A 57671-nucleotide genomic window follows, 5' to 3' on the forward strand; every position below is an offset into this window, starting at 1 on the left:
AGAGCCTTCACCAGTGATCGTGAAAACATCCTGATCTGGGAATGCCTTTTTGATGCCCATGGCATATGGCAAGCCTACGCCCATGGTGCCAAGACCGCCAGAGTTAATCCAACGACGAGGCTTATCAAATTTGTAGAACTGAGCAGCCCACATTTGATGCTGACCTACGTCAGAGGTAATGAAGGCATCACCACCGGTTAGCTCATATAGCTTTTGTACAACATATTGCGGCTTCACGATCTGTGAAGCTTCGTCGTACTTTAAGCAATCTTTTTTACGCCACTCATTAATCTGCTCCCACCACGCGGCAACTTTGTCACCGTTCTTGCGTGGACCAGCAGCCTTGAGTTGTGCGGTCATCTCCTGCAGCACCTCTTTGAGGTTACCAACAATGGGAACATCAACCTTGACGCGCTTAGAAATCACTGAAGGATCGATATCGATATGGATGATTTTGCGTGGATGACTTGCAAAGTGAATGGTGTTACCAATCACACGGTCATCAAAACGCGCACCAATTGCAATCAACACATCGCTGTGTTGCATAGCCATATTAGCTTCATAGGTGCCGTGCATACCGAGCATGCCTACAAATTGCGGACTACTTCCCGGAAATCCACCAAGACCCATCAAGGTATTAGTCACTGGATATCCCAGCAGATCAGCAAACTCTTTGAGCTCTGGCGCTGCATCAGCCAGAATCACACCTCCACCGGTATAGATGTAGGGACGCTGCGCCTCTTGCAGCAAACTGATTGCCTTACGGATTTGGCCACTATGCCCCTTCACTACTGGGTTATAGGAACGCATCTCCAAAGTTTCTGGATAAACGAAGGGGCCCTTAGCAGCAGAGACATCTTTTGGAATGTCGATCAATACTGGACCTGGACGACCAGTCTGAGCAATATGAAAAGCTTTCTTCAAAACCAATGGCAAATCTTTTACATCTTTTACCAAGAAGTTATGTTTAACGATTGGGCGAGTGATACCAACAGTGTCAGCCTCTTGAAATGCATCTTCACCGATGGCATAGGTTGGCACGTTACCGCTGATGATCACCATGGGGATCGAGTCGGTATAGGCAGTTGCAATGCCAGTAACCGCATTGGTTACTCCCGGACCAGATGTGACTAAAGCGACGCCAACCTTACCGGATGCGCGCGCATAACCATCAGCTGCATGAACTGCTGCTTGCTCATGGCGAACAAGAATGTGTTCAAACTTGTCTTGTTTAAAAATTTCGTCGTAGATAAAGAGAACGGAGCCGCCTGGGTAACCCCAAACATATTCAACTCCTTCTTTGTGCAAAGCTTGCACCAGCATCTCTGCACCAATCATTTCTGGAGGTGCTGCTACGGCATTTGGATTTGTTGAGTCTTTATTAGCTTTCGTAGCTAAAAATTCGGCGCTGCTTGTATTCATTTTCTTTCGTCCTTTGCAATTTTCGGCAAAAAATTGTTTGGTCTGTTCTATCTCTTGCTTATGGCCCGAGTTCGAACGGCGCTGCTACCGGAAAAACCACTTCGTAAATGAGAATCTAGGTAGTAAGCCTTATATTCTATAGCAATCCCCTAAAATAGCCCAATTCTTACGGATTCAGGTCTAATTCATCGCATGGCATCAGCCCAAGAACTATCTGATTTTCTGAGCAGCATTGAGAAGCGCGCATTTAAGCAAGCGATCTATGCCGTCCGTGATGAAGACGCCGCCTTAGACATTGTTCAAGACGCCATGATCAAGTTGGCAGAAAAATACGGCGATAGGCCAGCTGCTGAACTTCCGCTGGTTTTCACTAGAATTTTGCAAAACCGCATTCATGACTGGTTTAGGCGCCAAAAGGTCCGAAATGCCTGGGTCACCCTGTTTTCAAACATGGGTAAGAAAACCGATGAAAACGATGATTTTGACCCTTTAGAGTCACTTTCAGCTCCAGACGACAGTGAAATTCACCAAGATGGGGCTCAAAAGCTTGAACAGAGTCAGCTTTTACAGGCTTTGGAGTCAGAAATTGCTAAATTACCTGTACGTCAACGAGAAGCCTTCCTGATGCGTTATTGGGATGAGCTAAGTATTACTGAGACCGCTAAAGCAATGAGTTGCAGTGAAGGAAGTGTCAAAACCCATTGTTCTAGAGCCACACAAACCCTAGCTAAAGCATTGAAATTAAAAGGAATTACTCTGTGAAACACCTTAATGACCAACTTACCGAGACCCAAGCAGACCAATTTGGTCGTGCTAGCGCCGCCCTGCTGAGTCAGAGTACGCAGAATCTATCCGCTGGCATTAAAGACCGTCTCCATGCTGCCCGTATGAAGGCGCTTTCGGTCAGAAAAACAGAGAAAGTACTGGCTCAAAAACCAGCATTTGCTGGCATTGCCGGCAAATGGAATACTGGATCGAATGGAACGTGGGACACAGTAGGCTGGATAGCCCCACTAGTGGTCTTAGTTTTTGGACTCATTGGAATTGCCCAATGGCAAGATGATTCCCGTATTAACGATATCGCCGAAGTAGATGCAGCACTCTTGTCCGACGACGTCCCACCAGATGCTTATGCAGATGGTGGCTTCTTAGCCTTTCTTAAAAATGGCCCTCTATCTGACTCTGGCAACGGCGCTTCAGACTCAGTGCAAAGCAAATAATTTAACAACATTAGATGTTACGTATACCGAAGTCATTCATCGCTAGCGCTTCTGTAGCGCTGGTAATGTGTGTGTTGGGCTCAAGCGTATCTAGTGCCGCAGCACAAACTTCACCAAGTGCTACCGAAGGTAAGACTGCAGCGATTCCAGCAAAAAAACCTGATGGCACCTGGGAAAGCTTAAAGCCTTCGCAACAACAAATTCTGGCTCCACTAGAAAGTGATTGGGATTACATGCCTCCCGATAGCCGCAAGAAATGGATGCAAGTAGTTAATATCTACCCCAAGATGAGCGAGCAAGATCAACAGCGTTTGCAATCACGCATGGCTAGCTGGTCAAAGCTTTCTCAAAAAGAGCGTCGTATTGCCCGTGAAAATTATTTAAGTAGTTTGAAGTTTCCTGCCGAGAAAAAAGCAGAGGCCTGGACTGCTTATCAAAAACTCAGTGATGAAGAAAAGAAAAAATTGGTTGATGCACAAGCCAAGAAAAAGCCCAGTGCAATTAACGCCCCTACGCTACAGCAACGTTCAGTGAACCTCAGTGGTACTCCACCACCACCTACACCAAACCCCAGAAGCATACCGACCGCAGAAGCTCCGCCCGCTCCCGAAAGCGGTTCATCTAATAATTAGATTTTTAATTTTTCCTAAAGCAGCGTTATGACTCCCGCTGAACTCAGCGCATTACCTTCTCCACAATTTTGGCGCCGTGTTTCATGCTGCTTGTATGAACAACTTGTGCTGCTTGGAGTAATTGCCCTAACTTTTTTAGTCCCCAATCTTGCTCTAGGTGTTTTGTTTGGAGTGTCTTTACCAAGTTGGCTAAGCTTTTTGTATCTCTATGGTGTCTTAGGAATTTACTTTGTTTGGTATTGGACAAAGTCTGGCCAAACCTTGGCGATGCAAACCTGGCGCATTCGTATGATTGATCAACAGGGTCGCACCCTTAAAAGACGTCAAGCTCTATTGCGCTATCTTTACGGCTCTCTCTGGGTCATACCTTGTGTTCTATTGCAGTGGGCTTTTCATTTAGAGCAATGGCACATTATTGAAATGCTCTTTGCAGTAGCCCTCTTTTTTTGGCCGCTCACGATTTATTTAGACCGCAAAGATCCGAAGCAACGCCAGGCTTTAAGCGATCGTTTTGCAGGCACTCGCCTCGTGGAACTACCTAAAAACTCAGTAACTCTCTCTTAAGCATTCAATCGCAGTAGCACCCTGAATTTTTTGACCAAAGCGATAGCCTGCAGCTAGGCAGGCAATGACACCAAAAATAATTCCCATAAAGATCGCCTGTGCAAAGGCATTAAATTCAATCTCCATGACGTAGCGCCCTAAGGCCCAGGCAGCTGCTCCGGCTGCAAGCCCAGCTAAGGTGCCAGCAACCAAACCAATAACCAGTAGCTCAACGCGAGCAATGCTCGCCAATGTGCTTCGCGATGCGCCTATTGCCTTTAACAATGCAGCATTTCTAAAGCGCTCATCTTGAGTGGCAGAAATTGCAGCTATAAGCACTAACACTGCTGCAGCAATCGTAAATGCAAACAATAAGCCCAATGCAGCAGAGAGTTTATTCAAGACATCTTGTATCTGCTTTAAAGAAGCTGATACATCGACGACCGTGAGGTTGGGATAAGCTTGACTCACCCTAAAATCAAGAGCCTCTTGCTCTGGGGCTTGATAGTAGGAAGTAATCCAAGAATGTGGCAAGGTACTTAATTGGGAAGGCGGCATGATCACAAAGAAATTGACCCGCATCGATCCCCAATCCAATTTACGCAGTGAAGTAATGGGCGCAGTAATTTTCTCGCCTGCCACCTCAAAAGTGAGTTGATCACCCATCTTGAGCTTTAAGTTTTTAGCGATGCCGATTTCCATGGAGATTTGCGGGCTATCACCAATGATCCATTTACCCTCAGTAATGCGGTTACCTGCTGGCAACTGATCGGTATAGGAGAGATTAAATTCCCGATCTACTAAGCGCTTGGCGTTATCTTCCACGAAGTCATTAGGAGAAATATTGCGCTCATTGATTGCAGTCAAACGTCCTCGTACCATCGGATAAAATTCTGGTGTTGGCACACCAGCATTCACGAGCGACTGAGTAATATCTGCTTTTTGCTCACCCTGCACATTAATCATGAAGCGATTAGGCGCATCTGCTGGGATGTTGCCCTGCCATGTATTGAGCAGGTCTTGCCGTAATAACAAGATCATCAATAGCGCCATTAAGGCAATGCCTAGCGAGGTGATTTGCATCACTGCAAAGCCAGAACGCCTACTTTGTACGGTGATTGCAAAACGAATAGCAAAATTCTTAGTCTGAATTCGGGCGAGAAGTTTTAATACTAGCCAAGAAATTCCAGAAAAAACAACGATCGCACTACCAAAACTCAGGGCCGCCCAAAATGCTAACTTCCAATCTCTTGCTGCAAGCGCAATTAAAGTCGCAGCAGTACCTAAGCCACAAATAGCAACCCAAATAGAAGAACGATTGATACCTTCAAACTCTTTACGAATGAGTCGTATCGGCGACACCTGGACCAATGCAAATAGCGGTGGCCCAGCAAAGCCAATCAATAAAAACCAAGCAAAGAGCGAGCTCCACACAATCGGCCAGATTGACACACTAGGCAAGCTCGTCAAAATTAAATTACCTAATAAGAAAGTGAGCGCCAATTGCACCAAATAGCCAAAAGCTGAGCCTAAGGCGGCAGCAAAGATCCCTAAACTGAGAATCGTGGTGATTTGTTTTTTCAGAATGATGGTTGAAGTAGCGCCAAAGCATTTGAGAACTGCGCAACCATCGGCTTGTTTGAGTGAGTAACGGCGCGCCGACAAGGCAATCGCTACGGCGGCAACCATAGCCGTTAAGACCGCTATTAAAGATAGGAAACGCTCAGCTCGCTCCAAGGTCTTTCGCATCACAGGCTGGGCATTTTCTAAAGTCTCAATCCGTAAACCGCGCAAGCCTTCAGAATCGATATAGTTCTTTACCCATTTCTCATATGACTGAACCTGCTCGTCGGTCCCAGCAAGAAGTAATCGATAAGTCACCCTACTGCCAAGACCAATCAATCCGGTTGCTGGTAAATCATCTAAGGACATCATGACGCGAGGAGCAAAGTTCATAAACCCTGCGCCACGATCAATTTCGCGTTCAAGTACACCAGCAATCAGAAAAGTCTTCTGCCCTAGACTCATTTGATCACCAAGCTTTGCTTGCAAACTGGCTAACATTACTGGATCAATCCAAACGGATCCTGCTGGTGGCCCAGAGTTCAAAGTGGCATTGCTAGACTGAACCTGGAGTGCGCCTCGTAAGGGATATAGAGAACTGACTGCTTTCAAAGAGGCTAACTTACTACGCGTCCCAACGCTTGCCATACTGGGGAACACGATGGTTTGCGCCACCTGCAAATCTCTGCTTTTCGCCTCAATCAGAAAACGCTCTGGCAATGGTTGGTCCGCCACAATCAGCACATCAGAGGCCAGCAATTGGCGAGCGTCAAACTGAAACGCCCTTTGCATCCGGTCAGCCAAGAAGCTGACGCTAGATAAAGCAGTCACTGAAAGTGTGAGTGCTACAAATAACCAGGCTAGCTCATGAGAGCGCAACTCCTGTTTTAAACCCCGCAGGAAGCTCACTAAGGACTGCTTCAAATTGCCTGTGTCTGGCCGCCGTCTATGCGCATGACAGTGCCAGTAATAAAGGATGCGTTTTGACTAGCTAAAAAGGCTGCGGCATCGCCATACTCTTTAGGGTCACCGTAACGACCCACCGGAATCTGCCTCAAGCTTGCCTTCACAACCTCTTCATAAGAAGTGCTTTCACGCTTTGCCCTTGCCTCATCCAATTGACGTAGGCGATCTGTTGCGACACGCCCTGGCATGATGATGTTCACGGTAATGCCTTCGTGAGCCACTTCTGCAGCCAATGTTTTGGACCACGCCAGTAAAGCTGCGCGCAAGGTATTAGAGATCGCTAAATTTTTAATCGGGGCAATGGCACCTGAAGTAGTACTCGTAATAATGCGGCCCCATTGACGCTGACGCATGCCAGGTAAAACACGATCAGTAATCGCAATGAGGGATAGAACCATATCGTTAAAGCTTTTTTGCCAGAGCGCAGGATCCTGTCCAGCAGCGGGCGTTGGCGGCGGTCCACCGGTATTGTTAATCAAGATATCAATTGGACCAAGCTCTTTTTCTACCTTCGAAACCAGACTATCAATTACAGATGCATCAGAGAGATCCCAGTTCAATGCTAGGGCAGTACCACCAGCAGCTTGTATCAGTTCAACTGATTTTTGTAAGCCCTCTGGACTACGGCCAGTAACAGCAACCTTGACGCCCTCTCGCGCCAATGAGACCGCCATTGCTTGACCCAAACCACGGCTAGATGCCATGACCAATGCGACTTTGCCTTTGATTCCTAAATCCATATCATCTCCTAAACTGCTATTGATAGATACTGCTTATCTTAATCTTAATGCCCTAAGGGCTTAGGCAGATTAGCAGCATATTTATCGAGCTGAACCTCATACTCCTTAAAGATCTCAGCAAGAGCCTGCTGCTGACCCAATACTAATGCCGCAGGCGTATTGTCTTTGAGCGTAATCCGCTTGGTATAGCGATTACTACCAATCATAGGATTGACCTTGCCACCATTTTCTATAGTCAAGAAAAACTCCATACTGACTACTGCCTCTGGTCTTACTCGGTAGTCACCATAGAACTCATTGACGGTAGCTTGCAAGGTGTAATACGGAAAGAAGGTATTGCTCTGCCCTACAGCAGCAGAGAAAATACCAGACTGATTAATCCACTGGCGCTCCGCATTTGAAATCATTTCGGCAGGTAGCGCTGTATAGACGTTATAAAAATCTTTTTCAAAACGCTGGTCGCCTAAGCGATACACCAAAGATCTCCCATCGTATGGTGCAGCTACAGAAACAGGGCCAATCTTAAGCCAATAGCTTGTGCGATTCTTCAAAGGTGGGCCACTGCGCTCAGGATTGATCATATAACTGGCTGGAGTCACGGGGGCGCGGGTTGGTAGTGAGCAGGCAAATAGGCTCAAGACTAGGGTAGTTATCAGAATGCGCTTCATCATTTTTGGACTCCAGATTGTCCTTGCGTGCCATTCATTGGTAGCACGATTTTCGGCGGAGGCTCACCCCATATCAAGCTCGATGGAGATTGGCTAGCTATACGACTAAATTCATTGAGATTCTCAGTAGTTTGCTTGAGATTTTCAATCGTCGCACCTGTATCCCCCTGAATACTCGCCACAGTTTGACGCAATGACACAATTGTGCCAATCAATTCACGCATCAAAATATTGAGCTCATCCTTATCGGTCACTTTAGCAATCCGCTCGATGATGACGTTTAAGGATTGAACAGACCGGACAAGACCTTCGTTACCCTTACCATCACCTGCCATCAGTGTATTTAGATTAACTAATAGTGAGTCGAACTTTTTCTGAGTGCCTTCAAAGTCTGCATGATTTAGCGTAGAAACAAATTTTTGCATTCCAGAAATAATTTCGTCAGCTTGATTTGGGAGGGATGGAATAACAGGATCTGCCGGCTTCCAGCTATAGGAGAGCGGACTATAGTCAGAAGGCGCATTTGAGAAATCAAACTCAACATAATTAACGCCTGTAATACCCATCGACCTGACACGGGCGCGTAAATTATTTTTAGCAAACTCTGCAATTTGGTCCTCAGTTACCTTGTCACCAAAGATTTGCATACGAATTACTACGTACTGAAGACGTTTCTCAAATGGAACATCTTTCTCGTAGATATCACCAGAGAGCCCAACCAAAGTGACTTGACCAATCTTTACACCCCTAAAGCGCACTGCAGCCCCAGTATCCAATCCGGTAACTGATTGCTTTAGGTAGGTTTCCACCATAAAGGATTTCTTAAAGAGTTGCCCGGAACCGAATATGAGAATGACGGCAACTAAAACTCCGATTGCAGCGAGCACAAACACACCGAGACGGAAATAATTAGGATTTGAGTTATTGCTCATGCTGCGTCCTTACTCATAATGCGATTAAAAAATTGATGTACTCGAGGATCTTTGCTGGTATCCCTCAACACCTTTGGGTCACCCTCGGCGATCATGCCTTTGGCGCCCTTGTCTAACATAATGACTTTATCTGCTATTGCATAAATACTCGCCAGCTCATGCGACACAATCACGAAAGTAATACCTAAATTTCTAGATAAGTCTTGAATAGTGCTATCTAAATCAGCAGAAGTAATGGGGTCTAAACCAGCTGAAGGCTCATCTAAGAAGAGAATTTTTGGATCTAAGGCCATAGCCCTGGCAATGGCTGCACGCTTTTGCATACCGCCGCTAATTTCACTAGGCATGTAAGACTCGTAAGGTAATAAACCAACGAGATCGAGCTTACAGCGAGCCAGCAGATTCATCTGATCATCGGTAAGTTGGGTGTATTCCTGCATAAATAATGTCACGTTATCTAACAGATTCATAGAGCCAAATAAGGCACCCTGCTGATACATCACCCCAAAGCTGGTCATAATTCTTTGACGATCAGCCCCCTGCGCCCTTGTAATGTTTTGGCCCTCTATCAGCACATCGCCGGCTAAAGGTTGATACAAGCCAAAGAGATTTTTCAGCAAACTCGATTTACCACAACCAGAGCCACCCAAGATCACAAATATTTCACCATTATTCACCGTGAAATTAAGGTTCTGCATCAGTACGGTTGAGCCATAGCCTACCGTCAGGTTTTGTACCTCAATCGCAGGGCCGGTATTGTTTATTGCGCTCATCAGAACCCTGTCTTATAAGAAATATAAGCAAAGACACCGTCTACCAGGACGATCAAGACAATACTACTCACAACTGCACGCGTAGCTGATATACCCACTGCCGCCGCACCAGTGCCCGTTTGCATGCCGCGTAAACATCCAACGGCAGAAATTACGACTCCAAATAAGGTGGCCTTGATCAGTCCAGAGCCAATATCTTCAATCGTGACTATCTGCAGCATCCCGTTCCAAAAATTAATGAATGGAATGTCGTATGCCAGCATGGTGATCATCGAGGCGAAAATGCTCACGATGTCAGCATACAAAGTTAACACCGGCATGACCAAAATTCCGGCGAGGACGCGAGGCACCACCAAGAAGCGAATTGGGCTTAGGCCACCGCTCACTAAAGCATCGACTTCACTATTCACGGTCATCGTACCAATCTCAGCAGCAAATGCTGCTGATGAGCGACCAGCAAGCAAGATAGCCGTGACGAGAGGCCCCATCTCACGCACAATACCGAGGGCCGCTATAGGACCAACAAAAGAAACGGCGCCGAACTGTTTCATACCAATAGCTGCTTGAAAAGATAAGATGACGCCAATTAAGAAGGACACCAGACCAACAATGGGTAAGGCAGCAATACCCGCCTGAACAGCTGCATTAACAAAATCGCTCCAACGCACTTGTTTGACATTGCGCACTGACCAAATCAAATCTGCAGACAGATGTCCGGTAAATGTGATTAAGCCTTTTGCATCATCGATTAAATTTTGCGCCGCCATTCCAGTGCTAACTACAAAACCTCTTTTGGGGCTGACTACGGGAACTGGGAATAAATTTGAGATGGGATCAAATTCTTTTAGCAACGGCTGATATCGGGAATCTAATCCTACTACTGAAAATGTGCCGCCAGCTTTTTTTTGGGCCTCTTCTAGGTCAATTAAAAAAGCAATACCTGAGCCATCCAATGAAGAAATACCAGAAGCATCAAATGTTAAGGAATGGCTTCCTGGTTTCTTTAGCCACTCGTCTTGCGCAGACCGTATTTGGGTCCATGTATTTGCCAGTGAATAGACATCCACTTTGCCAGTAATCACAATTTTTGCTGTAGCCGAGTCGACCGCTACCCACTTCGCAATGGAAGTATCAGCGCTGGGGCTGTCTATTTTGGTGGGCATTGTCAGCAAAAAGGGTTTTATTAGGGTTATTTAGCAGAACTTGAAATGATCTTATCCCAACTATAAGGGATGCTGGTGATGGCTTGATGAATATGAAAAGGGCCCAGTTTTTCAACTAGGCCCTCAATGAGATGGTGCGGCTGGCAGGAATTGAACCCACGACCCCTTGGTTCGTAGGCATTACATCTGAACGCATAAATACCTATATGAATCAAGAGGTTGTTTAAGTCAAACCATGCGATAAATTTATACGTCTATATCTTGTAAGTATTTGATTTAATTAAATCGTCAGAATTGATATCGCATGTGATTAGCTACCAAAATTAGGACAAATACAAAGCGCGTTCATCCTGACGGCGAGTGACCAACCCTTTAAGAATTTTCCCACCAGCTTTGTTGTACAAAAGGAAAGCGTCGGCAGCTCCATCAAAGTCACCGCGGTTGTGTTTCATCCGAATACTTGACCGCTGGAGCGTCCCTAGCCCAAAGTTAAAACTGATTGAAACGAGCGCATCAAAGCGAGGCTGAGTAAGCCCATCAGGACATAGTCGCTCCACCCCAGCTTCAAAGCGACCAAGGTCTTTCCTAAGAATTTCATCAACTTCTTGGCTAGTAAATGCACGATTCCAGTCCTCCGGCAAGGTCTTGCCGTCCCCAATTAAGTGCCCCACCCCAACCGTCCAAAGACCAATAGCGTCTTGGTATGGCTTCAGCCGAACACCCTCGTGGTGACGGATAGCCTGAATGGCTAGGTCGCTGACCCTCATTTTTTAAATGATTGTGTGCCAAACCAAAAGGCAATAACTGAGGCAAAAATCTGCTTGGAGTCGTCATCCCAAAGCTGGTTTAGAGCAGTATCAAATGGCACTTCGGTATGCCATGCGTACCAAAAGCCAAACACATCAACGAAAACAAGTAGCAAGAACATGCCATAAGTAATAGAAGGGCGAACCATAGCGCGGGCGTTAATAACCCACAGACTAGCTCCCTGACCAATCGCAATATCGTGGGCATAAAGTGCCTCCCTTTCTTGGACTTGGGTAGTCATCGCTACCTGATCTGTACGGATTTCCTCAACCCGCTCTTGAGATTGATAGCCCTGTTGAGCCATGGCGAGCTGCTGTTGCATCTGTAATTGGGCTAATTCCAGCTCATGTTTTTTGTCGCTTTTGTCCTGAAAGAACTCCAGCAGTTTAGGTAAACCGCCCATACCAAATGACAACAACGTAGAAATTAATGTCAGCATTTCAAATCCTTAAAACCAATGGGTTATCCCGCCCTTGTAAAACACGCACATCACAAGAAATGCAGCAAGCATGCACTTCCAAAACAAAAGCCGCATCTCCTTAACGTCCCTCCCAAATGCATCCTTGTTCTCGTTAGCCTCTTTTAATAGTCGGGCTTTAATCACTTCAATCTTTTCCCACTCAGCAGCTCCATGCTTTTTGGTGATTTCAGCTTTTAATTGCTGCTCCATATCATGGATTTCTTTTAACCTTCGCCACTCATCAACTGCGTTAACAAAAGTAATGTCACCCTTAACTACTTGGGCTTTACGGCGCATTGCCGCTCGAGCCTGAGCTTCTGAAGTGACAAACTTATCTACATCTTGAACAAGCTGTTCTGCCTCTTTTCCAGCATCAAGCCCTTCACGTATTCCGCTGATGGCTTGTTTAGCAACAAAAGCAAATTCATTGGGCATCGTTATTTCGCGATAATGTGAAACAGCATGGCAATCACCGTCCCCATCGAGGCAACGACACCACCAGCTGCGGCAATCAATAAGGTTTCGATTCTTTTTAGGCGTGCATTAGATGATTTGAATGAAGATTCAATGTTTAGGTACCGCTCAGCACAGACCGCTTCATGCATGGTGAGTTTGTATTCAATATCTTTTGCCGTCGGCATAGACTTAACTTCCTTAGTGATTGGTGTTTTTCTCATCACAGTCCTTAGAAAATTACCGGCTGTGGTGTATAAAAGTTCTGTGCGCGGTCATCGGTATTGGAATAGCTACCGGCATAGCCAGTAATCCACAATTGACCATCATCCATCAGCATGACCAAGTTTTGTTCAGAACCGGAGGAATGTGTTTGGATGTCAACAACCTTGCGAATGCTAATAGGAGGTTTAACAATTGTTCCATTCTGTTGATTGGTTGTATTACCTATGCCAAGCGCACCGTTGCCGTTATAGCCCCATGTGTAAACAGCACCATTCTTATCAAGTGCAGCCATCCAGTTGTACGAACCAGTACCTGACTTCACTACTTTTGTAATGTAGTTTGATGTGGTTACACCAGTTGGTAAAATCTGCACCCAGCTTGAACGATGTGAGTTGGTTGAATCAAGGTTTGCACCATAGTTTCCAGCACCCGCTACATACCAAGTGTTGTCTGCTTTGCGGCAGAACGATACTGGATAGTCATAGTTTGGAGAATAAATTTCTTCAACAGGATTGTTGTCTCCGCTGAACACAACTACTGGAGTTGAAGAGTCAACAAACGTACCATCACCAAAGCAACCATATGTTACGTTACCTCCACCCCATGCCGCTGAATGACCAGCTTGATAGAAGTTATAAGTACCGGCAGCTTGCGCAGTTAGTGCATTGGAAAGTGTCACGACGTTACCAACAATCGACACTACACGAGTTGGTTTGATACCGGGAACAAAAGCACCACCAGTAATGTTGGCAGTAGTTAAAGCCGGAATACCAGTACCGGTAACAATTTGGTTGACCACAACGCCAGTAACAGATGTCATGGTAATGGTTGTCGCCCCACTTGCTCCACCGCTTGAGTATGTTGCAGTTGCGGTAGTTGCTGTACTACGAGCCAATGAGTGGAAACTCATATAACCGCCACTAATGTCGTAAATAAATTTACTTGCTAATGCACCAAGTGAACGTGTACCGGCAATAGTGGAGTTGGTTGTTGTTCCATTACCCAATTGACCGTCACCGTTATAACCCCAAGTGTACAAAGCACCAGTAGATGTAACAGCTGCAACTGCGGTGTAAAGCTCTCGTGTTTGAGCAATCTTGATGACGTTTGACAAAACAGAGTTTTGTACAAAGTTGGTTTTATTGGTGGTTGAACCATCGCCAATTTGACCGTATGGGTTATAACCAGTGCAATGAACTGTTCCATCAGAACAAAGGACAGTAATGCAATTACCGGTTTGATTACCCACTCCAACAGCAACCTCGACAACTATCTTGCCATAAATGGAGTTGCTGGCATTGGCACTTGCATTGTATGGAACGGTAACAACTGTAGTTGTTCCATTACCGCATTGACCTTCGGTGTTGTAACCCCAAGTCCAAAGTTGACCGGTGGTATCAATACAAATACCGTTATATTGAAAATTTCCCCAAATTTTTAAAGCACCGGGGAAAGTTGGCGGGAAAGCAACTCGACCGGGATAGGAACGAGAGTTTGTCGTCCCTTCACCAAGGCAATAGTTTCCGTTCCAGCCCCACATCTTCACGCTGTTATCGTTCATGATCACATAGTTGTGACGATACATGCTGGCTTGCTGACCCATGCCGTTTGATACGAGTGCCTTAACTTTTGTTGCCGAGCGAATATCAGGTGCAGCCCATGATGGGAAGCCTGATGCATTAATTGTCAGTACCTGACCAGCAGTTCCCGCTGGTAATGCCACAAGACCACTACCGTTGTTATAGATAACTTCACCAGCATTCGCAGAAACACTTCCTACGCCTTGGGCAAACAATTGCCAATAAGCTGTTAGGTTTGCTGGTGTTTGACCTAAGGTGCTGTCTTGCAAACAGACATAGCTACTGCCGTTATAGATTACGACGTCTTGACGAGCATAGGTCGTACCAGCTGCATATGTACCCTTCCAAGTAAACGCAATCTTCCCAAGCAAAATGTTTGTGCCTGTTTGCGTTGCTGATGTGGCGTAGGTGTAATAAGTACCAGCAGCATTAGCAGCCAAGTTACTTGAAAGCGTCAGCGTGTTGCCGGTGATATTGACTACATAACAATTCGTTAAAGTAGATACCCCAGTACCCGCAATAATTTGACCAAGAGCCACATTGGTGACATTGGTAAAGGTGATGGTATTCGTTCCCGAAGTACCGCCACTTGCGTAGGTTAATGTTGCTATAGCGACGATTGCCATGTGAAATTCCTTTAGAAAATAATTTGATTTGGTGTGTAGCGAACATCATCGGTTCGACTACCAGTTTGACCATATGTGCCAACACCGCTGGCATAAACAGAACCATCACTACATAAGTAATGAACAGTTACATCTGCAACACCGCCGTAGCAAGCGCCACTTAATTGAAAATCAACAACAGTCTTATTTAGTCTGACGAAATCCCATGTCGATGGGATAGCCCAATCAGGAGTGACAGCATTGCCTATGCCAAGGTGTCCATCGTCATTTAAACCCCACCCGACACATTTGCCGTCTGACCGTAACGCCATTACTGAGCCTTGATATAAACCACCAAGACCACGAATCTTGGTGACGTTAGTTAGATATGAGCCACCAAGGGTTGACCATGTAGTAGTGTCAACAGCGTAGCCGTTCATACCACCACCTGACGATCCTGTGGTCTTAATCGTTCCATCATTCATCAGAGCAATAGAAGTGTGATAGCCACCACTCTTGGTAACAAAATCTTTAACGCCAGTTAAGCAAAGTTTTGGATACCCAGCGGTTGAAGGATAGTTATCGCCAGTAGTGCCGTCGCCCCAGCCACCACCAACTTGACCGCCATCATCACCCCACAGGTACAAGTCACCGTTTTCAAGTAGTACACCCCAATCTCGGTAATAACTGCCCGGTGCCCAATGCCCTAACGATTCGCTTGAGCCAAACTTTTTAACTGGAGCTTCAGAGTCCCAAGGATTAAATCTTGTCGGGGTATATTTATCGCCACCACCAAGACCGGTTGAATTGACTTCACCAGCCATGTAAGCACGACCATCAAGCGTAATAAACATCGTTGCTTGATATTGACCGGCAGACATCCATACATCTTTGCAAGGATTGGTGATTGACCAAGGAACAACTTTAGGGGTTTGTGCTACGGTAGTATTGCCCCATCCGCAACATCCATAGTTGTTCATACCCCAAAAATAGACGTAACCATTGCTGTCAAGGCATCCAGCTCTTTGTTGCCCATAATAATCAAATGCGGTAAACACTTTTGTAACAACCGTATTTAATCCAAGCTCTCCTTTGCCACTTAGTTTTGTAGGGATAAGCTGATTTGTTCCTGTGCCAAGACCGTTTATGTACTCAGAGCTATTACCAGTTACCCACAATGAGCCATCGCTCATGATGTAAAAAACTGTGTCCCAGCCTGATTTAATGGAAACGACTCTTGGAGCATCTGCTGGGAACGCTACTCGACCGGGCTTGTTGTACGAAATATCATCAGGTCGTCCAGTCCCTGAACAGCCAGCGTAACTTCTACCCCAAGTGCGAACCATGCCCTCATTCATGAGAGTCTGCATGTAATGATTGTTTGAATAGGTGCCGATACCGTTATAGGTGTCCATCAATGCCGTTGCAATCGTGCCGCCACGTTCTGCTTCAAAGCGAAACTCAACGCCTGACGCTGCATTGGAGTGCAATACTTGACCCCATGAACCACCAACCGATACGCCACCATTAAGCAGCTGTCCAGCCAGCAATGCATCTTGTTGACCAAGTGCAAAGTTTTGTAGCGTACCGCCGCGATACACAAGTACGCTGCCGTTTTGATAAACCACATCACCATCGACGTAAGACAAGTACGGTGAGTAGATGCCCTTCCAGCGATAGCCAATTGAATTAATGTCAATCTTCATAGAAGTACCATTGCCAGTTGATTGTTAACAACTTGGAATTGGACGTTTTCAGACATCGTCCAAGTTGCGTAATTTGCTACGTCACCAGTCCTAGTAGCGTCATAGTTCAAACTCTGTTTGTCACCTGACAAGTTAAATCCAAAGAAAGTCGGAGCTGCAACAGAGGCAACTAAGTCATATCCATTTTCTGTAGTCTTAACTTGTAAGAATTTCTTGGCTGCACCAACTAGGCTTGATGGCAAACCAGCAGCAGAAATTACCCCAGCGGCTGCGGTTGCAGAATTGGCTGCTGCCGTTGCTGAGTTTGCTGAATTAGTTGCATAGCCGGATGCGCTACTTGCTGATGCAGCAGCTGACGCAGCAGATGCTGGAGCAGCGTTAATGTTTGAGATGTTTGCCGCAGCAGTATTGATTGCTGCGATGTTAGAACTATTGGTGTTAACCGAACCAATGTTGGTCGAAACTGTTGAAACGTCCCCAGCAATAGCTGCTACTGCGGTCACGTCAACAGCTGCAATTGCTGCTGCCGGTGAACCAGTCGAATCAAATGTCATGACCTTACCAGCACGCACACCCACAGAAGGTAGCGTAGTAGTTACACCGGCTGGGTCAGACAATGGGAAGGTAATTGAGCTTGAAATTGATAACTTGAGCTGCTGAACCAAGATGGTCAACTTATCCAAAGCATTGGTAATCACGCTTGGATAGAAAGCACCTTGATTGGTAAGGTCAGTTTGCTGCAAGTTAGCAACAGAGCTGGTAGCCGTTAGCTTGTAGCCACTTGCTAAATTACCAGCAGTTAAAGTAATTGTGCCGCCGGGACTAGAGTTCTGATCACCATTTAATGCAACGGTGTAGTCAGAAGACAAAGTGAGCAACGTGTCTACACCCGCTGGATTTGTTCTATAGACCGCCAGCTCTGATGCAGCAAATATTTTGAAAGCAAATGGAAAAACACTGGTTGTGCCTGTTCCTATAAACGCACCAGCTTTCCGAACTTCGCTAGAAATGGTCATATTTCATGCTCCTTTATAGCCATAAGTTTGTCTGAGTTATTGGCAAGTACGCGCACCATTTATTGCTTTGGAGGAAGACCAACTAATGGTGCAAGTGGATTTGTGCTGCTGCCATCTGCCAAGGCTTGGATGCCAGTAACAGTGCGTTGAACCTGACCGGCTGGATAGTGCAACAAAGACCCCATGACGTTGTTGAGTGCTTTTAATAAAGCCTCATCGACTTCGCCTTGTTGCGCTTGTTTTACCAACTTACCCATGTCACTAAAGAATCGAGTGCCAGCTGCGCCGTTATATCCGTAAGTGCCTTGAATCATTGAACCAAGCTCACGCACGCCAACCATCATGCCCAGCATGTAGCCAAGGTTTTCATTAATCAGCTCTTTGACTAGCTTTTCATCATCCTTATCTTCGCCACCCTTAAGTGCTTGCTTCATCAAGAATGCCAACGTGGCTGGCAGCGATGTCAAAAGCAATACGTCTACAGCCAGCATAGGTAGACGACTTATGCCAACTAAACGAGTCTCATTAATGGACTCTGTAAGCTGGTTGTAAGTCACGTTAAAAAATGAATAGAAATTAGTCCACAATTTCATAAGCGGTGAGCCACGTTGAATTTGCGAAAGGTCTTTAATCTGACCACCACCCTGAGAATCAAGTACAGCTTGGTCTGCCATCGCTATGGCTTTTGACTCTTCATGTCCTAATGACATTGCTTTTTCGTACATACCAAGCCATGTTGGTACATCTGCAACAAGCTGCATTTTTCCAATAAAGTAAAAAAATGATTCCTCAATGGCGGTCATTACGCCACCTTTATTGATAGTGTTGCGAATCTCGTTGATTTCACGTTGTTGCGTTTTAGACCGCAAGCGCATGAAGTCTGATTTTTCACCAATCCACGTAACGGTGTTTTCCATACTGGCAGCATCACGCAACCAGCGTGAGGCTCCTTTGGCAACCCACTTAACTCCAATACGTGCCATTGACTGAGTTAAACCTAATGGCTGCAAGAATGAGGTGGTTAAGTTCCATCCCAAACCAGCAATAGTTGCTCCCACGCGGACATGATTAATTGCTGCCTCAAATACGTTTTGTGCACCAATCTCACCAATCGTGACATCCTCAATGGTTTTGAGCATGGTCTTAATGACATCAGGTGTGTAGTGGCTGCGTAGTGCATCTTCAATCCTCGAAGAGCGCATCAAGCGATTAACGTCGATTAAGGTTTCATGCCATGACAAATCATGGATGACCTGATCAACGTGCTGAAAGATAACGCCAAAGTCATAGCGCATTGGACGACCAACTGATTCCACGCGAGACTTTAAGTGCCCTTGTTTGGTCGCTGCTTTGGAATACAAGCCACGCTCCATCTGCTTTTTAATTTCAGCAGCATCATCAGCAGCAGAACGATTGGAACGATCCGGGTTGTACTTAATGGGGTAATAGCCACCCTCTAAATTAATCTTCACGCCGTCGCTTGATGTAACGACAAAAGGACGTGCCTCTACCTTTTCAGGGATAACGCCAGTAACACGACGCTCTTTAGCTGAAATCTCCGACCAGTAGCTATTGATGTAATTCCATGTACCTTGGACAAAATTCCATTGCTCAGCCGTCAGGCTTTTGACAATGGCATTTACCTGATCAAAAGACCAGCCCTCACCGTCCATGATTCGACGTAAATTGGTTTCGTTGCCAAGGTTAAGCGCAATGGCTAAGCGTCCTTCAAGGGATAGGCTTTGTCCAATCTCCGGAATAAGCAGTTTGTTCTTTAAGCCACCTGATTTGAGAATCGGTTTAAATAGCTCATGCAAAGCCATGGTGGCTTGCTCGCGCATCTTTGCTTCAGTTGTCGCTGCTTCATTTAATGGGCGTACAAAAATGTCCCATAATTTCCCGCCATCCCTAAAACCATCCATTTGCCGAATAAGGCTGGCAAATTTACGGTGCATTGCAAAAAACGACCTTGCGCCAGCGCTGGTATTGTCATACCAAGTATTGGTTTCAATTTTTTGAACAACATCTTTTAAGGCGTAGGCGTTGATAGTGTCTACAGCCTCATCTACCACTTCATTAAATTCACGCTGGTCTTGCAGCTTCAGTAATTTATTCTTGAGTCTTCCTAAGTGGTCAATGTTCCGAATAGCATCAACTAGTCCCCTAAACTCCTCCAACGTCATTTCTTTGTAGGACATGAGCTTACTTTCATCCATCAGCTCATCGGGAATCATTGGCTCTTTGCCAGCATTTTGCTGCGACTCTACCCATGCAGCCAAGGTCTTACGCTTGTCAATTTGACGCAATGTCGTGCCTTGACGTAAATCAAAGCGTGCGAGCAAACCGTCAATCTGCTCAAGATAGTCAATGTCTAAATTCTTACGAGTGCCTTGATTCTCAAACTTTTTTAAATACCGTAGGGCTTTTTCGATTTCTTGCTGGGCATCAAGGGCTGCCTTTGTTGCGTAGTTATTAATCAACTGATTACGCTTTTCAGTAGCCGCCTCAATTAAGTTGCCTTTGGCTCTTGCTGCTTCAGCTGCTTTGGCAGAGCGTATTTCAGCAGAAGAGTATTGACCCGGTTTAATGTTGCGAATCTTTAAACGTGCAATCATGTCATTGGCAAACTGCTTAGCTGCTTGCGCTAGGATTTGCGGACGACCAGTTACTTTTGCTAAAGCATTCGCCTCGGTAGCCACAAACTTAGCTCTTGCTTGATTGTGGATTGCCTCATTGACTACTTTGTCTAAAGCCTGTGGGCTATTAATATCACCATAACGTGCGAGCATTCTTTCATCGGTAGTACGCTCAATCAGTTCGCTCATGTTCTCAGCACTAGTAAGCGCTTTGACAAGCTGGTCACCCGAGCTAAATGTTGAGCCGGGTAAGTTGGCAATCAAGTCAGGATGGATGCCACCCTCTTTAGACAGCATGCCGTACTTGCCATAACCTAAAACGCTCCAGTCAAATAGCGCATAAGGGTCGCCCTCACCGCCATATATTTCCTCCAAGGCTTTAGCGGAAATCTTTTCAGCGTTTTCTGCTGGGCTGCCATCAAGCGTTCCGCGCTTAAGGTACTCCATAATTCGATATACCGGCTGGCTCATCACCTCGCTTGAAACTTCTTGCCGTACTGCTTTGCGCTTTTCGGCATTTTCTTTTTGCAGTGCTTTGAGTAATTTATTCTTGGCATTCGTTAGCCACTGCATGTCGCGTAGGCTGCGCTGCTCTAAATTACTAATGGCATCTTGACTGGCATCGATGTCTGACTTTTGATAGGCAACCCATTCATCCTCAGACATAAAGTCCGGCTTGTTTTTAAACAAAGGTGCGTAGGCGTTAGCATCTTCAGCCTGTTGTATTTGCTCAGTCGTGGCAATCATGCGATCAAACACGCTGCGCACATCATCTGTTAGTTCTACATTAAGCTGCCCAATGGCTTTATAGACATTAATTAACCATGCGCGAAACCGTTGGAATATGGATGCCAGCTCCGGCGTTGGCGCATTGCCTTCAAATAGATACGCCTCAAAGCCACGCGCAAATTTCTCATGGAAAGGACGCTTTTGCTCGATGCTCATATCGCGCCATGTTTCGATATTCTCAACACCAAACCAAGACAAAAGCCGGTTCATGTCCTCTTGTATATCGACCGGCGCATCCGGACGCGAAGCAATATCTGCGGTGACTTCTAAAAAGAAGTGACCGGATTCATGTAAGAAAGTGGAAAGGTCTGCCCCGGAGAGGAGCGTAATGATTGAGGGAGTTTGAGTGATGTCAGTGCCAAAACTAATAGCACCGCGCTCACCTTCGCCTTGGTTTAAATTTCCGAGGGTAGATTGATTGTATTCGCCGCCGCTGTCGAAGTCTTCTTCTGCAAGAAGTCCGCTACCATTTTGTCCAGCAAGTCCATCCGATCCTGACGACTCCAATTGTTGAATATCGAGTCCGGATTCTCTTGCAGAAACAAATCGCTTGGCAGCTTCTTCGTAGCTAATTTTGCCTGATTGTCTTGCACCAAGTTCACCATATAGTTTCTTTTCGTAATACCACAATATAGCCTGAATGTCGGCTATGGACAAGTCCTTACCCTTCTTTGCCAGCATCTTTTGAGCCATGTTGGTAGCGTCCAACATGAACCCTCTATCTGTAGCATTAAATGGGGCATCTTCTAGGTTAACAAACGCCATTTTGTACAAAGTATTGGCAGCTCGCTCGACCTTATGCTCCTGATAAAGAGCCTCGAAATTCTTGCCAGCCTTCTTTTTGGCGGCAGCCATCCATGCTGCTTTTTCATTTGTTTTGCTAGGCTCAGATTTACCCACCATCTGCGCTAATTGGGTTTTAAAACCCCGCTTTTCTAAAGCGTCATGCGGTGCCACAATCGCTGATAGAACCTCATCATTGCTCATCTCGGGTTTACCTACCAACTCAGCAAAATTACGCATGCCTTGCTCGTTTGGTGCGGTCAGGATAGTTCCGCGATAACGATTAAAGGTGCGGCTCCACCAACGATCCATAGTTAAGTAACCATGAGCACCCATTAAGTTGGCATAAAAAGCACCGAGCTTTTCACCTAAAGCAACAACTGCCATTGGCATCTTGACATCAACGGTGTAGCCAGTAGACAACTCTTTTTTGCCACCCTCTTTTTGGATGGCGTTTAATTCTTTAATGGTCTTTTCTTGCATTAAGAACTCGCGCATGCCTTCAGCGCCTAGTTTGTCGTACAAGCCTTGCAAGACTTTGAGATTGCCATCAATGGATGCTTGACGCTGGTGACCCTTAGATGTGGTGAACTTACCCTCTGTAGCGCCGTCTTTACGAAAGTTGCTATAGATGTCCATCGCTTGCAGCGTATTGCCCATCACCTTTTGACCATCTGAGGTAATGGCAATGAGTGCAGTCATGGTGTCGCGTGCGCCCTGATCTGACTTTAGTTCGGGAAATATCTCCCCCATGGTGTCAAGCGCAGACTGAAATTTTGTGGAATACCAGCCTACCCCGGAGTTGGTTGGGTTTTCCATCTCAAACATGACTTCTTCAGTAATCCACTTGGCAATCTTTTTCATTGCCTCCGGGCTGCGATCGTCTTTGGCAATCAGACCATACTTCACCCGCTGGCGCGCCTCGAGCGCGGCTGCAATATCGCGAGTGTTGTTGGTCTTGGTCTTATCGATGCCAAACTTTTTAAGCGACTCTTTGCCCGAGCGCAGTGTTGCGGACTGGTTATACGACTGTTTTTGCGGCTCTCGATAAATAACGCTGTTAGATTCATCGGTTGGCTCAAATCCATACTTGCTGTAAAGCTGTAGCAATTGCTCTTTTGTGATGCCATCCTTTTCAAGCTGCGCGGGTTCACCGTATAAATTTAAGCCATGCTTATCTGCTAGTTCAATTAAATCTTGTAGCGCCTGACTTGCTTTCCCTTGATTGCGTTGATCAAGATCAACTCCAAGAAAATGGAACGCAACATCGTCCTCGTTACCGTAACCAGTTTGCGGTTGACGGTTAGGGTATTTTGGATTTGTGAATAAAACTTCTTGTGGCTGTAGGGCAATACGAACCCCATCCTTTTCCAAAGTTCGGTATCTGACACCGCCCTTGTTTTCGTAGGTTCTTGCGTTATCAAAGCCATGTAAGGTGTAACCTTTGTCTTTGACCAAGTCAACAAACAATGGGTACGTTAATTTACCGCCTTCATCATCAGTGACAAAGTTGTCTTGCCCATATTGATTTTGACCAACAATACTTTGCGCCTGTATACGGATTGGATAGCGCACTGCCATTTCTTCAGGGGTAATACCTAACTTTGCTGCACTAACCGCATAAAAGTTAGACATCATTGCTGCATACGCGTTATTAACGTCAGGCGTAAATCGATTAACCGCTGTTAATTGGTCAAGTACCTGAGTCTGCACTTTGTCAGCAGACTCTTTAAATGTCTGATCGCCCATATGGGTTTCAAGCTGCTTGGCAATCTCCTCTTTGAGTTTTTCGCCGTTGTTTTGCATGAACTCTTGGGCTTGCACCTGACTCATTCCTACTGGGTCAGTTTTTAAGTGTGGCAATAGAGATTGTGAATAATCTTGACCCGCCATTTTTGAGGCAAAGTCAGCCACTGAGATTCCAACATCCGAGCCAGTGCTTATTGCTTGCTCAATGTTTTGCGTCAAGCCTTCAATACCTAAGGAAGCTGGGTCAACCTTGGCTTGATTTAATGTGGCAGTCAATGTCTTAGGGTCAATAAAAACTGTATCGACTGGACTATCTTCTGTAGAAGATTTCATAAACCCTTGGAATGTGGACACATCCCTTGTGCGCAGTTTGCTTGCCTCTGCCAAATCATTTATTTGGCTCAGGATATTAAAGGCTAAATTGGCATTGGCTGCCTTATCAACATTTTTTTCCATGCCGGAAATTTGACGACCACCGATGGCAGCAAAGCCACCACCCATAATGCCGCCAAGGGTTAGACCTTGCGCGGTACTTTCTAGTACACCATCAGATAGGCTTTGATTAGGGTTGACGTTATTTTTGATAGCAAGATTTTCAACAAACTTCTCGCCACCGCTTTGTACGCCTTCTGTTAATGATTCATTGACAAACCCTTTGCCAACTCTTGGAGCCAATGCACCACCTTCACCAATAATTTTGCCAAGGTATTTACCGCCAAAATAACTCGTGACTGCATCAACGATGCCAGCCATAGTGCCCGATTGCTCACCAGTAAAGGCTGCTAAATAGACTCTTGCTGCCTCGGGTGAATAACCTTGAACGGTAACTAGCTCTTGATATTTAGGTGATTTTTCTAGCTCAGCTTGAGAGAGTTTGAGAACATCGGCTTGGGTTTGATTACCTTGCTGGGCATAACCTACTAAGCCTTCACTAGCCCCACCAACCTTTGCCATTGTTTCAGAGGCACTTTTAATTGCAGCTGCACGAGCCGCTTCTTTAGTTGCTCCTGATGCCACCATCGTTTCCATAGTGCTACCAGCAGCACTACGCGTAAAGTAAATGCTCAATGCCAAAGCGGCGGTAGTTGGTAGTGAATTGAGTAAGTCGCCAGTCAGTTTGGTGGGTGATAACAAAGCAGAATTATTAGGGTCTGCTGTGAAATACTCCTTATTACCAAACTCTTTTTTAACCTCATCAGGCATGTTTTGCATGATGGAGCTGGCATAGTCAGTTTGCTGACGCGTCCAGCGTGATAAAAATCCCGCAGCAGAATCTTCTCTAAACTTCTTTAATGCTGCTGGATTATCTTTAAATAGAACAGATGCCTCTTCATCACTAGTGGTGAATGGCTGAAACTTATCCAGTAGCTTAGTGGTTACCGCCCCTAGAGTGACTACTCCGGAAAGCGCTGACCTACCTAAATAGCTGGCGCTTTTCTCCAAGCTACTCATGTTAGTTATGTCGTCGTGAGCAATACGTGCTTTTTCTTGGTCTAAAAAGAACTTGGCAGTATTGGGATATTGCGTAGTCAGATTACCAAAGTCAGTCGATTGCATCACTACTTGACGCTGCGTATCGTCGCGATTAGCGCGAACTGAATCCACCGGTATGCCCAGCTTATCTGATACCTTGCGAAGTTCTACTTCATAATCAGGGTCGCTTTTGAGAGCATTACCAATATTAATCTTGATGTTTTGCGAAGTCTGATTGTTACGCTCACCCAAGTAGGAAGTGACTGCTGACGATATATCGTCATTGGTATAGCCGCCTACATTTACAGTTCCAATAGGATCAGCCATTTTTCTTCATTTTCATTTTTAACCACACATCCAGTACCGCACCATCAGACGGATTATCAATACCGCGCATTTTCAAATCGGCTTTAATACGCTCGACTGCGCCGGGGGCAATATCCTTGATGTCGGAAACTTTCATAGTCATAATCTTCATGTTCTTGACATCGCCATACGTAATCCCAGCAAATGTCTCCTTGAACTGAACTGACTTAGCAAACAAGTCATCAATTTTCTTTTCAACTTCTACGTCGGTTAACTTACGTCCCAATGACATTTGGGTTTCCAGTACTGAATCGCGCACAAACTTTTTAATAGCGCCAATTTGTTGCATCTTTCCTGTGTCAGATTCTTTTGGAGTCGGGTCGATGTCTAAATTTCGTAGTCGATTGTTAAGCACCTCATTGATAGCACCGCTAGGAACGTCTTGCGCTGCGGTCATCGCTTTACCGGTTCGTACTGAGGCACGAATATCAGCAAACCGCTTAAAGTCACTAGCATCAAGTTCAGCACGTAGGGTGTAGAACTGAGCATCGGTTAAGCCATTGAGATAAGCGGGGTCAGTCAGTTTTTGGTAAACGGCAAGATTGGTTGCTTGCGTCCCAGTAGCTACCTTGGTAGCAAACGACATTACTTGAGACACCTTATCCGGTGGAATATTGGCACGCAAAGCTCCCGGAAGAGCCATATAGTTGCCATTGTTTTCCACTAAGCCACGAATAGCACTGCCGACTGTTTCATCGTCACGCTGCGCTTGAGATGACTTGTAGCGACTAAAACGAATAACAGCATCATCTTCTGCTTGTTTTAATACGGTGGGACTGACATTAAGATTGCCATCTTTATCCGATAGGTTTTCTCGCACGCTAAGCAAAATATCGCGCACTGTTGGCTCCGTATTTCTGCCCTTCCCCGCCTCATACGCTGCCACATTTTTACGCACATAATCTTGCGTTTCTTTAAATGGGGGTATGCCTTCGGGAGTTGTAATCTTGTTCGGATTTTTGCCACTCTTGTTCGTGCCATCACGATAGTCAAGTACTGCTTGAGTTCCCGCGTTGTACGCTGCAAAAGTTTGCGCTAGGTTGCCACCAAATGTTTTTAGATTTTTATCAAAGTAGGCTCTACCTAGTTGCTCGTTATATGCTGCGTCATTTTTAAAACGATTCTCATCCCAAGCAATACCAAGTTCTTTTGCCATTTCTTTACCAGTTTCCGGCATGACTTGCGCAATTCCAGTCGCCCCTTTAGAGCTAGTCAATGGCTTGCCGGACTTATCAAATTGTTGGTTGTTTGATTCTGTGCCAAGCGCAATGTTCCATGCACGACTGGTATCGCTTGTGGCTATTTGTGGGGATAATTTATCAAAGGCTTTATCTACCGCAGCTAATGCAGTTCCAGCGTCGACTTGTTTACCGAGCACACTTCTGACATGCAATATGTCATCCGACTCCATTTGGTTTTTGTAGCGGTTTAGATAATTGCTACCCCCAATAATGTCGTCCTTTTCAATGGCAGACAGAATCGAAATCTTGTGAGCCTTTGATAGCAAGTCGCGAGTATTGGCTTCAATCCATGTTGCTGATTTACCGTTTAATCTGCCAGCCTCGGCTGCGCTGCGTTTAATATTATCTACCTCAACATCGACCATACCCGGGTTGTTATAGTTCAAGCCAATGACATTCATGGAGGTCTTAATAGAACCCTCCTTGACTGATAGTGCGTAGGTTGTAAATTCTTGACTTTCGTGCTTTTCAGCATTGCCTCTAAACAAGACTGCCATACCGTCAGCTTTGGTTTTAAATAGCCGACGTTGCACGTCATTGCCTAAACCCTTAGAAATATCATCTACTTGAGATTGGAAGTTTTCTACGTATTCATCTGTCAGGCTTTTGCCGGATGTGCGCTCTAGGGCATTAATCCCCTTTTGATTTACCAGTCCAACATCTTTGTTGTAGAGCAGATCAAGGTACTTTTCTTTTGCCTTATTCTCTGCATCATCAACACGAATTTTGTTTGCTTCATTGAGTTGGTCTGTATAGATGCTCGCTGCCATACTGACAGCAGAACTCATGGCTTTACCCATGTTTTCCATCTGCTGACCGGGAATTGACGCCATTTCAGGAGTCAGGGTTGTATTTACTCGTGTGCTGGGGTTAACACTTTGGTCAACCAAATAATTGTCATAGGTAGGGATTTTTGGCATTATGCAAACGCTCCCGCTTTATTGAGTAAATACCAATCCTTGGCTGCGGAAGTTGAGCTGCCCAAAAGGCTAGTAGCAAATGCCATATCAGGATTGATGGCACTAGCATTACCTCGTGCCGTAATAGCTTTGTTGGTATAGTTCATGCCTTCAGTGCGATAACCCCAAGCATTACGAATGGCATTGGCTTTTGCAGTATTGGCATCAACTTCACCCATAACGTCGGTAGTTGTCAGGATGTTTTGCGCAGTTGGTGAAGTTAAATCAATCCCATTAGCAGCCAAGGCTGTACGCTGGGTCGATTTCATTTGCCCACGCTTTAAATAAATTGATGCCTCTTGACGTTGTCCTGAGAGCAACGCTGATTGTGCAGACAGTTCGGCAAGCCTTGCGTTGGTGTCATCCATGTACGCCTGACCTTCAAGCGCCATTTTTTGAGAGTCTGCTTTGGATTGGGCACCAAATGCACTAGTCAGTGCACCAGCTCCCATTGCTACTCCAGCTGAAATTCCCATGTTTAATCCTTTTAGCTATACATTCAAAGGTAACCTCTTAGCCTTCGAGTACGCGCACCTTATGCGCCAACCGCAACTTCCAATGTCATTGATACGACCGTTAATGGAAGTGGGTCTTTTTGCCGAACAAACACTTGACCGGAGTTATTCCATGTTGGGGTAATCACAACTTGTAGCTCATCGGATTTATAAGAAGGTGGCGAACCATAAGGCTCAGTGGTTCTTTGTTTGGCTTCGGTTAAGTGATCGCTATCTGCCCCCACAAAAATACCGGAGCTGCGATACACGCGCAGCCACACGCGATTGACATTCTTGGTTCTACCTTGACCAAAACCCGCATCAATTTGAGCAAACCATGGCAGCGTTTGAATATCAGCAGTAATTGGCAGCCCTACCGTCACTTTAGAGGCGGCTTGATCTAGCATGACTGTGCCACTAGTCACTACACGTTGGGGGTGGACAGCACCATCAGCGAGAATGCTGACCGTTTTTCCTTCTAACCAACTTAACCCACTAACCGAGTCTCTTGCAAAACTAAAATTATTAATCGGGGTGTTGCGTAACGCTACTGGCAGTACATTGTCAATTCTGCCTACTGCAACGGTCGTACTAGTAACGCCAGTAATCGTGATGCGATACGAGTTACCGCTGGCATCTTTAAACACAAAAGCATCGTTTAAATCAGTCAATGCTGGGTAAGCAAAGGTCGCTGCTGATGCGGTAATAGTTAAGGTGTCACTCGTACCCCAAGTAGTACCACCACTAACGGTAATCGTTTTAGCGGTGGTGTTGGCGGTATTGAGTGTTGCGCCAGCATCCACAAAGAAAGCATCGGCTGGGTCAGTGAATAAGCGACTTGCCATACGCTCTACATAACGCACAGAAGCGCCGTTAACGGTACGCTTAACAACAACATAGAGCACATCCTCGTTACCTTCTGCAACAACGCAGCAGCTCTCAAAAGTGCCATCAGTGTCATGTCTATGCCATGAGCCAACTTGCTGCTCCGGAACGTAGGTAATGCCCAATAATTTACCGCTACTCGAAATCATCCACACTACCGGCTGAGGTGCTTTAGCAAAGCACATGTCCACAATCGTGTTGCCGTCAAATAAATGGGGTGCGCGAAGACTTAAATCGCCGGTGACATAACCCGATGCTTGCCAGTTATATGCCAACTCACGTACATGCCCTCCCCTTGCTGCGGCATAGATCATGGCGTTGTTAATAATGACTGGCTGCACGTTAGATGCGCCAACATACGATTGGGGTCTTACTGACACTGAGGTTGGTGTAATGGCATCAGTATTAATCGAGGTAACACGCCACTCTGCTGAACTGGTCAATAGAACCAAGTTCGTTAAAGGCACGATATGGCGAATCGTATTGGCTTCCCTTGCCGCAACCCTAAAGTTAATTGAGTCGCTGTCTTGCGTTGGTAATGAATAACTCAGATTCGATTCCGTACCTGAACGCGTCATCCATAAGTTCTGAGGTTTATTAATCGTGCCAGCAAAGCAGCGTCGCTGCTCAAAATAGGAAACGGCTTGTGGATAGTTGCCAGTACTATCAAATGGGTTGTAAAACTCTGATGGGCATTGACCAACGTCTGCTGTAATGTTGTCATCTTTAAAGGTCAATCCATCGGTCTGACCAATATAGCCATATAAACCATTAAATTGCTTGTAGACGTTATAGCGCTTTGCAGCTGGCGCAGCTGCCCAAGTGATGGTGTTGTAATTTCCTGAAACTAAAATATTGCCAGTACATGAGGCTGAGGTTGATGGCAACGACATATCAATACCGTTTGACCCAACCGTAGCAACCACATAGTTGTACACCGTTGAACCCGCACCAGTTGCTGTTGCACTAACTCCAGTAGGAGCTGACAGATTGGGCACAAAACTAATATTGATTAATTGCCATTGAGTAGCCCCATAGCGTCGCAACTCAGCTGGTGGATAGTTTGGGTGCACTAGTGTCAAGACGTCTGCCGATTGCACAAAGTGAATGTCAAACAAATCTGCCTCGACATAATTGGTCGGCACTTCGTAATAAATCGAAGGCATTGGATACCAATAGGTGGCATTCGGTGGAATGTTGTTGTAATTGGCTACCTTACAGTAATAGTTCACACCACCGACATTGACCATATCCCCCACTTGATAGGTTAAGTAGCCAGTATGTGTGCCGGACTGAGTGCCGCTAGTCACAATCGAAAACCCGCCAGCAGTTTGTGCAATCTCAAAAGTATTAGTTTGGGGATTCTTCACGTAATACGCTTGACCCGCAGTAATACCGGTAGGCAGTGCACCAGTTGTACCAAACGATACTTGCTGACCGGCAGTCAAACCATGCCCAGTCCAAGTAATGTTTGCTGGAGCATTAGCAGTATGAGTTCCGGATTGCGTGCCAGTAGTGTTAATGGCTGTGCCACCGGGTGTGGCTGCAATTTGAAAGGTGTTGGTTGCGGGTGACACTACATAATAGGTTTGACCCGAACTAATACCAGTAGGCAATGATCCGGTGGTTGTAAAGTACACCGGCGACCCCGCTGTCAAAGTATGCCCAGTCCAAGTAATTACTCCGGGCGTAGCAATTGTCATAGTGACAGTTGCCGCTGTCGGTGAAATAGTTGATGTAATGGTTGAAGAGGCTTTAAATGATGAGCCAGTGCCAGCCAATAGGCTTGATCCTTGAGTATGAAAACGGATATAGCCTTCGCCAAACTCGAGCACCATCGTTTGCGTGGTCGAATAAGAGAACGGAATTAAGCGCGTTTTCTTAGCCGATGTTTTAACAGTATTGACGTAAGCTGTGCCGGGTCGATTATTTACCACGCCATGCGGCAACACAATAAAGTTACGACAAGTGGCTAGTCCACTTTGAAACTTGGCATCGTCAATCCTCCCATACATCTCGGGAGTAAGCTCTCCCCCTCCAAATGAACGGTTAAGAGTACGAATATTTGCCATAAATTATCTACCAGCCATCCAAGGGGTAGACATTTGTACCGTTGTTCTACGTTGATTGGCATCGGATACCGTTGCTCTTGTAAACCCTACTTGGAACATTTGGTAGCAGCGCTTGGCTTCGGCTGCGCCAGCGTCGCCTTTAATGATTGCACCAGCAAGATAGCTCGCCAAAAGCCATGACAGACAATCGCAAAATAGCGGACTGTATTTAGAGCTATCGGTCACAATGCCGGTATAACGCAAGATGGCATTTTCGACGTTGGTATAAATTACCGCAGTGCCATCATTAAGGGATTCGCTAGTAAACGGTTGTGGGGTATATAAACCCTGACCAGTATTGGTTACCCCGGTTTGGGTGTACGCCATTGGAAACGGTTCGCTGTAATCGTCCGGCGCATATTGTGCATAGACCGCCAGCAAATTAACAGCATCAATTGGCTGCACATAGGTGTATGCCCATTGAGGAATAGTATTCGTGCCGATTAATGCCATGCTGGCGCGTTTAGTTGCAAAGCCCCAGTTGTGCATCTCGAATAAAGAATTTCTAGCAAGCGGATAAAAACGCTGGCAATGCTCAGCCTGTGCGCTCCCTTCAGGAGGGTCAATGCTAGAAATAGTGGCGCTATCGCCTAAATGGGATAACGCTAAATTACAAATATCGACTGCACTAGCCACGATTCACCTCAAATAGAAGTGAGGGGGACGAATCCCCCTCGATTTAATGCTTACTTACCTTCGTTTTTAGAATCAAAGGAGAACGTATCAACCTCATCTTCTGTTTTATCGGCTTTCGCCTTTTTGCCTGTTATCAATTCCAAGTTATCACTAGCGATGCCGTCGTACTCGACAATGGCTCCTTCTTCATGAACAGTGTTATTGATAAAAGATTTTTCTAAAACTTTGTAGCGAGGCATACGCAATCTCCTTGATTCTTAAAAAATTAGGTAACTGAAAAACCGGATGCATAGGTTTTGTTATCAGCGATGTCATCCGCAATATCAGTAGTCACGTTACCGGCTGTCATCGTGCCAACAACCACATAGTTAGCACCAAGGTAACGACGACCTTGACCACCAATTTGTGGGTTGATACGAATAGCGAAACGAGCGCCAGCAGTTAACGATGCCAATGGAATTACGGCAGACGCACCTACTACTGTCACGTTAGTAGACAGAGCAGCGTTGTCAGCAGTAATTGCTTGGAACTGGATAGAAGTACCACCAGTAAAAGCAGTCGGGATTGTGAAATACATGTAGACATCGTTGCCAGCACCCATGTCGCGTGCTACTGACAAATCAACTGTGTCAGTAGAAACGGCAGTAGTAGTAACAGCTTGCGCGGTTGAAACGCGTAAAAATTGATCAACTATCATTTTGATTATTCCTTTAAGTTAATTGGTTAAACCACGCGAGCTTCGGTATTGAGAAGCTGGTCAACCCGACGGAGCGGAACCCCGAGGAATGACAAGTAGCTGCTTGGTGTACCAAACTGCGTTAACGCTTGCTCGATCTTCAGAACGTACTGTGATTTGTCCATTGCAGCTAGTGCCATGCCGCTATGAACTGTACGGTTCATATAGAAGGCTGGGCGACCCATTGCAATGTTTGGAATACGGTACAAAGCGCGTGCCATCAACTTGATGATGTTGGTTGCAGCGGAGGCAGCTTGAGTACCAGTTTGACCAATCAGATCAGATACGTTGATGTTGCAAATACGCACGACATAACGCCAGTCTTTAACAACCAAACCGTTTTTCCACTGATAGTGAGTACGGTAGGCTTGATAACGTGAACCCGCGCTATCCCAAACAGTATTCAAACCGAGGTCATCATGAATCAGACCGGCTTTAGAACCTTTAGGGAATGGGCAGAACACAGTGTTATCGCCCCACACTACTAAGTAGATGGATGCGTTATTTGAACCAGTACCACCAGCATCTAAAATGTTTTGGCTATTACCAGCACCGCTGATTGCGGAGTAGCGAGTTGCCAAACCAAGATATTGCTTAGGGTCTGTTCCGGGGTTACCGTAGAACATGGTTTGTGCTTGAGTTTGATTCATTGCTTCCAAGAAAGCAGTGTCTTCGCTCAAACGGAAGCCAGCAGTGTTGCCGTTCAATTCAGCTAAGTCTTTATCGACTTCGCTGTAGGCTTCTAACATGCCAACAGACTCATCTACCTGAGCAGATGTGGATTTGGATGTTGGAATACCTTGGTTGATTGCACGCCAGTACACAGTTGGTAAACCAGTACGAATGACTACGCGGTGACCAGTAGGTAAATTACCTTCCATGAAAACTGCGTCTTCAAGGATTTCGTTGGACTGACTTAACAGTTCAGCGATAGTTGGGACTTTACCGTCCGGGTCTACACGTTTTGCCCAATCCGCTAGGGTTAGGGCTGAGGTTGATAATGTTGCCATTTAGAAACTCCTTATTAGGTTTGTGGCTGATTTGGATACAGATTCTTCGCGGCATCGCGAGAACCTTTAGGAGCGCTGCCTCCGGAGGAGACAAAACGATCCTCACTAATTGCTTTTCCAGCGCGGTAGAAAAACCGAATAAATTCGGGATGATTACCAAGACCGGATTCGTTTAATACCTTGCGCAATTCAGGCGTACCAAAGGTGTCTAAACCTTTTTTAGCCACAGATAAGTTTTCGTTGAGCTTATCGCCACCAAATTCTTTGTCTGATTTAGCTGCCTCACCCCATTCAACCCGAGCTTTTTGCAGAACTTCGGCTTGCTTGCCTCCAATTACCTTGGAACGCTCTGCGGCTAGGTCAGCTAACTTTTGCGCTTGTGCTTGGGATAGGTTCAATTCTTTAGCGACAGTCTTAATGGAATCCGTTACTTCCGGGTCAACAGTAGCCCCTTCCATAATCGTAAAATCCTCATACTTTTCAGGAGCAGTCTGCTTGGCTGCATCTTGACTCTTACCATCCTTGGCATCTTTACCATCAGGCGTTAAGGTGCTATCCGAACTGGTCTTCTGATCCGCAGTTTGCTGCTGATCCGAAGTAACCAAAGTACCCTCGGCTTGTTGCGCTACCGCTGGAGAACTAACTTCAGCAGTAGTTGGTGATGCACTCGCGCCTTCAGTGGTCGTTGCGGCGTCCGTCATCATTGTTTCGTTTGACATCTGTTTGCTCCTTTAGCATTAACGCGTACTGATCGGGTGCATGTTCATTAATCTGTGCCATAAGCATCAGCCCAACATTTCTTTGCCCTTCCCTAAAGAAGGTTTCTGAGTTGCCGGTAAATGAACTGCGATACACGCCAGTCCGCTCAAGTAGTCGCCACACAATGCGTCGACCTCTTTTGCTGCCCATAAGCCATTTAAAATCTTCTTGCTCGGTCTGAAGAGTCAGTTTTCTGACTTCGTCAGTTTCGGCTTTCGCCTTTTCCTGACCCCTTAGATCGAGCGGATCGCTATAACTCATGATGCAAATTTATCTCTGTACATGTTAGGTACGCGCACTACTCGCCGTACAACATCGTGGCTGCATCTTCTTTTGCACTGGTATTACCCGGTGCATCAATTTGCATATCGGTAATTTGCAGTTCAAGATAGACTTCCTTTTCTGCACTCTCGCCACCCTCTTCCAAATCGGCTTCTTCGGTTACACGAGTTGCTACTGCCATGGCATGAATCATCATCTTTGTTCCAGCCGGTGGAGGTGTACTAATTCCAAGAGCTGCTGATTGATTGGGGTTTAGCCGAATACAAAGACCGTAGCCATAAGGATTGTCTTCATAACTCTCAGGCGCCTCATCGGCAATTGCCATGTTTACTAATGCCATTATTTAATCTCCGTTGCGGATGGTGAGTTGTAGCCGGAGAACATGTTCATCACGTCAGTGAGTCCATTTTGTCCGGAGGTATCTGCTTGTGAGAGCGTTTGAGCGGTTTGAGCGCCTTGTGCCATCTGTTGTTGTTGCTGTGCATCTTGTTGCGCTTTAGCACGTTGTTGCCGAATTGCTGCAACATCTTCATCTGACTTAATTAGTGACGGATCAACGCCTAGTACATCGGAATAGATGTCTGCCCACTTGTCAGCATTAAATTTGTCAAGCACTTCAGGCTTGTACTGCGCAACAGCCCCTAAGTTGCCCATGAATCGGTCAATACCATTGGTCGATACTGCCTTTTGAGCTTGTGCCAGCATGGATACGAACTCCACATCAAGGCTCATGCCCTGTAACTCTTCAGGAGGTGGAGGCACAATCCCAGCATCGAGCATGCGATTGAACGTCATTTCAATGAGTGGGTCTAGCAATTCATTTTGAAGACGCTCAATCACCGTACCGAGCATCAAGAGCTTCTCTTCATGACGTTCTGCCACTTCAGTTGCCGTCATGCGGGTATCGGTTTGGTTTGCCAGCATCAAGAACAAGTCAGCGTAGAAGGTTTTCTCAATACGACCACGACAATCCTGAATATCCATTAGCAAATGCGAAAGATCGATGTTGACTTCAAACGCAGTTTGGATTCCTTGAGTGCTGCCAGTGGAATCTACAAATGAAATACCCCCCGGCAAGGTTTCAATATCGCGATTTTTCATCGAAGTTGGTACTTGCAATGGCGGCTTTGTCTTGTAATCGATGCCTTGTGCTTTACGCAGCTGCTCATGCTGGAGCTGTTTAATATCGCCTAGTGCTTCCATGCCCGGACTATTACCGTAGATGTCACCACCACTAGTTGTCCAGCGTGGGCACAATGCTGGGAAGACTTTAAAGCCTGACTCACGTAAGTACTGGTTCTTTTCACCATTGAGTTCAAAGTAGCATGACGAATACGGCATGTTCTTATCGTCTTTTTTAGTGACATCGCGATCAATACGAGGTTCAATCGCATGCACAATGGTCACCCATTGATCAAGGCTACCTCTGTCATGCATATTCTTGACAGTAGAGCTGACGTTATTAATACCAAACTCACCAACGACTTCGGCTACCGTCTTTTGAAATTCACGATATAGAGTATTAACCTGACCACGATAGTCTGTGGCAATGGCAAACTCACCAGTAGTCAGTGGGTAGTGTCGAATAACATCGTTGTAATCGTCCATTACCACGCTGGCGCTAGTACCAAAAGCACCTAGCTCTTCATACATGTGATGCAATGCCCGATAAGTGTTGCCTTTAGAAAAGACTTCGAGCATCAAGCGCGTGACTTCATTGAGCCAAACTTTGACTGCATGATTTTTCATCAAGTCTTTGTCAGCAATCCCCAATCTAAACCAAGGACGTGCTGGGCTGGTCATGCCAGCCATCATTCCCGCTGCTAGAACGCGTAGCGCTCTTGTGCCAGTGGAATCATAAATATTGTTGTGACGGCGATAGCCTTTATCGCGGTCTTGAATAAAGAATCGACCACTACGTGGCAACAAGTAGTCGCTGATTTCTTTCCAGTGCGTTACCCATGAGGCACGCTCAGATTTAAGCGCACCCCAGCGGGTGTAGAGCTTATCGCGATGGTCAGACAGTTTATTGGACTGTCCGTCGCCGTTATATTCGCTCATAAGTTACTCATCCCTTCCCAATGCTCCCGGCAATGCTTTGCCTTCTGACTTCTTTTTAGTTTCCGGATTAGCATTGCCAGCATTTACATCGGCTGCTGCATTGTCAGCAGCGATTTGCTCCGGTGTTCGGTTATCTACAGGGTCAGCCACTGAGTTATCAGTAGTTGCATTGTCAGTAGCTTGCTTTTGTTGACCATCTTCACCAGTGACTGTGTTCACTACATCAGCGACTGCACTCATGATGCTGCCAACAAATCCACCACCGCTAGAGCCACCCATGATTAACCACCAAGCAAGGTGTTCTTGCCTAAGTTCAATGTAGATGGATCAATACCGCTAGTGCCAGTGAGCATCGTTCCGGATTCACCACCCCGAGCAGACGCAGCATTGCTAGACATCATTGCTACAGTGTCAGGCTGCTTAGCGTTAGCTTTGTTAATTTCTTGCTCTTGCATTGCTGCGGTCTTATCAGCATTAGCTTTGGATTGTTGCAATGCTTGCTGCTGTGCAGCTTTTGCATCTTGACCATTTTGATAAGTTGTATATGCGGTTGCAACGGATGCAACGGCAACAACGGCTGCGGAAACTCCCATGTTATAGCTCCTTTGAATACATAATGTCTTGAACGGAATACTTTAGGCGCGGCATAATTTTGTCGAGCGATGTGCCTTCTTTTGCATGCCATAACATCAGTCGCGCTCCTCTTTCTTTAGCTGCCTTTTCGGTTTGTCGTATCAACTTCAAACCGATCGGGGTATTGCGATAATCTTTATGCAAGAACAGCAAATCGTTATGTGCATACATAAGGTCTGCATAGTGCAGATGGTTGCCCACAATGTTGAGTGAGTAGCCCACCATTTGCCCATGCTCATAAGCAGCAAGGATCAAGAGCATATTTGCTTTCTCCATCGCCAAATACCTTGGGGTATCCGGTTTGAGAATCATGATTCCCTTATTCTTTGCTACTTCATGCCAGTGTTGCTCTAACAACTCGCCGACATCCTTAAGACCAGCTTCATAAGAAATCTCATGGATGCCATGCAATGGTTCAAATGTAGCTTTGGAAGATTGAGGTACGCGCACTGCATCGATGATGATGTGGACTCTTCCAGCGTTGCTGTGATTGACTACGCTATGAGGTTTGTGATGATTGAACCACCACAGATCACCGGGTTGCATATGTACTTGTTCGCCACCACAAGTGAAGATGTTTCCCTGTTGCGAGCTGAGCACCACATGAAAGCGTTCAAAGTGCTGGGCATACGCACCTTCATCAATGTGCTCATCAATGGAGCCACCGGCTGCAAGCTCAACAACCATCACTCGACCTAGCTCTTCAATACCCATCTCTAACAAAGTGGGCTTAAGGAGTTGTTGCACTTGTGGCATCAACTCTTCAATGTAGGGATAGTCGTATGACCCTAAGTCTTCTTGCACATCGTGTTGTGAAAAGGTTTTAGAGCCACGCAAGATGATGCATTTAGTGTCATGGTGAGCACTACCCTCGTAATCTTGACGAATGGTGATCTCATCCCACAGGCTAGGTTTGGTAGCTATCTTGTCTAGCAATGGCTGCACATTTAAGCCTTGCGCGATTCTCTTTAAGTTCTCCATGTCATTTCCTTAGTGTTAAATGGGTCGTACTCACGCTCTTTTTGAAATTGCTTGCGGTACATGTCGATTTCTGCCTTCTTGGCTATCGGCTGAGCAAAGGTCAAAGCCAATGCGTCGCCTAAGTCGGGGGATGGCAATCCCCTTTTTTTGATGTCATCTTTAGGTTCAAGCTGCTTGCGACCAGCGCTGTCATACCAAAAGATGGGAGCAGCTAAGTCTTGCTTAAGGTCAACAAGATTGGGTATCGAGGCTCCGGTCTTAAGCCAGTCAGCCATCAAGAACCACATCTCTGCTCGCTTGTTCAGGTATCCCGGATCAAGGGATTTGCCACCAAAGTGAATCTCAATCACGTCATAGCCAAGCTGGCGTAGTCTGTCGATGACACCCGATCCATTACCAGCATCAATAAACACTGCATCGGGTTTCCAACTCTCAATCTTGGCAGCCACTCGACTGGCTAAGTCCATGTTGTCTAATCCCCGATAGACCTCAGGTTGCAATGCAGCCATACCTTGACGTGGAAAGATAACGCTGCGGTCATCACCAAAGCGTGCTGGGTCAACACCGAGCACTTTGGCTGCATAGTCCATCTCGTTTGGTTTATAGATACGCTGAGCTGCACTCTCCACATCCGATAGTGAGATCAGCTGGTCATCACCAGCAGCAGAGAAGTCACACAGATACTCGCGTGAGAATGAGGTTTCACTCATATCTCGGCGTAAGCGCTCTACTTCATCGGCATCAATGGAGTGAGTGTCATAAACGGTGTATTTAGCGCTGTGCCAGTCCGGTGTGTTCTGCGCTTTAAAGTACAGCTCTGAGAATAAGTTGACTCCTTGTGGCGTCCCAATGAACAAACACCACCCCTTGCGGTCTGATGTGGCTGGTTGAATCACGTCATCCCACACTTCTTTACGAATCTGCGACACCTCGTCAATCACGCAGCCATCGAGCCGGACTCCGCGCATGGCTTCACCGTTATCTGCGCCAAAGACTCTGATCATTGCGCCATTGTTTTTAAACTTGACTGATAGTTCACTCTCATTGATGTCCACCATGGCAAGCTGACGCAATGGTTCAATACGTTGCTTTAACCTTTGCCAAGCAATTGCCTTAGCTTGCTTGAGAAAAGGTGCCACGTAAAAGAACATGCCAAGGTCTTTATCAAAGCGCATGGCATGATCAAGCAGCTCCATCAATGCCAACTCAGTCTTACCCGCTCGCCTGTGAAGAGCTAGAACAGTAAAACGTGCCATCTTGCGATGACATTCGCGTTGCCAATCTCTTGGAAAGTAATTAAACCCGCTGCGAACTGTCGCTGGTGTTGCTTTATTCACGTGGAACCCCTGTCGTGAAATGCACAACAATTCCACCTTCCATTTGATTCTTCACTTCAGCTGGCAGTATCTTGGCAATCAAACCCATAAACGCAACAGGGTTCGTTGTCGCTTGACCTAACAAATAATCTTGACCACCAGCATCCTCTAGTGCACCAAGAATCATTTCCTTAATCGCTTTGGTATTTTTATTGGGTATACCCGCTCTGCTGTTGCCCTTCTTTAGATTGGCTAATGATTTTTGTTTGCCACTGACAACAGGCAATGCTGGTGTGGGTGACTCGAGATTGATCGTCACTGTCTCGAAAATCGGTTGGGCTTGTTGCGTTTTACTCTTGCTCATCATCAATCCTCAATGTCTTGTATCCAAAGGGGGTTTGAGCGCGTCTTCGGTACTGGCAAACACCCGCAATCATGGAAAAGGACACGCTGAACATGGCAGCAAGCTGCCGATACGTTAAGTTGTGGTCTTCATGCAAGTCACGAATGCGATCGATTTGTTCATTACTCAACTTAGCGTTCTGATGGTCTTCACCAATCCGAATGCCACGCTCATTGACCGCAAGAATCACGCGCTTTTGTTTGGGTTTAATTGGTTGTGACTCACTCATAGTGTTGTCTCTTTCTCAACGTAGTTGCCAATAAAAAGACTGGCGACAGCGGGAGTCTGCACCTCACTCCATTGCAAAGTGAGTTTGCGAATCCACTTGTCATCCATCCAAAAGCCACACTTGGTCAAAGCATCGCCAACAACTTTCCAAGCGTTATCCAAATCACGTCGTCTTTTATCCGGTGGAAACAAAGTGCAAGTCACTTCTAATGGCGTGGCTAATTCAAGAGAACCACAATGGCGGTGAACAATCAGGGCAACAGACTTGTAGTACTCGCGAGCAATTGGCGTAAGGTAGTGATGACCTTGCCTTGTGTGCTTGTACATGTGATTGCCACTGGGTGGAAAAGGCAAAGTCAGGTTCACATTAATCATTGCACTCATCCTTGTCCCATGCGATGTCCCGGCACTGTCCCTCTCTATAGAGAGGGGGACAGCGGGACAGTGACCGGTTCACAGTGTCTCGCTCGGTGCGGGACAGTAGAACGCCGTACTTATTGGGTTTGCGGGTAGTGTCCCGCTCTGTCCCGCTAGGGGTGAGACACTCATTTTGGGTGCTGTCCCGCTCTAAGTGGGACACTAAAAATGCTTTTGAAAGAACCATTTGATGTAACCCTCAAGCTGTTTAGTTGGAAAAGAACCCCCCTCACCTTGTTGCGTAAAAATCAGCACCCGATCCCTGTCCGAGGATTGAGACAGCACGTATTCACCTATCCGAATCCGGCTGCGATTAATTAAATGCTGTTGCGCTGGATGATGTGCCTTGCGTAATGCAAACGCACGCTCATCATCAAGTGCGTCTAATTCAGATTTTTTTGACATTGCGTTTTTTCCATTTCTCATAAAACGTCGTCGTTATCCCAGTTATCCAGTACTTGCAGATGACTAGCTGCTGAGCCATTCGCAATAACATGTGCTGGAGGTGTGCCCAAGCGTTCATAAATATCTGTACTAACTTCGTTATTTGCTGCATTGCTAACTCCTGTTCTTTGCCAAACTGGCTTATCGTTTTGTAAAAGTTGATGCCCAGTGCGAGACAAGGCATCCTTACCTTCTTGAGTAACTGCATCCTTGCCGACAAATCCGTACTTACGCAAACCACTAAGTGCGTTTTCAGCTTGGCGTTTAGGGCAATCGAGTGCTTTTTGTAGATCACGTATGGATAACCAACCTCTATCGAGGATGGCTAACACCTCATGAGCGAGGATGGGGTCGTCTTTAGTACGCTGCGCAACGCGAGCATTAATCAAATCATCGGATTCAACTAACAGACCACCAGTGACTTCATGCCCTTTGGCATCCATGATTCCTAATGGAATGCCGCGAATCTTGAGCATCACATCCGGTGCTATCTCAGCCTCTTTCATCTTGGTACAAATAATGGTGACGTTGGATGAGGCATCTTTAGCCACGCCAAACTCAGCATCAACCGCAGCTCTTAGTGCCGATGAACCCCGAGCGCGTGTGCCCTCGTGTCCGCTGTGGTGAACTAGCACCACCGTTATCCGAAAGCGTTTGCGGATTTTGTCATCCACGATTTGAATAAAGCGACTCATATCAGCTGTGGAGTTCTCATCCCCATCGCCAAAGCTACGTGCCACCGTATCAATGACTGCAATGCGTGGTGGCATGCCGGTGCTCAGCGCGATTTGCTCAATCTCGCTCGCCATAAAGTCGACGGTATCTTCATCGAGTACCTGAATGCCCCGCGAGGATTGATACAGCGGTGCACCCTTAATGGAGATGTTGCGACCCAAAGTCCATGCCCGAAAGCGTCGACTCATGCCGTTCAAGCCCTCAGCAGCAATGTAATAAGCCCCACCTTGCTGGGCATCGTGTTTGCCTAACCACTTAGTGCCAGTCGCCACACTCATTGCCCAGTCAATCGTTAAAAAGGATTTGCCTGAGCTGGGAGCGCCATACACCAGCGTTAAAGAATCGGTTTCGACAAAGTTTTCAATGAGCCAGTCAATCGGTTTAATGTTTTCAATCAGCTCATCGACACGCAAAAATAGATTGGGCTTAATCTCTATTGCTGTTGTCAGTTGCTCATCACCAGGACTATCAAAAATTTTGGTAGCCTCTTCGATGTGCGTAGTACCCGCGCCAGCTCCAATCCAATCGGCTAAATCTTTGCCAGTAGTTGGATTGGCTATATAAATATTGGCTGCGTGACCTACTAAGGTGCTGCGTACCCAATTGGCGTGACGCATACCGGGTTCATCTTGATCAGGCACGATAACCACTTCTGCCCCATCAAAGATTTCGCCCCAATGTTTTAGCCACTTATTGCCTGACCCATTGTCAGCACCCATCGGGTTACATGTTGCGACTAAACCAATAGACTTTGCAGCCTCTACATCCTTCTCACCTTCAACGATATAAATCACATCGCCATTGCGAATGCCAAGTAAGACCATCGGTAAGTTGTAAGGAACTTTGATCACGTCTTTAAGTGACCATACCCAACCACCGTTATCTAATGGTCTGCGCTGGCGAAAGTCTTTAGGTTCATAGCGCACGCATTCGTAAAGCACTACACCGTTCTCATCGGTATAGGGATAGGTCGCCACAATTTTGGGTTGCACTACTACTGGTGGTTTATCACTCACCTCACCTTTTTTGCCTAAGGTGTCGTAATTAATCGCGACTCCGCTATCGATGGGAGCAGCTTTGGGTTTGGTAGTCCATAAACCTTTTATCTTGAGTTCATTAATAACGTCGTCTTGTGCACAACCAGCGTGGCAACACACCACCACATTTTGTTTTTTGCCTTGCGATACAGACAGGCTGTTGTTGCGATCGTCGTGCGCTGGGCAACGGCAAGACCAACCAGTACCGGACTTACGTGCATTACCCAATGCTTTGGCGATAGATTCTGCTGATTCATAGTGCATGTAAGTGTTGCCTGTCCTTATCTATCAAAAATGTCCGTCCAATCAAATAGGGTGCCGGGTCGAAGAATCGGGACAGGAGAGGCGATTACGACCCCTAGTCGATCAAACTAGGAATAACGACCCGGCATAGATAAAGAGTTTCTTAAATCATGTAATCCATAAGCTGTTTTGTCATAATCACAATAAGAAGTGCTAGTTAAATTGGCTATCAGTTAGACCACTCAAATCCGATAAAGTGACGGTTTTGCCAATATCTTGGGCAGCAATAATGATTTGACCCCAGTACTTTTGCGGAATCTTGCCGTCAGTGCCACGCTGCTCGTTACTAGTAGACCAGCGACTAATCGTGCTAGGACAGACTTTTAAGGTGGTAGCCAAGGCTCGGCATCCCCCAAAAATCGAAACAATCTTGCTGGCGGGTTCAAGATGATGAATTTGCTTTGCCATAAAACCTCTATTTAACACATTGGAAAGCCCAATTATAGGTGTTTTGTGCGTTTATGACAAATCATTGTTGACATTTTGTTCTTAATAACGCAACATGTTAACGGAAGTATTCGTCTTGATTTGTTTGGGTATGTTTTTGTACTCAAAAAATATTTTTATAGAACAGTAAAAAAGTTAAAAAGATGCCGAAAAAGAATGAACCGATGATGATGTTTGTTGGAGGAACAACAAATTCCAAACCATTAAAGGTTAAAAAAGTATCGACTCGCAAAGATGGAAGTGCACATATCGAAACTAGTCGTGTGACTAATGCAGATGTTCCATCAAATGATTCAAGCAACAAAGCGCTCTCCTCTGCCCTAGGCTTGTCAAAGCAAGATGCATTAGAGGAAGCACTCAAGCGTATTGAAGAGCTTGAAAAGAAGATGAATGCTGATTACATCAGTGATGCCATTACAAATCGCACCTCAAAACAAATTGCAGCCACCAGTAAGTCACTTAACCTAACCCTAACGCCTGAAGTGTTAGAGCAAGTTGATGCAAAAATTCAGATGAAGCGTGAATCTACGCGTGCATCTTTACATCGTTTGCGTCAAGAGAAATTAGCAGCTATGCCCGAGGATGCTCGTGAACTTTATATCAAGTCACAAGCAGCCGCAGCTCGCGCTAGGGAAGAGGCACTAGCCAAAGACCCTGAAGCAGCTGAAAGGCTTAAGCAGTTTGAGCGTGAACGTATGGAAAAGCGAATGAACGAAGAGCGTTCTCGCGAACTCAGTAACGCAACATCTTGGTGGTTTAGAAAGCAACTTCAAGAACGCCAGTTAACTCAAACCAAACTTGCGCAAGAACTCAACATGGATACCGCAGCAGTTAGCCATATGATTAATGGTAGACGTCAAGTATCCCTGAAGGATGCAACTAGACTTGCTGAAGTATTTAACATTCCAACGACCGAAGTGATGCGTCAAGTTGGCTACGATGTAAAAGATGAAGTCCGCATGATTGGGATTCGCTCCTATACGTCTGATGGCTTTAACGTAAAGGTCTTGGATCATGGTGGAATGCCTAGTAAAGTCGCAGCACCCTACGATGTTGGTGCAAGGGCTTTTGCGATTCAGGACAGAACAAGCGGCAGCCCTCGTGATGGTTGGTTGATGTTTATTGGGGAGCAAAAGATTGAACCTAATCTTGCCTTACATCGCCTAGCACTTATAACGCTTCAAAGCCCTAACCCTAACGAAATGGTTGAAGGTTTCTCGCCGGTTCAAGTTCTAGGAATTGCCATGCCCGGCTACACCCAGTTTCAATACAAGATTTTGAAGGCTCCTGAACTAACGGAATACCTTGAAGACGTCTTCATTAGCCATATTCAGCCGGTCTTGTGGATTCAGCCACGTGGAATCCTTCATCACTTTAAGCCATGAAAAAAAATATTTTCTATATAAACAATGGGGTTTCAGGCGAAAACTCCCTTTTTTATACTTTTTTTATCAGAAGGTATTGCGTTTCGCACAAAACAGCTATAAAATCGAGTTGTGGGCAAAGACCGCCACAAACTAACCCGACAGGAGAACTTTATGCAGATTGATCAACACAGCCTCATTCAAGCAGCTAACCACTATGCAAACAGACAGGACAGTTTCGCTAGTGGGAAAGCCCAAATCTGCTTGAACCTTGCCACCACACTTGACCAGTATGGTGGATTTGTAAGCGAGAAACAAGCCAACTTTGCTACCAACTTGATTAAGTGGTCTATCCCTCATCAAGCGCAAGTTGTGCGCCCTATCGCCCTTCCTAAGCTCTACGCCCTAGTTAAAAATCAGAACCTGACATTACACCTTGGTCAATGCAAGCTGGTTCTATTTGGCTCCGGTGTCGTTGGCGTAGTTAACCCAGTATTTGGTATGGGAACTTATGGCGTTATCAATGCAGATGGAATCTTGAGCAAGTTAGCCAAGTGCCCTGACTCAGTTGTTGCCATCTTGAAAGACGTTGAAGTTCGCGGTCTTGATGCAGTTAAAGAAATTGGTCGTGCTACTGGACGCTGCTCAGTTTGTTCACGCACCCTGACTGACCCTAAAAGTATTGAGCTGGGAATTGGTAGTACATGCATCAAGCGTTTTGCTAATTACCGCGAACCGTCCCTTTTTGTTTAACTACGAATTGTGATTCGCACATAACAGCTATCTATAGACAAATTATTTAATCAAATCAAGGACATACATCATGGTTCACGTTAACGATTTACCGGTTGAAACCCTCGTCAATCGCTTGGTTCAAGCCAAAGCATTGGAAGTTGAAGCCAATCGCCAGCGCATTCAAGCTGAAGAGTTGCTGATTGCTCGCTTAGGTTCTAAGCCTGAGAGCCGTCAGTCACACATGCTCGACTCAGGCGACACCGTAGTTATCACTAGCAAGATGATTTATCACGCCGACATGCCAGCTCTGATTGAACTCAGTGCTCGCTTGCCGGACGCAATGCGCCCTGTGCGCATCAAAACCGAACTTGACCAAACCGCAGCCAAGTACCTCCGCAATAACGAAGTCGAAGCATGGAGAGTTATTGCCCCCGCTATCACCATCAAGCCCGCCAAAACATCGGTGGAAATCAAACCATTTATCTAAAGGACAGAGAAATGACAAAGACTACCCCTCAAGTTGTAATCAAAGCTATTGAGGACGCTATTCGATTACTCAATATCACCAAGTGCCAATTCAAAGTCATCAGCCCCACTGGCGAGGAGTTTGGCGCTTTAGAAGTTGCTCCCAAAAAGAAAAAGCGCGAAGTCACTGATCGCGTCTATGGCGAGTTACGTGAGCACTATGACAAGCACATCGATTACTCAGCTGCACCCGGCGATTGCGTGCGCATTCCATTAGGCAAATACAAAGCTCACGAAATTCGCAGCGGCGTCTGCGCAAAGCTATCCAGTGTTTGGGGCAAAAAAAGCTACAAGACTGTGATTACGGACGATGAAGTCCAAATTTTAAGAACAGCCTAACCGGAGAAATCTCATGGCATTTAACCTTGCATCCATTCAAAAATCCACCGGCATTAAAGCACCACGCGTGTTGATTTACGGTTCTCATGGTTTAGGTAAGACCACCTTTGGTGCTGGTGCACCTAATCCAATCTTCATCCTAACCGAAGATGGTCTTGGCTCTATCAAGAGCGAGCACTTCCCTTTAGCAACTGCCTTTCAGCATGTACTTGACGCGATTAGTTCTTTGTATAGCGAAGACCATAAGTTTCAAACCGTTGTGCTTGACTCGCTCGACTGGTTGGACAACCTGATATGGACTGACATCAATGCCAAGCATGACCAAAAGGATTTGGCATATGGCAAGGGAGCCATGATTGCTGCCGAGTACTGGCGCAATGTATTGGAAGGTCTTAACGCCTTACGCGACAGCAAAAATATGGCAGTCATTTTGATTGCTCACTCAGAAATCAAACGCTTTGATTCACCTGAAGTTGAGCCGTATGACCGCTATCAACCCAAACTTCAAGCACGCAGCTCAGCTCTTGTTCAAGAGTGGTGTGACGCTGTGTTGTTTGCCAACTTTAAAACCATCGTCAAGAAGGACGACGTTGGTTTTAACAAAACGGTGAGTAGAGGTATCACGACCGGTGAACGCCTGATTTATACCACCGAGAAACCGGCGTATCTCGCCAAAAACCGCTTTGGTTTGCCTGAGAGCATCCCGCTTGAATGGTCTGCATTTGCCGAAGCAATCGCACTGTAACTACAACACTTATCACTTTACTTAAAAAGGACTTACACATCATGGCTATTTTAAATTTTGACGCTTCAACATATGACCCATCTCCATCTTTTGATGTACTGCCAGTAGGCAAATACCTCGCCACCATTGTTGACTCTAAGGTCAAGCCTACCAAGGCTGGTACTGGTGAGTACTTGGAATTGGTATTTGAAATTGCGGAAGGTGAATTTATCAACCGCAAGATTTGGCAGCGTATTAACTTTCGCAATCCTAGCCCGAAAGCGGAAGCTGCTGCAAAGCGTGACCTATCAACTTTATGTCGCGCTGTAGGTGTACTCAATGTTCAGCAGTCCGAGTACCTCCACAACATCCCAGTTGTTATTGATTTGCAGATTGAGGAAAGCACGAATGGTTATGCCCCTCAGAACCGCATTAAGACATACATCTCTGCATCAGAAAGCAACACTGCCGCGCCAGCCACACCTCGTGCGACTACTTCGGCTGTGATTGCGAATGCTGCAAACGCTGCATCTGCATCAGTACCACCTTGGAAACGTAGCGCAGCTTAACTTTGTTCCGCGCCAGTCGTAGGTGTACCCTCCACGCCCATTCGCCGGGGTGGGATACGACAACCCGGCACCCACTTAACAGGAGAGGCACATGAAAAAACTGATCATTTTAGTAGCCGCAGCATCGTTGTTAGCAGCATGCAGTACCAGTAGAACGTCTGACAAAGAGTTACCAAACCAAGTATTGATTTTGGACAAAGAAGTACAACCCATGGGTCGTCAAGAAGTTATTAACGGCATCGGGGAATGTGAGTCCAACGGTATGCGGGCGGTAATGCTGTATTCCAAACGCAAGATTAACGGCTACACCACAGACGTTGTGGTCGACGTTACTTGCGCTCCCAAATTCAAAATCTAAGGAACAGTAATGCCCAAAATTCCGGAACCCCTTAACACCCACACTACAGCTGCTGCCATTGTGCGCTTTCATGAAAAGCGTGCAGATAACTATCGTCGTCCACATTTGGGTTGTTCAGAACTAGGTAAGCCTTGTGACCGAGCACTTTGGTACAGCTTCCGTTGGGCAACGTCCCCTACTTTTGATGGCAGAATGCTCCGCTTGTTTTTGCGTGGGCATCGGGAAGAGGAATTATTTTTAGAAGAGCTGCGTGGCATGGGCGTGGAAGTGTTAGACCGCGACCCTGACACAAAGCAGCAGTTTCGTTGGACTGGGCACAAGGGTCACCTTGCTGGCTCAGCTGACGGAGTTGCGCTTGGATTACCTGAAGCACCAAAGACATGGGCAATCGTGGAATTTAAAACCCATGGCGAAAAGAGTTTTAATGAATTAAAGAAAAGCGGTGTTGAGAAAGCAAAGCCCGAGCATTACACACAAATGCAGATGTATATGGGCTTTGCCGAACTCACTCGCGCATTGTATTTAGCCGTAAACAAAAACACCGATGAGCTGTATAGCGAGTGGGTTCACCACATGCCTGAGGTATTTACTTCATGCAAAGCTAGAGCCGAAAAGATTATTGATGCCAATGAACCACTCATTGGTGTCAGCAACGACCCAGCATGGTTTGAATGTAAGTTCTGCGACCATAAGCACGTCTGCCATACCGACGCTGTACCGGACAAGAACTGCCGCACATGTATTCACTCCACGCCGATTGAAGATGGTAAGTGGAACTGTGGTCTACATAACCGTCCATTGCGGGTTGAAGAGCAACGCCTTGGTTGCAAGTCACACCTCTTTATCCCAGCCTTAATCAATTACGCAGAAGCCATTGATGGTGACAACCTATGGATTAAGTACCAAGACAAAACCACTGGCGGGCAGTTTGCCAATGTGTCAGAGAACCACTCACTTGATGAAGACATTCCAAAGTTCAGCAGCGAAGAGTTGATTGTGGCTCGCCGTAGCGTGGTACTTGATCCGATGGTTGCTGATTTAAAGCGCAACTTTGCAGCCAAAGTGATTAGCAGTAGCCCAGCACCAATGGCTATTGAAGACAAATCGATTCCCTTTTGAGCCAGTCATGAATCAGAAAAAAGCCAAAGCCCTACGCAAGATTGCACGCTCGTTGACTAGCCATCTGCCTGAGCACGTTTTCAAAGAGATGGGCATTAATACCCATGTCACTGATGGCGTTCAGTCAAAGGTCACCGCCCCACTCACCGTTGCCGCTGATACCAAGCGTGGTCAATACGTAGCCCTTAAACGTGTAGTTCAAGAGCAGTACCGCAAATAGAAAGAGCACGATGAATCAAGAACCTAAGCGTTTTATTGACCAGTATGGCAACCCAGTTGCTGTGCCAGTTGAGCAGCTGCAAGCAAACCTCAAGACAGCCGAGTTGCAAGAGTTGGCTGACTACTTATCTTTCTTTGAGGATGAGGAGGATGGTCTTGTATGACACCGGAAGACCTAACCAATTATGAATTTAGCTATGTCACCCAGCAAGTGATGTTGCTCTTTAAAAAACCACCATCACTTGAAACCGTTTCAGAAGTACGCAGCATGCTCAACACCATTACCGACGCACTCATACAGGAAAGACTGACACAAAATGCAACTACGACCATACCAAACTGACGCTATTAACTCCATCTATGACTGGTTTGCTGCCGGTAAGAAAGCACCATTAGTGGTGACTCCTACTGGTAGCGGTAAGTCGGTCATTCTTGCGGAGTTTATTCGCCGCGCTTGTACCGAGCACCCGAACACACACATCTTGGTAGTGACCCATGTGAAGGAACTAGTAGCCCAAGATGCGAAAGCCATAAAAAACATATGGGCACATGCCAAGGTGGGTGTGTACTCGGCTGGTCTTGGTAAGCGCCAGCTCAGTCAGATTACAGTTGCATCAGTTCAGAGCATCTATAAAAGACCTGAGTTTCACAATCGCTTTGATTTAATCATTGTTGATGAAGCTCACCTCATCCCCCATAGCGATAACGGTATGTATCGCCAGTTGCTTGACTCAGCCATTGCTGCCAACCCCTTTACCAAATTGATTGGCTTGACCGCCACACCATTTAGATTGGACTCCGGCTCATTGCATGAAGGCGATGGTGCTTTATTTGATGGCATTTGTTATGAAGCTAATGTGGCTGACCTGATTAAGCAAGGCTACCTCTGCAAGCTGACTTCACGCAATGGCGTCAATGTTGACCTTGAAGGCATCAAAAAGGTCGGTGGTGACTTTAACTTGGGTCAGCTGGGTGAACGTATGTCTGCCATGCGTTTAGTTGAGCAGCACGCTGATTTAATCGTTAAGCGTTGCCAACAGCGAAACAGCTGGCTTATCTTTGCTGTAACGGTAGAGCACGCTAAACAAATCTGCGCAGCTTTGAAGCGTCGCGGAATTGCTTGCGGTTATGTGTCCGGTGATATGGGTAATACCGAGCGTGATGTGCAGATCAATAACTTTAAGACTGGTCGCACACAAGCCCTTGTGAATTGCTCCATCCTGACTACTGGCTTTGATTACCCAGCCATTGATGCGGTGGTCATGCTACGCCCTACTATGTCAGCCGGTCTGTATGTACAGATGGTTGGTCGTGGCTTGCGCTTAGATTCCACTAAGACTGATTGCTTGGTGCTCGACTTTGGCGGCAACATCATGCGCCATGGCTTTATTGATCAGGTCGAAGGACGCAGAAAGAACAAAGGCGAAGCTGGTGAAATCCCAGTCAAGGAATGCCCTTCTTGCAACCTGATGGTTCCCATCATGACTTTGACTTGCCCTGATTGCCAGCACGAGTTTCCTAAACCTGAGCGCATCACCAATGAATACCACCACGAAGGTGCATTGCTATCCATTGATGTGCCGCCAGTCACACTAAATGTTGACCGCGTGGATTACACCAGCCATTTAGGCAAGTCCGGTAAGCACACCTTAAAGGTGACCTATCGCTGTGGATTGCAGTCGGTCAATGAGTATGTCTGCCTTGATCACGATGGCTGGGCAAAAACTAAAGCTCAGAACTGGTGGATGCGTCGCGCCCCCAAGTTTGTGCCCAACAGCGTAGACCAAGCATTAAAGATGACGCAGCACCTAATGGCTCCTAAAGCCATCGTGGTGAATATGGCTGCCAAGTTCCCGGAGATTACGTCCTATCAATTTCACAAAGAACTGGAGGCAGCATGAAAAATTTAGTGCGTGACGACCTCGAGTTCAGAAAACGCCTAGCTTTTGTGCGCCAAGCGCAGCAAGACAAGCGTGACCAAAGGTTTTTCAAGTGGGTAATACTTCTAACGGTGCTGTACGTATTGGCACATTTATTTCATTTTCTATGGAAGGGTTAAGACCATGCTTGAACTAGTCACTATTCAAAAGTTAGCCGCGGAATCGGGATATACCGAAGACGCAATTCGTTCAAAGATTGCAAGGGGTGAGTTTGCCGAGGGTTTGCACTACATCAAATCACCGGATGGACGCATCCATTTTTACGTTGAGGAGTACTTGAAATGGCTTAAGTCAAATACTGATTCGTCAGGACTGGGACGTGGAAAAGCTAAGCCCAAACCTAGCTCAGCATAGCGGGAAAGGGCAAAAAATGAAGAGCAACCGCAGTACTTAAATGGGTGTATAGAATATGTTTTTAACAGCTGATGAAGTTCGTGATTTAACTGGTAAGGTTCGCAACCAAACTCAGGTGGCTGCTCTTCGCCACATGGGCATTGAACATCGAGTGCGACCGGATGGCAGCGTTGCCGTCCTTCGCGCCCATGTTGAATCTTCCCTTGGACTTTTAGCTCATAGTAAAGGACATGAACAAGAGGCAGTACTTAACTTGGAGTGGATGAATGGGTAAAAAACGCACAATCAAACGCAACATAGGTCTACTTCCCCGCTGGAAGTGGGTAGGTAATGTTTTGTATTACGAAGTACCAAAAGGTCAAGAATCCTTTTGGGACAATAAGCGTACCTTCCGATTGGGAAGCACTCTTACAGAAGCCTATACCGAGTGGGCATCAAGAATGTCCGGCACAGAAGTTAAAACAGATTTTAGTACCGTAGAAAGGTTGTTGGATGCTTATGTCATGAAAGCAGTGCCTTCGCTTTCAGTAACGCACCGCACGAATACCCTCAGAGCAATTGTAAATCTGAAAAAATCCTTTGGTCATTTAAAGCCTACTGCCATTCAGCCAGTATTGATAAACCAATACTTAACCGCTCGAAGCGTTAAAAAGAAAAATAGCGAGGGGAAAATGGTAGGCGGTCATGTTGTTGCCAATCGCGAAATAGAAATTTTCCAAGTAGCTATTGCATGGGCTATTGGGCAAGGTGCTTTCCATCGTCATCCTTTCAGGGGTGAATTTAAATTCAAAAGTGAAAAGCCTCGTGATCGTTACATAGAGGACTGGGAAATTGATGAAATGATGAAGGTAGATTCACATCGACAAAAAGGCAGCTTTCACGCCATCAAAGCCTATATCAAAATTAAGATGCTAACTGGCATGGCAATCGGTGATTTGTTGCGCCTTACTATGACTGACGTAAATAAAGCTAAGGATGGCATCTTTATTCAACGCCATAAGACTGGTCATAAAACAATGTACTTGTGGAGTCCTGAACTACTGGCAGCTGTTGATGAGGCGATTGCCGCCCGCCCTTGCCTGTCTCCCTTCTTGTTTTGCACAGCTAGGGGCAAAGGGTTTTTTAATGAAGCTACTGGCAGATGCCCGGGATGGAAGTCCATGTGGCAGCGTTTTGTTGAAAAAGTCATGGCTGAAACCAAAATTACTGAAAAGTTCACAGACCACGATATTCGGGCTAAGGTGGGTTCAGACAAGGAAAGTGACGAGGAAGCACGTAAAACGCTCTCACACAGCACTTCTGCGACCACTAAGCGGCACTACCGCCGGAAGGCTGAAGTCGTCCATACAGGCACGCATTAAGCCCCAACCCCCCCATTTTTTTGTTTTGAATAGAGTCCTTGGGTTCTGCCCAAGGGGTCTTTTTGTTTAAAAAAAAGTTAAAAAAAACGCCACCCGAAGGTAGCGTTCCGAATCTAAAACATGTCAAAATATCGCAAGAATGGGCGAATATCGCAAACTTCCAATTTTCACCCACCCTACGAGCCTTATAGAATGGTGCGGCTGGCAGGAATTGAACCCACGACCCCTTGGTTCGTAGCCAAGTACTCTATCCAGCTGAGCTACAGCCGCAACAGCCATAATTATGCCATGGAAGAGAAAAACTACATTACGCCCCCTGGCCACGAACGCATCAAAGCCGAGCTTCTCAAGCTTCTAAACGTGGATCGGCCTGAAATTGTCCAGGTGGTTCATTGGGCAGCCTCAAACGGCGACCGCTCAGAAAACGGGGACTATATCTACGGCAAGAAACGCCTACGGGAGATTGATCGCCGTATACGCTTTCTCAATAAACGTCTGGAATTTGCCGTAGTTGTCGATAATTCAGCCCGAAAAAATGGAGATTCGGATGCTGAACAAGTCTTCTTTGGAGCTACAGTGACCTACTCCCCACTGGAGGGATCGGAAGCTGGAAAAGAAACGGTGGTCACCATTGTTGGGGTCGATGAGGTTGACCTTGAAAAAAATCATGTGAGCTGGGTATCACCGATTGCTAAGGCATTAATTAAAGCAAGGCTGGGAGATAGTGTTGTGATCCAAACACCCACGGGTCCTTCTGAGATTGAAATACTCGCAGTCGAGTATCTCTAGGCAGTTTGCAAACTTTAAACTGCTCGGGTACGAGTTACTCGCATGACATCGTGATTGGTGCGCAGACTACGCATCACTTTTGATAAATGCAAGCGATCGTATACCTGGATCGTAAAACGAATGGTGACTGAATCTTCCTTGTAGCGATCTTCCATCGATACATTCATGATGTTTGAATCCGCAGAGGTGACACTGCTGGCAACCCGTGCAAGCACCCCTTTGCCTTGGCGAGTGTCAATCGCTAAATCTACTTCAAACTCACGATGAACTTCTTTACCCCACTCTACCTCTACCCACTTATCGCCATCTTTTGAGAGCATGCGTAGCGCAACTGGGCAGTCATTCGTATGAACTTGTAAACCCTCACCCTTACCGAGGTAGCCAATGATGTTATCGCCTGGTATTGGATGACAACAAGTCTGAAAGTGAATAGAGTTTCCTTCACGGCCATCAACCAAAATAGCCTGACGCTGATGGTGGTGCGCTTCTGAGGTAGCCGCTATCCAATCTACTGCACCTAAGCGCATCTGATCACTGCCGCCTTCATCGTCAATCAATATCTTAAGGCGAATGGCTAACTCTTGTGGTGACCTACGACCTAAAGCAATATTCACACAGGCTTCTTCGCGGGTTTTATCACCCGTCCAATGAATGAGTTTTTCCCAAAGCTCTGCAGTCAGAAGCGCTGCATCAACACCTTGCTGACGAAGGCTATTTGCTAAGAGACGCTCACCTAGCTGTAATGATTCAGAATAATGCTTAGTTTTTAAAGAATGTCGTATCGATGCGCGGGCTTTACCGGTACGCACAAAGACTAACCAACCAGGGTTGGGCTGTGAGCTGGCTGAAGTGACCACCTCAACAATGTCGCCGTTCTTTAGCTCGCTGCGCAATGGCAGCTGCAAGCCATTAATCTTGACTGCAACGCAAGTATTTCCAAGATCGCTGTGAATGGAATAGGCAAAGTCAAGCGCAGTAGCCCCTCTCGGAAGTGCTCTAATTTGCCCTTTAGGAGTAAAAACATAAACTGCATCAGGGAACAAATCAATCTTGACGTGCTCCAGAAATTCTTGTGAATCGCCACTGCTATCTTGTATATCAATCAGAGATTGCAACCACTGATGAGCGCGATTTTGCACTTCACTCATATCCGGTGAGCCATCTTTATAGGCCCAGTGTGCCGCAACGCCAGCTTCGGCTACCGCATGCATATCAGCCGTACGAATCTGAAACTCTACTGGAACGCCTGATGGGCCCAATAGGGTTGTATGGAGTGATTGATAGCCATTTAACTTAGGAATGGCGATGTAATCTTTGAACTTGCCAGGCATGGGCTTGTAGAGAGAATGCAAGATCCCAAGTGCACGATAGCAATCATCAATACTTTGTACCGTAACGCGGAAGGCATACACATCCAAAACCTGTGAAAAACTCACATGCTTAATACGCATCTTGTTATAGATGCTATAGAGTGTTTTCTCACGGCCACGCAGATCTACTTCAAGATTGACTTTTGCAAACGCTAAGCGCGAGGTTTGCAAAATCTTTTCAATCATTTCCTTACGATTGCCACGCGCCCTTTTGACCGATGCCTCAATCACCCGAAAGCGCATTGGCATGGAATAACGAAAGCTCAGGTCTTGTAAGTCTCGATAAATAATATTTAAGCCTAAGCGGTGTGCAATCGGCGCATAAATTTCAATCGTTTCTGCAGCAACCCTGCGCCGCTTCTCCATGGGAACTGCATCCAGAGTGCGCATATTGTGAGTACGATCAGCCAGCTTGACTAAGATGACACGTACATCACGCGCCATGGCCATAAACATTTTACGAAAGCTCTCCGCTTGCGCTTCTGCATGGCTCTGGAACTCTAATTTATCGAGCTTGGTTAGACCTTCTACCAATTCAGCAATCTTAGTGCCAAACTTTTCTACTAAGTCAGCATTGGTAGACCCAGTATCTTCAATCACATCGTGCAATAAAGCAGCCATGATGGATGACGCATCCAAACGCCAAGTAGCGCAGAGTTCTGCTACGGCAACTGGATGGGTAATATAAGGCTCACCACTATGGCGGTATTGGCCTAAGTGAGCAGTATCTGCAAACTGAAACGCTTTTTTAATTTGCACAACTTCATCAGGCTTTAAGTAAGTCAGTTTCGAGAGTAAATTCTCAATTGAAACGACTTGATGCTTTAAAGGCTTACTCGGAGCTGAGGTTGGCCCGAATAAATGACGACTTGATTGCGCTAGCAATGACGCCAAAACGGATTGTGAACTGCCGGGTTGATGAATATGATTGGGTGTATCTGAGGATGTATTTAACAACTCAGCTTGGATAGCACCCAACGAGGACTCAATGGGCGAGATCCCCCCTACTAATTCCGATGTTTTTGCTGTACCTAGAGGGAGCTCCACACCGGAACTCCTAAATTACAAAGGTACTTTGGTCAACATGTCACGGTCGGTCACACCAGCAGCAACTTCACGCAACGCAACTACTGTTGCTTTATCTTTGGACTCAACACGTGGGGAGTGACCTTGAACTAATTGGCGAGCGCGATAGGTCGCAGCCAAAACCAGTTCAAAACGATTTGGGATGGTTTTAAGACAATCTTCTACAGTGATACGGGCCATGCTGAACTCACTTAACTTTAGCTTCAATACCTATAGGATAACTGATTAGACCCCGAGGCGTCTTAAAAGGGCTGGATTTCTGGCCATAGCAGGCCCAGAACGCAGGCGGCTGGCTGCCAAAATATGCTTTAGATCAACCAGAGCCTGATCGAAAGAGTCATTCACCACAATATAGTCAGCCTCATGGGCGTGCAGCAGCTCGACGTGTGCCGCAGCTAAACGCCTTGCAATAGTGGCTTCATCATCCTGCCCGCGCTTACGAAGGCGCTCCTCTAAAGCTTCAATTGAAGGGGGGAAAATGAAGATCCACTGAGCCGATGGAATAAGTTTGCGAATCTGTTGTGCACCCTGCCAATCGATCTCAAGCACTACATCACTGCCTGCTTGCATTTGTGATTCGATCCAAGGTTTAGAGGTCCCATAAAAATGACCATGCACTTCTGCCCATTCCAAAAAGTGACCTTGTTCTTTCTCTTGGATGAATTCTTCTTTGGAAACAAAGCGATAATTTTTGCCATCCACTTCACCTGACCTAGGTGCTCGTGTTGTGGTTGATAAAGATAACTTCAAACCCGCATCCGCTTGTAGCAGAGCATTAACTAAAGAAGATTTGCCTGCACCAGATGGCGCAACAATCATCAACATGCTACCTTGATATGCCGGGCTTGGGTTTGTCTTAGTCATCATTCAATTGTACGGATTACTCTAAGTTTTGCACTTGTTCGCGCATTTGCTCTATCAAGAGTTTGAGTTCTAGGGCTGCCTGGGTGCACTCTTCAGAGACAGACTTTGAACTTAAGGTGTTGGCTTCACGGTTGAGCTCTTGCATCAGAAAATCCAAACGCTTGCCAACGGGGCCTTTACCAGCCAGAGCAGTATCAACTGCTTGTAGATGCGTTTTTAAGCGAGCAAATTCTTCTGCCACATCGATCCGTACTGCATAGAGCACAACCTCTTGGCGAATACGCTCCATCAGTTCTGTGCCGGACCCGCTGACATTTTTACCTTGTTCTTGGGCTGCCAAAGCCTCTGATAAACGTTCAGTGAGTTTTGCTTGGTACTGCGCTACATATTCTGGGACTTTAGGTTCGATAACCTTCACAATCTCACGCATCTTGCTAGTGATGCTCGTGAGAACACCAACTAAGGCCCTACCTTCTGCATTACGACTGTCCATCAAAACAGCTAAGGCTGCTTTGCCAGCTTCAACGGTGGCAGCAATCCAACCTTCTTCTTCGCCGCGGGGCTCAG

60 protein-coding genes, 1 tRNA gene and 3 pseudogenes (2 of these 64 cut by a window edge) are annotated in these 57671 nt (G+C 46.2%); 21 read left to right on the forward strand and 43 right to left on the reverse strand.

What is annotated here, in order from left to right:
• A protein-coding gene (locus ICN31_RS04400) for an acetolactate synthase 3 catalytic subunit (protein ID WP_216258936.1) crosses the window boundary here: on the reverse strand, positions 1-1422 show its 5' portion. Its footprint begins 366 nt before the window's first position; 1422 of the gene's 1788 nt are visible here — the first part of the coding sequence; it begins with the start codon at positions 1420-1422; the stop codon falls past the left edge of the window.
• A gap of 192 nt (positions 1423-1614) precedes the next feature.
• Here ICN31_RS04400 and ICN31_RS04405 point away from each other — a divergent pair, with 192 nt between their 5' ends.
• The 4 genes from ICN31_RS04405 to ICN31_RS04420 are packed head-to-tail and all read left to right on the forward strand — an operon-like array spanning position 1615 to position 3838.
• The gene (locus ICN31_RS04405) at positions 1615-2184 is read left to right on the forward strand and encodes an RNA polymerase sigma factor (protein WP_216258938.1); all 570 of its coding nucleotides are present in this window, start codon (positions 1615-1617) and stop codon (positions 2182-2184) included.
• A complete protein-coding gene (locus ICN31_RS04410; RefSeq protein ID WP_216258940.1) occupies positions 2181-2642 on the forward strand; it encodes a DUF3619 family protein in 462 nt (153 codons plus the stop codon). The genes ICN31_RS04405 and ICN31_RS04410 overlap by 4 nt, the downstream gene beginning before the upstream one ends.
• A gap of 14 nt (positions 2643-2656) precedes the next feature.
• Positions 2657-3274, forward strand: coding sequence for a DUF3106 domain-containing protein (locus ICN31_RS04415; RefSeq protein ID WP_216258943.1), 618 nt, complete (start codon positions 2657-2659; stop codon positions 3272-3274).
• A gap of 27 nt (positions 3275-3301) precedes the next feature.
• Complete coding sequence (locus tag ICN31_RS04420; protein WP_216258945.1) at positions 3302-3838, forward strand: RDD family protein; 537 nt, start codon at positions 3302-3304, stop codon at positions 3836-3838.
• Here the strand turns inward: ICN31_RS04420 and ICN31_RS04425 are convergent.
• From ICN31_RS04425 to ICN31_RS04595, 37 genes and pseudogenes are all read right to left on the reverse strand, one after another.
• Positions 3821-6289: an ABC transporter permease gene (locus ICN31_RS04425; protein ID WP_370624269.1), complete on the reverse strand. Its 2469-nt coding sequence runs from the start codon at positions 6287-6289 to the stop codon at positions 3821-3823. The two genes, ICN31_RS04420 and ICN31_RS04425, sit on opposite strands and share 18 nt — an antisense overlap.
• A gap of 11 nt (positions 6290-6300) precedes the next feature.
• Positions 6301-7086 carry an SDR family oxidoreductase gene (locus ICN31_RS04430; protein WP_216258949.1) on the reverse strand — a complete coding sequence of 262 codons (786 nt, stop codon included), beginning with the start codon at positions 7084-7086 and terminating at the stop codon, positions 6301-6303.
• A gap of 44 nt (positions 7087-7130) precedes the next feature.
• Positions 7131-7757 carry a membrane integrity-associated transporter subunit PqiC gene (locus tag ICN31_RS04435; protein WP_216258951.1) on the reverse strand — a complete coding sequence of 209 codons (627 nt, stop codon included), beginning with the start codon at positions 7755-7757 and terminating at the stop codon, positions 7131-7133.
• Entirely contained in the window at positions 7754-8686 is a 933-nt protein-coding gene (locus ICN31_RS04440; protein ID WP_088525923.1) for an MlaD family protein, read from the reverse strand. The genes ICN31_RS04435 and ICN31_RS04440 overlap by 4 nt, the downstream gene beginning before the upstream one ends.
• The gene (locus ICN31_RS04445) at positions 8683-9459 is read right to left on the reverse strand and encodes an ABC transporter ATP-binding protein (protein ID WP_088525924.1); all 777 of its coding nucleotides are present in this window, start codon (positions 9457-9459) and stop codon (positions 8683-8685) included. Before ICN31_RS04445 ends, ICN31_RS04440 begins: the two co-directional genes overlap by 4 nt.
• Positions 9459-10622, reverse strand: a complete 1164-nt coding sequence (locus ICN31_RS04450) for an ABC transporter permease (RefSeq protein ID WP_216258954.1) — start codon at positions 10620-10622, stop codon at positions 9459-9461. The genes ICN31_RS04445 and ICN31_RS04450 overlap by 1 nt, the downstream gene beginning before the upstream one ends.
• Positions 10623-10945: 323 nt before the next feature.
• Positions 10946-11389 carry a lysozyme gene (locus ICN31_RS04455; protein ID WP_216258956.1) on the reverse strand — a complete coding sequence of 148 codons (444 nt, stop codon included), beginning with the start codon at positions 11387-11389 and terminating at the stop codon, positions 10946-10948.
• Entirely contained in the window at positions 11386-11868 is a 483-nt protein-coding gene (locus ICN31_RS04460; protein WP_216258958.1) for a hypothetical protein, read from the reverse strand. Before ICN31_RS04460 ends, ICN31_RS04455 begins: the two co-directional genes overlap by 4 nt.
• 9 nt (positions 11869-11877) lie before the next feature.
• The gene (locus tag ICN31_RS04465) at positions 11878-12324 is read right to left on the reverse strand and encodes a hypothetical protein (RefSeq protein ID WP_216258961.1); all 447 of its coding nucleotides are present in this window, start codon (positions 12322-12324) and stop codon (positions 11878-11880) included.
• 2 nt (positions 12325-12326) lie between these two features.
• Positions 12327-12566 (reverse strand): hypothetical protein, encoded by a 240-nt coding sequence (locus ICN31_RS04470; RefSeq protein ID WP_216258962.1) that lies wholly within the window; start codon positions 12564-12566, stop codon positions 12327-12329.
• An 8-nt stretch (positions 12567-12574) separates the two neighbouring features.
• On the reverse strand, positions 12575-14773 hold the full coding sequence (locus ICN31_RS04475; RefSeq protein ID WP_216258964.1) for a carbohydrate-binding protein: 2199 nt from the start codon (positions 14771-14773) through the stop codon (positions 12575-12577).
• Between the two features lie 11 nt (positions 14774-14784).
• Positions 14785-16458 (reverse strand): hypothetical protein, encoded by a 1674-nt coding sequence (locus tag ICN31_RS04480; protein WP_216258966.1) that lies wholly within the window; start codon positions 16456-16458, stop codon positions 14785-14787.
• Positions 16455-17474, reverse strand: a complete 1020-nt coding sequence (locus tag ICN31_RS04485) for a hypothetical protein (RefSeq protein WP_216258968.1) — start codon at positions 17472-17474, stop codon at positions 16455-16457. Before ICN31_RS04485 ends, ICN31_RS04480 begins: the two co-directional genes overlap by 4 nt.
• A gap of 59 nt (positions 17475-17533) precedes the next feature.
• Positions 17534-25231, reverse strand: a complete 7698-nt coding sequence (locus tag ICN31_RS04490) for a hypothetical protein (RefSeq protein ID WP_216258970.1) — start codon at positions 25229-25231, stop codon at positions 17534-17536.
• Positions 25224-27431 (reverse strand): transglycosylase SLT domain-containing protein, encoded by a 2208-nt coding sequence (locus ICN31_RS04495; protein WP_216258972.1) that lies wholly within the window; start codon positions 27429-27431, stop codon positions 25224-25226. Before ICN31_RS04495 ends, ICN31_RS04490 begins: the two co-directional genes overlap by 8 nt.
• Positions 27431-27946 (reverse strand): hypothetical protein, encoded by a 516-nt coding sequence (locus ICN31_RS04500; RefSeq protein ID WP_216258974.1) that lies wholly within the window; start codon positions 27944-27946, stop codon positions 27431-27433. The genes ICN31_RS04495 and ICN31_RS04500 overlap by 1 nt, the downstream gene beginning before the upstream one ends.
• Before the next feature lie 59 nt (positions 27947-28005).
• Positions 28006-28500 (reverse strand): annotated as a pseudogene (locus ICN31_RS10680) (hypothetical protein); the annotation flags it as partial.
• A 204-nt stretch (positions 28501-28704) separates the two neighbouring features.
• Positions 28705-30009: pseudogene (locus tag ICN31_RS10685) on the reverse strand (hypothetical protein); the annotation flags it as partial.
• A gap of 618 nt (positions 30010-30627) precedes the next feature.
• Positions 30628-30921: pseudogene (locus ICN31_RS10690) on the reverse strand (hypothetical protein); the annotation flags it as partial.
• Between the two features lie 3 nt (positions 30922-30924).
• The gene (locus ICN31_RS04510; protein ID WP_216258978.1) at positions 30925-31596 is read right to left on the reverse strand and encodes a hypothetical protein; all 672 of its coding nucleotides are present in this window, start codon (positions 31594-31596) and stop codon (positions 30925-30927) included.
• A 50-nt stretch (positions 31597-31646) separates the two neighbouring features.
• On the reverse strand, positions 31647-31835 hold the full coding sequence (locus ICN31_RS04515; protein WP_216258981.1) for a hypothetical protein: 189 nt from the start codon (positions 31833-31835) through the stop codon (positions 31647-31649).
• 26 nt (positions 31836-31861) lie between these two features.
• A complete protein-coding gene (locus tag ICN31_RS04520; RefSeq protein ID WP_216258982.1) occupies positions 31862-32293 on the reverse strand; it encodes a Bbp16 family capsid cement protein in 432 nt (143 codons plus the stop codon).
• 26 nt (positions 32294-32319) lie between these two features.
• Positions 32320-33342 carry a major capsid protein gene (locus tag ICN31_RS04525; protein WP_216258984.1) on the reverse strand — a complete coding sequence of 341 codons (1023 nt, stop codon included), beginning with the start codon at positions 33340-33342 and terminating at the stop codon, positions 32320-32322.
• A 14-nt stretch (positions 33343-33356) separates the two neighbouring features.
• Positions 33357-34061 (reverse strand): protease, encoded by a 705-nt coding sequence (locus tag ICN31_RS04530; RefSeq protein ID WP_216258986.1) that lies wholly within the window; start codon positions 34059-34061, stop codon positions 33357-33359.
• On the reverse strand, positions 34018-34362 hold the full coding sequence (locus tag ICN31_RS04535; protein ID WP_216258988.1) for an endopeptidase: 345 nt from the start codon (positions 34360-34362) through the stop codon (positions 34018-34020). The genes ICN31_RS04530 and ICN31_RS04535 overlap by 44 nt, the downstream gene beginning before the upstream one ends.
• Positions 34363-34399: 37 nt before the next feature.
• Positions 34400-34723, reverse strand: a complete 324-nt coding sequence (gene gp10 / locus ICN31_RS04540; RefSeq protein WP_216258991.1) for a capsid staple protein — start codon at positions 34721-34723, stop codon at positions 34400-34402.
• A complete protein-coding gene (locus ICN31_RS04545) occupies positions 34723-36444 on the reverse strand; it encodes a portal protein (protein WP_255530910.1) in 1722 nt (573 codons plus the stop codon). Before ICN31_RS04545 ends, gp10 begins: the two co-directional genes overlap by 1 nt.
• A 3-nt stretch (positions 36445-36447) precedes the next feature.
• Entirely contained in the window at positions 36448-36723 is a 276-nt protein-coding gene (locus ICN31_RS04550) for a hypothetical protein (protein ID WP_216258994.1), read from the reverse strand.
• A gap of 2 nt (positions 36724-36725) precedes the next feature.
• Entirely contained in the window at positions 36726-37037 is a 312-nt protein-coding gene (locus ICN31_RS04555) for a hypothetical protein (protein WP_216258996.1), read from the reverse strand.
• A gap of 1 nt (position 37038) precedes the next feature.
• Positions 37039-38058, reverse strand: coding sequence for a GNAT family N-acetyltransferase (locus ICN31_RS04560; RefSeq protein ID WP_216259005.1), 1020 nt, complete (start codon positions 38056-38058; stop codon positions 37039-37041).
• Positions 38046-39395: a terminase large subunit domain-containing protein gene (locus ICN31_RS04565; RefSeq protein WP_216259007.1), complete on the reverse strand. Its 1350-nt coding sequence runs from the start codon at positions 39393-39395 to the stop codon at positions 38046-38048. The genes ICN31_RS04560 and ICN31_RS04565 overlap by 13 nt, the downstream gene beginning before the upstream one ends.
• Positions 39388-39738: a hypothetical protein gene (locus ICN31_RS04570; RefSeq protein ID WP_216259009.1), complete on the reverse strand. Its 351-nt coding sequence runs from the start codon at positions 39736-39738 to the stop codon at positions 39388-39390. Before ICN31_RS04570 ends, ICN31_RS04565 begins: the two co-directional genes overlap by 8 nt.
• The gene (locus ICN31_RS04575; RefSeq protein WP_216259010.1) at positions 39725-40006 is read right to left on the reverse strand and encodes a hypothetical protein; all 282 of its coding nucleotides are present in this window, start codon (positions 40004-40006) and stop codon (positions 39725-39727) included. Before ICN31_RS04575 ends, ICN31_RS04570 begins: the two co-directional genes overlap by 14 nt.
• Positions 40003-40389 carry a RusA family crossover junction endodeoxyribonuclease gene (locus ICN31_RS04580; protein ID WP_216259012.1) on the reverse strand — a complete coding sequence of 129 codons (387 nt, stop codon included), beginning with the start codon at positions 40387-40389 and terminating at the stop codon, positions 40003-40005. The genes ICN31_RS04575 and ICN31_RS04580 overlap by 4 nt, the downstream gene beginning before the upstream one ends.
• Before the next feature lie 195 nt (positions 40390-40584).
• Positions 40585-40827: a hypothetical protein gene (locus ICN31_RS04585; RefSeq protein WP_216259014.1), complete on the reverse strand. Its 243-nt coding sequence runs from the start codon at positions 40825-40827 to the stop codon at positions 40585-40587.
• Between the two features lie 17 nt (positions 40828-40844).
• The gene (locus ICN31_RS04590; RefSeq protein ID WP_216259016.1) at positions 40845-42902 is read right to left on the reverse strand and encodes a helicase RepA family protein; all 2058 of its coding nucleotides are present in this window, start codon (positions 42900-42902) and stop codon (positions 40845-40847) included.
• A 192-nt stretch (positions 42903-43094) separates the two neighbouring features.
• Positions 43095-43349: a hypothetical protein gene (locus ICN31_RS04595; protein WP_216259018.1), complete on the reverse strand. Its 255-nt coding sequence runs from the start codon at positions 43347-43349 to the stop codon at positions 43095-43097.
• A gap of 182 nt (positions 43350-43531) precedes the next feature.
• Between ICN31_RS04595 and ICN31_RS04600 the strand changes: the two genes are divergently transcribed.
• From ICN31_RS04600 to ICN31_RS04675, 16 genes are all read left to right on the forward strand, one after another.
• Positions 43532-44773: a helix-turn-helix transcriptional regulator gene (locus ICN31_RS04600; protein WP_216259020.1), complete on the forward strand. Its 1242-nt coding sequence runs from the start codon at positions 43532-43534 to the stop codon at positions 44771-44773.
• Between the two features lie 153 nt (positions 44774-44926).
• A complete protein-coding gene (locus tag ICN31_RS04605; protein WP_216259021.1) occupies positions 44927-45505 on the forward strand; it encodes a DUF6011 domain-containing protein in 579 nt (192 codons plus the stop codon).
• 70 nt (positions 45506-45575) lie between these two features.
• Complete coding sequence (locus tag ICN31_RS04610; protein WP_216259023.1) at positions 45576-45974, forward strand: hypothetical protein; 399 nt, start codon at positions 45576-45578, stop codon at positions 45972-45974.
• Between the two features lie 11 nt (positions 45975-45985).
• Entirely contained in the window at positions 45986-46351 is a 366-nt protein-coding gene (locus ICN31_RS04615) for a hypothetical protein (RefSeq protein WP_216259025.1), read from the forward strand.
• Positions 46352-46364: 13 nt separating this feature from the next.
• A complete protein-coding gene (locus ICN31_RS04620; RefSeq protein ID WP_216259027.1) occupies positions 46365-47096 on the forward strand; it encodes an ATP-binding protein in 732 nt (243 codons plus the stop codon).
• A gap of 41 nt (positions 47097-47137) precedes the next feature.
• Complete coding sequence (locus tag ICN31_RS04625) at positions 47138-47644, forward strand: DUF669 domain-containing protein (protein WP_216259028.1); 507 nt, start codon at positions 47138-47140, stop codon at positions 47642-47644.
• Between the two features lie 91 nt (positions 47645-47735).
• A complete protein-coding gene (locus ICN31_RS04630; protein WP_216259030.1) occupies positions 47736-48002 on the forward strand; it encodes a hypothetical protein in 267 nt (88 codons plus the stop codon).
• 9 nt (positions 48003-48011) lie between these two features.
• The gene (locus tag ICN31_RS04635; RefSeq protein WP_216259033.1) at positions 48012-49121 is read left to right on the forward strand and encodes a PD-(D/E)XK nuclease family protein; all 1110 of its coding nucleotides are present in this window, start codon (positions 48012-48014) and stop codon (positions 49119-49121) included.
• A 7-nt stretch (positions 49122-49128) separates the two neighbouring features.
• A complete protein-coding gene (locus tag ICN31_RS04640; protein WP_216259034.1) occupies positions 49129-49341 on the forward strand; it encodes a hypothetical protein in 213 nt (70 codons plus the stop codon).
• Between the two features lie 10 nt (positions 49342-49351).
• Complete coding sequence (locus ICN31_RS04645) at positions 49352-49504, forward strand: hypothetical protein (RefSeq protein ID WP_216259036.1); 153 nt, start codon at positions 49352-49354, stop codon at positions 49502-49504.
• Complete coding sequence (locus tag ICN31_RS04650) at positions 49501-49683, forward strand: hypothetical protein (RefSeq protein ID WP_216259038.1); 183 nt, start codon at positions 49501-49503, stop codon at positions 49681-49683. Before ICN31_RS04645 ends, ICN31_RS04650 begins: the two co-directional genes overlap by 4 nt.
• Positions 49658-51241, forward strand: coding sequence for a DEAD/DEAH box helicase (locus ICN31_RS04655; protein ID WP_216259040.1), 1584 nt, complete (start codon positions 49658-49660; stop codon positions 51239-51241). Before ICN31_RS04650 ends, ICN31_RS04655 begins: the two co-directional genes overlap by 26 nt.
• Positions 51238-51399, forward strand: a complete 162-nt coding sequence (locus ICN31_RS04660; RefSeq protein WP_216259042.1) for a hypothetical protein — start codon at positions 51238-51240, stop codon at positions 51397-51399. Before ICN31_RS04655 ends, ICN31_RS04660 begins: the two co-directional genes overlap by 4 nt.
• Before the next feature lie 4 nt (positions 51400-51403).
• Entirely contained in the window at positions 51404-51634 is a 231-nt protein-coding gene (locus ICN31_RS04665; protein WP_216259048.1) for an excisionase, read from the forward strand.
• A gap of 55 nt (positions 51635-51689) precedes the next feature.
• A complete protein-coding gene (locus tag ICN31_RS04670; RefSeq protein WP_216259050.1) occupies positions 51690-51908 on the forward strand; it encodes a DUF4224 domain-containing protein in 219 nt (72 codons plus the stop codon).
• On the forward strand, positions 51901-52995 hold the full coding sequence (locus tag ICN31_RS04675) for a tyrosine-type recombinase/integrase (RefSeq protein ID WP_216259052.1): 1095 nt from the start codon (positions 51901-51903) through the stop codon (positions 52993-52995). The genes ICN31_RS04670 and ICN31_RS04675 overlap by 8 nt, the downstream gene beginning before the upstream one ends.
• A 193-nt stretch (positions 52996-53188) precedes the next feature.
• On the opposite strand, the gene ICN31_RS04680 is transcribed toward ICN31_RS04675, so the two are convergent.
• Positions 53189-53265: transfer RNA gene (locus tag ICN31_RS04680), tRNA-Arg, on the reverse strand.
• An 18-nt stretch (positions 53266-53283) separates the two neighbouring features.
• On the opposite strand from ICN31_RS04680, the gene greB reads away from it, so the two are divergent.
• A complete protein-coding gene (gene greB, locus ICN31_RS04685; RefSeq protein WP_216259054.1) occupies positions 53284-53784 on the forward strand; it encodes a transcription elongation factor GreB in 501 nt (166 codons plus the stop codon).
• A 14-nt stretch (positions 53785-53798) separates the two neighbouring features.
• Here greB and ICN31_RS04690 read toward each other — a convergent pair whose 3' ends face one another.
• The 4 genes in view from ICN31_RS04690 to ICN31_RS04705 are tightly spaced (at most 45 nt apart) and all read right to left on the reverse strand, a layout consistent with a single transcriptional unit that may run on beyond the window.
• Positions 53799-56201, reverse strand: coding sequence for a bifunctional (p)ppGpp synthetase/guanosine-3',5'-bis(diphosphate) 3'-pyrophosphohydrolase (locus ICN31_RS04690; RefSeq protein ID WP_370624270.1), 2403 nt, complete (start codon positions 56199-56201; stop codon positions 53799-53801).
• A gap of 15 nt (positions 56202-56216) precedes the next feature.
• Positions 56217-56420 (reverse strand): DNA-directed RNA polymerase subunit omega, encoded by a 204-nt coding sequence (rpoZ, locus tag ICN31_RS04695; protein WP_088525928.1) that lies wholly within the window; start codon positions 56418-56420, stop codon positions 56217-56219.
• A 45-nt stretch (positions 56421-56465) separates the two neighbouring features.
• Positions 56466-57107, reverse strand: a complete 642-nt coding sequence (gene gmk, locus ICN31_RS04700; protein WP_370624271.1) for a guanylate kinase — start codon at positions 57105-57107, stop codon at positions 56466-56468.
• 13 nt (positions 57108-57120) lie between these two features.
• On the reverse strand, positions 57121-57671 hold the 3' portion of the coding sequence (locus ICN31_RS04705) for a YicC/YloC family endoribonuclease (RefSeq protein ID WP_216259056.1). The gene runs 388 nt beyond the window's last position; only the last 551 of its 939 coding nucleotides appear in the window; its start codon lies off the right edge, out of view; the stop codon is at positions 57121-57123.

It is taken from the genome of Polynucleobacter sp. UB-Piko-W3 (assembly GCF_018881635.1).
Lineage (GTDB): Bacteria > Pseudomonadota > Gammaproteobacteria > Burkholderiales > Burkholderiaceae > Polynucleobacter.

Bases quoted from the DNA above. Each gene is read 5' to 3' on its own strand.
- ICN31_RS04405 (WP_216258938.1), top strand. From the start codon at position 1,615: ATGGCATCAGCCCAAGAACTATCTGATTTTCTGAGCAGCATTGAGAAG.
- ICN31_RS04415 (WP_216258943.1), top strand. From the start codon at position 2,657: ATGTTACGTATACCGAAGTCATTCATCGCTAGCGCTTCTGTAGCGCTG.
- ICN31_RS04420 (WP_216258945.1), top strand. From the start codon at position 3,302: ATGACTCCCGCTGAACTCAGCGCATTACCTTCTCCACAATTTTGGCGC.
- ICN31_RS04430 (WP_216258949.1), bottom strand. From the start codon at position 7,086: ATGGATTTAGGAATCAAAGGCAAAGTCGCATTGGTCATGGCATCTAGC.
- ICN31_RS04435 (WP_216258951.1), bottom strand. From the start codon at position 7,757: ATGATGAAGCGCATTCTGATAACTACCCTAGTCTTGAGCCTATTTGCC.
- ICN31_RS04440 (WP_088525923.1), bottom strand. From the start codon at position 8,686: ATGAGCAATAACTCAAATCCTAATTATTTCCGTCTCGGTGTGTTTGTG.
- ICN31_RS04445 (WP_088525924.1), bottom strand. From the start codon at position 9,459: ATGAGCGCAATAAACAATACCGGCCCTGCGATTGAGGTACAAAACCTG.
- ICN31_RS04450 (WP_216258954.1), bottom strand. From the start codon at position 10,622: ATGCCCACCAAAATAGACAGCCCCAGCGCTGATACTTCCATTGCGAAG.
- ICN31_RS04455 (WP_216258956.1), bottom strand. From the start codon at position 11,389: ATGAGGGTCAGCGACCTAGCCATTCAGGCTATCCGTCACCACGAGGGT.
- ICN31_RS04460 (WP_216258958.1), bottom strand. From the start codon at position 11,868: ATGCTGACATTAATTTCTACGTTGTTGTCATTTGGTATGGGCGGTTTA.
- ICN31_RS04465 (WP_216258961.1), bottom strand. From the start codon at position 12,324: ATGCCCAATGAATTTGCTTTTGTTGCTAAACAAGCCATCAGCGGAATA.
- ICN31_RS04470 (WP_216258962.1), bottom strand. From the start codon at position 12,566: ATGAGAAAAACACCAATCACTAAGGAAGTTAAGTCTATGCCGACGGCA.
- ICN31_RS04475 (WP_216258964.1), bottom strand. From the start codon at position 14,773: ATGGCAATCGTCGCTATAGCAACATTAACCTACGCAAGTGGCGGTACT.
- ICN31_RS04480 (WP_216258966.1), bottom strand. From the start codon at position 16,458: ATGAAGATTGACATTAATTCAATTGGCTATCGCTGGAAGGGCATCTAC.
- ICN31_RS04485 (WP_216258968.1), bottom strand. From the start codon at position 17,474: ATGACCATTTCTAGCGAAGTTCGGAAAGCTGGTGCGTTTATAGGAACA.
- ICN31_RS04490 (WP_216258970.1), bottom strand. From the start codon at position 25,231: ATGGCTGATCCTATTGGAACTGTAAATGTAGGCGGCTATACCAATGAC.
- ICN31_RS04495 (WP_216258972.1), bottom strand. From the start codon at position 27,431: ATGCCAAAAATCCCTACCTATGACAATTATTTGGTTGACCAAAGTGTT.
- ICN31_RS04500 (WP_216258974.1), bottom strand. From the start codon at position 27,946: ATGGGAATTTCAGCTGGAGTAGCAATGGGAGCTGGTGCACTGACTAGT.
- ICN31_RS04515 (WP_216258981.1), bottom strand. From the start codon at position 31,835: ATGCCTCGCTACAAAGTTTTAGAAAAATCTTTTATCAATAACACTGTT.
- ICN31_RS04520 (WP_216258982.1), bottom strand. From the start codon at position 32,293: ATGATAGTTGATCAATTTTTACGCGTTTCAACCGCGCAAGCTGTTACT.
- ICN31_RS04525 (WP_216258984.1), bottom strand. From the start codon at position 33,342: ATGGCAACATTATCAACCTCAGCCCTAACCCTAGCGGATTGGGCAAAA.
- ICN31_RS04530 (WP_216258986.1), bottom strand. From the start codon at position 34,061: ATGTCAAACGAAACAATGATGACGGACGCCGCAACGACCACTGAAGGC.
- ICN31_RS04535 (WP_216258988.1), bottom strand. From the start codon at position 34,362: ATGAGTTATAGCGATCCGCTCGATCTAAGGGGTCAGGAAAAGGCGAAA.
- gp10 (WP_216258991.1), bottom strand. From the start codon at position 34,723: ATGGCATTAGTAAACATGGCAATTGCCGATGAGGCGCCTGAGAGTTAT.
- ICN31_RS04545 (WP_255530910.1), bottom strand. From the start codon at position 36,444: ATGAGCGAATATAACGGCGACGGACAGTCCAATAAACTGTCTGACCAT.
- ICN31_RS04550 (WP_216258994.1), bottom strand. From the start codon at position 36,723: ATGGGTGGCTCTAGCGGTGGTGGATTTGTTGGCAGCATCATGAGTGCA.
- ICN31_RS04555 (WP_216258996.1), bottom strand. From the start codon at position 37,037: ATGGGAGTTTCCGCAGCCGTTGTTGCCGTTGCATCCGTTGCAACCGCA.
- ICN31_RS04560 (WP_216259005.1), bottom strand. From the start codon at position 38,058: ATGGAGAACTTAAAGAGAATCGCGCAAGGCTTAAATGTGCAGCCATTG.
- ICN31_RS04570 (WP_216259009.1), bottom strand. From the start codon at position 39,738: ATGAGCAAGAGTAAAACGCAACAAGCCCAACCGATTTTCGAGACAGTG.
- ICN31_RS04575 (WP_216259010.1), bottom strand. From the start codon at position 40,006: ATGAGTGAGTCACAACCAATTAAACCCAAACAAAAGCGCGTGATTCTT.
- ICN31_RS04580 (WP_216259012.1), bottom strand. From the start codon at position 40,389: ATGAGTGCAATGATTAATGTGAACCTGACTTTGCCTTTTCCACCCAGT.
- ICN31_RS04585 (WP_216259014.1), bottom strand. From the start codon at position 40,827: ATGTCAAAAAAATCTGAATTAGACGCACTTGATGATGAGCGTGCGTTT.
- ICN31_RS04590 (WP_216259016.1), bottom strand. From the start codon at position 42,902: ATGCACTATGAATCAGCAGAATCTATCGCCAAAGCATTGGGTAATGCA.
- ICN31_RS04595 (WP_216259018.1), bottom strand. From the start codon at position 43,349: ATGGCAAAGCAAATTCATCATCTTGAACCCGCCAGCAAGATTGTTTCG.
- ICN31_RS04600 (WP_216259020.1), top strand. From the start codon at position 43,532: ATGCCGAAAAAGAATGAACCGATGATGATGTTTGTTGGAGGAACAACA.
- ICN31_RS04605 (WP_216259021.1), top strand. From the start codon at position 44,927: ATGCAGATTGATCAACACAGCCTCATTCAAGCAGCTAACCACTATGCA.
- ICN31_RS04610 (WP_216259023.1), top strand. From the start codon at position 45,576: ATGGTTCACGTTAACGATTTACCGGTTGAAACCCTCGTCAATCGCTTG.
- ICN31_RS04615 (WP_216259025.1), top strand. From the start codon at position 45,986: ATGACAAAGACTACCCCTCAAGTTGTAATCAAAGCTATTGAGGACGCT.
- ICN31_RS04620 (WP_216259027.1), top strand. From the start codon at position 46,365: ATGGCATTTAACCTTGCATCCATTCAAAAATCCACCGGCATTAAAGCA.
- ICN31_RS04625 (WP_216259028.1), top strand. From the start codon at position 47,138: ATGGCTATTTTAAATTTTGACGCTTCAACATATGACCCATCTCCATCT.
- ICN31_RS04630 (WP_216259030.1), top strand. From the start codon at position 47,736: ATGAAAAAACTGATCATTTTAGTAGCCGCAGCATCGTTGTTAGCAGCA.
- ICN31_RS04635 (WP_216259033.1), top strand. From the start codon at position 48,012: ATGCCCAAAATTCCGGAACCCCTTAACACCCACACTACAGCTGCTGCC.
- ICN31_RS04640 (WP_216259034.1), top strand. From the start codon at position 49,129: ATGAATCAGAAAAAAGCCAAAGCCCTACGCAAGATTGCACGCTCGTTG.
- ICN31_RS04645 (WP_216259036.1), top strand. From the start codon at position 49,352: ATGAATCAAGAACCTAAGCGTTTTATTGACCAGTATGGCAACCCAGTT.
- ICN31_RS04650 (WP_216259038.1), top strand. From the start codon at position 49,501: ATGACACCGGAAGACCTAACCAATTATGAATTTAGCTATGTCACCCAG.
- ICN31_RS04655 (WP_216259040.1), top strand. From the start codon at position 49,658: ATGCAACTACGACCATACCAAACTGACGCTATTAACTCCATCTATGAC.
- ICN31_RS04660 (WP_216259042.1), top strand. From the start codon at position 51,238: ATGAAAAATTTAGTGCGTGACGACCTCGAGTTCAGAAAACGCCTAGCT.
- ICN31_RS04665 (WP_216259048.1), top strand. From the start codon at position 51,404: ATGCTTGAACTAGTCACTATTCAAAAGTTAGCCGCGGAATCGGGATAT.
- ICN31_RS04670 (WP_216259050.1), top strand. From the start codon at position 51,690: ATGTTTTTAACAGCTGATGAAGTTCGTGATTTAACTGGTAAGGTTCGC.
- ICN31_RS04675 (WP_216259052.1), top strand. From the start codon at position 51,901: ATGGGTAAAAAACGCACAATCAAACGCAACATAGGTCTACTTCCCCGC.
- greB (WP_216259054.1), top strand. From the start codon at position 53,284: ATGGAAGAGAAAAACTACATTACGCCCCCTGGCCACGAACGCATCAAA.
- rpoZ (WP_088525928.1), bottom strand. From the start codon at position 56,420: ATGGCCCGTATCACTGTAGAAGATTGTCTTAAAACCATCCCAAATCGT.
- gmk (WP_370624271.1), bottom strand. From the start codon at position 57,107: ATGATGACTAAGACAAACCCAAGCCCGGCATATCAAGGTAGCATGTTG.